We start from the raw sequence: 55,661 nt of genomic DNA, 5'->3' as shown, positions 1-55,661 counted from the left end.
CTGACAGGCCCTGGCTTGCTAAGGGCATTGCGACGGTTCTGGCCGATGATGCTCGCCGTGGTGTTGGGCAGTATCCTTGGCTCGGCTGCTCTGACGAGAGGCAATGCGGCCATGACAACCGGCGCTCTCGGCGGCGCGTTGATCGTCTATGCGCTCTATACCCTTCGTGCTCGGCCCAAGCGGGTATTTCCACGCTGGGAACGTCGACTGTCTCCCCTCATCGGCGGCATCACCGGCGTCGTGACCGGTTGTACTGGCGTCTTCGTTTTCCCCGCTGTGCCATATCTGCAAGCGCTTGGGCTGGAAAAGGATGACCTGGTTCAGACACTTGGCCTGTCTTTCACGACCTCCACCATTGGACTAGCGCTGGGACTGGTTTGGCATGGACGGTTCCGTGCCGGAAATCTTCTTTTCTCGTCCTTGATGGTCGCGCCCGCGCTCCTGGGCATGTGGGTTGGTCAGTCAATACGAGGGAAGATTGACGACCAGGTGTTTCGGAAATGGTTTCTCTATTTTCTGATAGCACTCGGGTTTGGAATGCTTCTACAAGGCTTCCTCTAGGTGCGGCCCCCGACCCTTCTAAGCCACTCACAGGTCCGGTGAAGCCGCCACTAACCGGACATTCCGCAGCGGCCTAATTGTGAGAGCTCAAGGCCAAATAGGAGCGCCATCTAGCCCAGCAGTTTCGGGCAGGCCACAAATCAGATTTGCATTTTGGACCGCCTGACCAGCCGCTCCCTTTCCAAGATTATCAATGACGCTCATCGCGATAACCAGGCTCCGCTCCGGATCCGCTGCGTAGCTAACAAAAGCAAGGTTCGAGCCGGTGGCCCATTTGGTCTGAGGCGGCTTATCCGTCACACGGATGAATGGTCGTTCGGCATAAAAGCGGCGAGCCGCGTCCAAGCACTGGTCTGTCGTCGCCTTGCCGCGACAATAAATGGTGGCCAGCACGCCACGGGTCATCGGCACCAAATGCGGCGTAAAGACCAATCCTGCCGCGGTTCCTCCACTCAGTTTTTCAATGGTTTTCGCGATTTCGGGCATGTGGACGTGTTTCAGGAGGCCGTAAGGCTGCAAGTTCTCATTGGTCTCAGCATAGCTAAACTGGCTATTTGCGCCCCCTCTGCCTGCGCCGGAGATGCCTGTCTTAACATCGATCACGATATTGCCCGGCTCGATTAGCCTCTCGGCCAGCAGCGGGGCCAGCGCGTTGAGCGTCGCGGCCGGGAAGCAACCGGGGTTGGCAACACGCACTTGGCCCGCGATCTGCTGCGGCCAAACATCGGCCAGGCCATACGTCCAACCATCGACATATCGGTGATCGCCGCCAATATCGATGATCTTCACCTCGTCGGGGACGAGCGAAAGCGCTTCAGCCGATGTGCCCGTGGGTAGGGAGGCGAACAGCACATCGAGCTGCGGCAGGGTAGCGGGGTTCCACTTCTGAATAACCAGTTCTGCCAGCTTGGTCGGTACACCGGGGAAACGGTCCACAAGGCGGCTGCCTGCGCTGCCCTCGCCAGCAGCATAGACCAGTTCAAACGACGGGTGGCCCGCAATCAGCCGCAGCGCCTCGCCGCCACCGAAGCCGCTAATTCCTACAATGCCAACGCGCATACCCATGGTGCTATCCTGCCGCGTGAGTGATCAAACAGAGGCATTTAGGCGGCCAATTAGCGCGCGGGCAAGTCAACTTCTGACCCATTATAGACGCTGTCAGCGATACACACTTCGCCGGCAAGCCGAGATTGCCACAAATCCATTCATGTCGATCTTGTCGTCTCCTAAGGTGCAGGCGCAAAATGTCGACGGAGTATCGCGTTTGCGGGGTCACCGATCAGCCGAGCGGCCCCTGCTGCAGCAAACATGGATACCAACAAGAATAGAAGCAGCCATGGTATCTGCCAAACTCCTCCCAACGATTTTCCAGGCAAGATGTCTCGCATGATGCCGAGCACGATGATATGGAACAGATATAGTTCGTAGCTGTGGCGCCCCAGCCAGCAGATGGCCTGCCCGATGGCTGATCGGGAATTAACGTCGGGTGGGTTTGTCAGACTTCCCAGAATGATCACTGCCGTTGATAGCGCGATGATCGTAAAGCTAAAAACGGCGTGAAAGCCGGAAAATCCTTGTAGCCAAAATGCGACCAACGTCACACAGCCCCCAAACTGAAGAGCTCGGGCAGTGCTGAACGACGGACGCCATCGCCGAGCAAGTATGGACGTCAGGCAGCCGATCGCGATCGCGTCAAAGCACGCGAGATTGGCGTATAGATAATAGATCTCGTTGTTCTCGTGGGCAGATCGGTAGAAGGGCGCAACCATAACAAGAACGACGCAGGGGATAGCAATCAGCGCGTCGCGCTTGAGGATGAGGCAGACGATTGGGAACGCGAGGTAGAAAACCTCTTCGACCGACAACGACCAATAGACGTTTAGGGCATAGTCGAAATAGCCTAGATGCTGCATCAAGATGTTGTGGAAAAACAAAAGCACTGAAAGACAGCCAAGTAGAAGTTCGCTCCTAGAGTTCGGGGCTTTGGTCGCAAAAGAAGCCACAGAGCACAGACCAAGGATCGTGATAATGACCAAGGCTAACAGAAGGCACGGTATCAGCCGTGCAAACCGTTTGATGTAGAACGAGCGCAGTTCTATCTTGCCGAGTCCGCCCATCCGCTCGGCGGCGTTGGTCGTGATCAGAAAGCCTGAGACGACGAAGAACATTGTGACGGCGAAGTTGCCATGAGCCAGGATGGCGTGGGTCCAGCCTTGGCCCAGGAGGCCCACTAGCGGGCCGCTATTCCAGAGCCGATAGGTGAGGCTGAAATGAAGCAGCATCACCATAAAGATAGCGATGCCACGAAGGACATCGATCCCGGAGTTGCGCCCTGGCAGGTTTATCGGCCCTAGCTGCATTTCAGCCTTGTCCCTACTAGCCTTGTGCCCATTTCACAAAAGCATCTCCCACTTCACGAATGACAGCTTCACGGTCTGCAATCTTTGTATTCGGTGCGTTATAATAAACCGCGATCAGCAAGGGTGCGCGTCCCGTCGGTCGCACGATGGCGTAGTCGTTTGATTCCTCAGTCACGTTCTCGCCTGGTCTGTCGCCAATGGTCCAACCAGCAGGCAAAGAAGCTCGGATACGCCTGACCCCTGGCTTGCAGGCCTTCATCCCGACCTCAAGCGTCGACTTTGATTCGGGCGTCAAGACATCGCTAAGCAGAAGCTTCTGTGCCGAAGCGACTATTGCTCGCGGAGAGGTCGTATCCAATTCACCGCTATAGTGATTGGACAAGGGTTCATACCGGTCGGAGCGCGTCACTGTATCACCCAGGCGTCTCACAAAGGCGGTAAGGCCCGCAGGCCCGCCTGCGCTACGCATGAGAAGGATGGCCGCAGTATTGTCGCTATATTCCAATATTGCCTGCGTCAGGTCTCCCACGGCCATCGCACCTTGGCTGACATGGGCTTTGGTGACGGGGGAGGTGAAAATCAGATCGCTGTCGGTATAGGGAATCATGCGCGACAAGTTTTCCTTGCCCGCATCCACCCGGGCCAAGACCAGGCCTGCCAGCAGCCCTTTGAAGGTGCTGCACATGAGAAACCTTTCATCCGCACGGTGGGCCAATGTCCGACCCGAGCCAGTATCCAGGGCGAAGACACCGAGGCGTCCGCCATGCCTTCCTTCGATCACAGCCAAGGAGGTCTCGTTTTGTGCGGCGGCCGGGCGGATAGCGGCGAAAGCCGAGACCATGGACAGGCCCGCCATCGCGGTCCGTCGCGTTATCAAAGTCGTCACTGGCTGTCTGGCTCCTCTTGACCGAAATCGTCTATGAAGGGGCTAGGGCATTATAGATAATCAAAACAATGAGTTATTTAGTTACCCTGGCGAAGGCATGTAGCGGCCTTGCCTCGCGAGAGGGAAGAAAATATTTTCTATCGCCCCTATTAGAATAACTTTCCCTTATGCGCCTACCGACCGTCAGACAGTTCCGAGCCTTCCTGCATGTCGCGGAAACGGGCAGCGTTTCTATCGCGGCGAAATCACTCGGACTCACGCAGCCCGCCGTTAGCCAGCAGTTGCGGGAGCTTGAGCGTATCCTGAGCGTGCGCCTGTTCGAACGGGCCAACGGGCGGTCGATTCTGACTATGGCTGGGCAAGCACTCGTCGAACCCGCACAGCGGGCCGTTGCCGCAGCGGAGGATGCCGTTGCGGTCACTGCCGAGAGTAAACATGGTGAGACCGGTCAAATCCGGATCGGATCGGGGGCTACGGGTTGCATTCACCTTTTGCCAACGGTTCTGGCAGCGGTGAAGCAAGCCATGCCACGCCTGACGCTCAAGGTCACAATCGGCGATACCGCCGATCTCTTGCCCCTGGTGCAATCCGGTGAACTTGACATCGGTTTGATGACCCTGCCGGTGAACCGTGTCGCCGCTTTGAGTTATCAGCCCTTATTCTCAGAGCCGCTGATGGCACTGTTGCCACAAAGCGATGGGTTATTTCCCAAGGGCATTACGCCGCAGCAACTCGCGCAGTTCCCATTCATCGCCTATCGCGCTGCTGGCGACACCAGAACCATTGCGGACAATTGGTTTGATACTGGCGGCGGTTCACCTAAACCCATTATGGAACTCGGGAGTTTTGAAGCAATTAAAGTTTTGGTGGGCGCCGGCCTCGGTGTCGCGATCGTCCCTAAGCTCGCACTCTCGACGCCGGTATCAGGAACTGCGATTTGCCGCTTAAGACCGCCTCTGTCTCGCACCGTCGGGTATGTCGTTCGTGGCGATAAAACGCTGGACCGTAGGCTTCGCCTTTTGATCCGGCACCTAGAAGCTTTTCCGGCGCCTTGGAAGAGCTGAATAGATAGGCCGCTGATCTTAGGTCTACTCTTCTAATTCGTTACTTTTAACGACACAGTCTGGAATCCCGGCATATTGCCTGTTAGCAGCCTGGCAGAACTCGACCCAACTCAGAAATTCAGAAGGCTATCTGCTAATCCAGAAACCGGACATTCCGCACCGTCAAAACCTTAGCTGTTGATTTCCGCTGAGATCTGGGCTCTTCCGCATAAAGCGTGCAAGAAATCCCATCGAATCGAAGCTAACATATTGTTCTGTATAAGCTTTCGGGGCTAATCGTGGGTGCTTCAGAGCGAAGCACTTAAGGCGGCCCTTTGGAACAGAAATCCTGTTGCAGCATCTGAGAAAGTTAAAAATCCGGGCTCGTAACCTGCACGCTTTACACGGAAGAGCCGAGATCTGACCCGGGTTAGATTTCGGCGAAAATCAACATCCTACCGGGTCTGGAGTGCCAGGCGGACCCCAAGCATCAGATAGATCGAGCCAATAACCTTACCTTGCCAGCGCCCAATCCGGCGATGCCGCGCGAGCCATCGGCTGAATTGCCCAGCGACACAGGCAATCAGGGCAGTGTAGCCCGCGCTCATGATGGCAAACACGAGACCGAGTGTGGCCAATTGCAGCGTGACAAAGCCATGCGCCGGATCAACGAACTGGGGCAAGAAAGCCAGGAAAAACAAAGCAGTCTTGGGATTGAGTAGCTCGGCGAGGACGGCTTGGCGATAAGCGGGGCCTGCGGCGGCTAGGCGTGGTGTGCCGATCTGCAGGTCACTGCCTTTCTCGATGATTGCCCAGATACCAAGATAGACGAGATACGCGACCCCGGCATATTTGACGATGCTGAACGCCAAAGCCGACGTCATCAGAATGGCAGAGAGGCCGACGGTCGCGAACAGGGTGTGCAAAAGATCGCCGCTTGCAATGCCGAGGCCGGTCGCGATCCCGATGCGCCTCCCTCCTGTGGAGGCGCGCCCTAGAACGAGAAGAACGGCCGGTCCAGGGATAAGAAACAAGCCCAGAACGACCGCAGCGTAGGTCAATAGCGTCTGAAAATGGACCAATGGGTTCACTCCGCTGAGAAAGACCTCATCGGTAAAGACAGACAGTGTCCGCACTCGTCAAGGATTCCTCCAAGCAAGCCTCGTGGGTGTTGCCCATTGGTCTCCAATTTTATCTGAAGGCGAGTGACCTTCGGTCAGCCGGTTGGCTCGCTGATTCTAACCGCGGCCCTTAAACGCGTTCCTCGGCCCCATTTCGACATCTCGAAAACAGGGTGAACTTATGTTCGCTATTTGTTCTTATCGACCGCGAGAGTCAAGCGGCAGTCTTCAGGACGAGGCGCGTCGAAACCATTTGCATTTTGGCCATCACGGAACCGCGATTGCACAAGAACCGTTTGCATGCTCCTGCTCGCGCGTATGTGGCTTGTGGCTGCCCTAGACACCGGGAAGCATCGGCCAATGCTTAGGTATGTGCATTTCTGCACAAAACCAACCAGTGGTTGGGGGCGCTTTGGAAATTGACTTCGGAAAGTGGATTGCGGTGTGGGCCGAGGACAACTTGGAATGCACGTGGTTGAGTGAGCCGCAGGACATGAAGGTCGACGTCATGAAATGCTTTTTTACGCGCGAAGGAGCGGCATTAGTGCGGACGAACTCGTCCACTACGCTGGTGGCGACTTGGAACAAATTCTTGCACAATGGCAAATAGCTATCGCTGTCGCACATCTTAGGTGCGCAATGCTAAGTTTGGCCGCCGCCACCGACTAGGTTCCGGGCTGTCAGGCAAGACCAGCGCGCTTGTAGCAAGGCTCCAAGTGTGGGCGGGGTGAGACCCAACTTGGAACCTTGCCATTTCGCTAATCAAATTGCATTCCGCGACCGAAGCCCTGCGCCACCAACCTCACCAGGCCCATACGCTGGCTCACCATAATAGCTGTCGATATCGTTGCTGCGGGTCTCATCCCACATTGACAGCTCGTCAACTGCGTAACTCGGTGCCCCCTCAAGCTGCTCGCGACCATTATTAAGAACGTAGCCGCCCAGGCGCGTGTCGTAATGCAATTGCCCCCATGGAAGCGGATGGTAACGAGCTCCCAGTCCAAAGATGCCGCCGAAGCTTAAAACGGCGTAGTCGGGTTTGCCGGAAACTTTATCCAGCATTAGGTCATAAACGCTGCCAATTTTCACGCCGGTGTTGTCATAAACCGTGGTGCCGTTGACCTTGCTTGCGGCAATAAGACGTCCACTAGTGGACTCAGTGTCGAGCGTGGCCATTTTGTCCTCCTATTGTTGTCTTTTGCGCCAGACTTATTGCTGGCTTGTTCAAATATAGGTTGGCGCGAGTGGCTAAGAGTTCACATTGCCGCTCATTGTACTAATTAAACCGGCGGAAGATTATACCCTTCCAAATAAGAAAGGGGTCCAGAATCGAACTATGTAACCGGAGGCACAATGGCGAAATCTAAAGCTGAGCTTCCTTCCCATATTGAGGAAACCATCACCACCATTGCAAAGCTTCATGCTGATCATGATAGGCAGGCTGCATTGCCTGAGCGGCTTGTGGAACGGTTAACCAAATGGATCGGAAGACCGTCTTCAATCGGAATTTTGACTGTAGCCATCTCTGCTTGGCTTGGCGTCAATATTTTTGCGCGCCCATTTGGCAGAACACAGTGGGATGCTCCACCATTTGATTATCTGCAGGGCCTTCTAACCCTTCTTGCCCTGTACGTGACAATTCTCATCCTCATTACTCAGCGCCGGGACGATAAACTAACAGCACACCGCGACCAACTCACCCTGCAACTTGCCATTTTAGGAGAGCAAAAGTCTGCAAAGATAATCGCGCTCCTGGAAGAAATGCGGGTCGACCATCCCCACCTTCCCAATCGTATTGATGATGATGCTAATGCGATGGCCGTATCGGCCGACCCTCAAACTATGCTGAGCATGCTCGGAAAAAAGACCCCAGAACAAACAAGTGTTCCGAAAGACGACATTCCGGAAAACTATTCTCAAACTGGCATTGAGCGAATATGAAAATGTGGGATTGGAGAAGAACCTCCAACCCCACAGAGCATTCAGGGATTGGTGGTGACTTTATCCTGTTTGGCTTGTCCGCCAGCCTTTACACCTGTTCCCGTCGACATACCTCCGCCCGATGTTCCATTTGTCGGGGCGGTTGAGCGTCCCGTTGAAGTGCCCAAGCTTTCGTTCGTCGTCGCTCCTGGCACAGCGGCACTCCGCGCCGCGCGCGGGTCCCTCCTATGGGTTATCGGGACAACCCGCTCAAAGAGTCCCTTTTGGACGCCTATCCGGGGTCCCGATCCAATGCCGTTTGACATGCCAAGGGGAGAAACGATGAACAGATGTCGGCCGCGATACGCGACTGGCGGCTTACTCAGCAGCTCTAGTATTCTAGTGGAAGAAGATATCGACCAAAGGTACTCGTCCACCTTTCTCGAGAATCATGCCATTCAGATCGATCATTGGCATCTAGGCTGAGTGAGCATTGCAACCTCCTATCTACACATTCGATGAAAGCAGGCTTGCCGAACTCGCTCGTTACGAGATCTTGGATACGCCAGCCGAGGAAGGTTTTGACGATATCGTCGAACTTGCGGCTCAGATCTGCGAGACGCCGGTTGCCTTGGTGAGCCTCGTCGCTGCCGACCGCCAATGGTTCAAGGCTCGGATCGGCTTCGAGCCATGCGAAACGGATCTGGACAGCTCAGTTTGTGCCCATGCGCTGGTGGAGGACGACCTTCTCGTCATCCCAGACCTCACGCAAGACGAGCGAACCCACAAAAACCCCTTGGTGACAAAGGCTCCCCATATCCGCTTCTACGCCGGGGCTCCCTTCAAATCCTCGTCCGGCGAGGTCTTGGGGAGCCTTTGCGTCATCGATGGCAAGGTTCGTCCCCAGGGGCTGACTCACAATCAAGCTAAAGCGCTCCGGAACCTGGCACGACAGGTAACCAGTCAGATGGAGCTTCGCCGCGCTTTGGCCGAGCGGGATAAGCTGGTTCTGCGTCAGCGGCAGGCAGAAGCTATTCGTGGTGCCTTGCTTCGTCTGGGCGATCATCTGCGCGACGCAACGGCCTCCACCGATATGACCATCACTGCTTCAAGGATCATTGGGCAGACCCTGAATGTCACGCGTGCCGGATTCGGCCGGTTGGATGAAGGCGGTCATCACGTGACCGTCGAACCAGATTGGACGGCCGACGGCGTGGGCACCATCGCCGGGCATTATCGGCTGAACAATTACAAAACTCTCTGGGATGAGCTCAGGCGGGGCGATACGGTCGTTATCAAGGACGTGAGGATTGACTACCGAACAGACTTCAACCCGACGGTTTTGCTAGGCCTGGACGTATTGTCGATGGTTTACGTTCCGGTGAAAGAGCGTGGTCGGGTGGTCGCTGTGCTTATCATTCACGACAACAAAACGCGCCAGTGGTCGGCGGATGACATCGGCATGCTCCAAAGTGTTGCGGATCGGCTGGAGGCGGGATTGGGGCGTCTTCAGGCAATGGCGGCTCAAGACGTTCTGAACCATGAACTCAGCCACCGACTTAAAAACACCTTCGCCATGATCCAGGCCATCGCGATCCAAACCCTCAAGAGCGTTCCCGACCAGGCGCCGGTCGAGGCGTTCTATCAGCGTTTGCATACGCTCTCGACGGCCCACGACGTCCTTCTCAAGCAGATGTGGACCACTGCAAATCTGAGTGAGGTTGTCCACTCCGTAATCGGAACTTTGATTGATACGTCCCGCTTGGACATATCAGGTCCGGAATTTGAAATCGGCTCTCGTGCGACCGTATCCGTCTCCCTTATTCTACACGAGCTGACGACAAACGCCTTCAAATATGGGGCGTTCTCAAACAGCAACGGTCGGGTTTCTCTTGCGTGGGACTTGGAGACACGAGATGGTGTTGAGGAGTTAGTCCTTGAATGGAGGGAGGGTGGAGGGCCACTTGTCGATAAACCTGTGCAAAAAGGCTTTGGGTCAAAACTTATTCGTTTAGGTTTGACGGGGTCTGGCGGAGCGGATATCCGATATTTGCCCTCAGGTTTACATGCTTTTTTCCGAGCACCCGTTGCCCAGGTGCAGCTTCCTTAGGGCGATGGAGATTTAGTTGGCGTCATCCAAATACACCATACTCGTCGTCGAGGACGATCCGCTACTCAGGCTCACAGCCGCTGATATGGTGGAGGGCGCCGGGTTTGAATGCCTGGAGGCCGGTGGCGCCGATGAGGCACTCAGCATTCTCGAAGAGCGCTCTGACATCCGCATCGTTTTTTCAGATATCGACATGCCGCCTGGGGCTGACGGCATTACATTGGCCGCCGAAATCAAAGAAAGATGGCCGCAGATCGCTATCGTTCTGACCTCGGGCCACTACAAACCTCCAGAGATTGCTATGCCGCATGGTGGCATGTTTTTCCCCAAGCCAATTAAAGAAAACGAGGTCATCTCGGCCTTTAAAAAGCTGTCAGCTCGGCCACTAGACGCCTGAACAGGACCTTTCAGTTCTCTGCCGCAATTGGCATACGGAACGTAAACCGCGTTTCTTCCTTGGTAGAGGCAACCTCAAGCGTGCCACCGTGCGCCTTGGCAATTTCGGACGCTATGTGCAGCCCAAGACCTAGGCCTTGCTGACTGGACCTTACTTCGCCCCGGAAGAAGGGATGAAACAGGCGTTCGATTGCGGCGGCTGGTATCGGTTCTCCGCCGTTGGCAATCCAAATCACTAAGATCTCATCGCTGACGTTAGCATGGATCCGGACAGCCTCTGTCTCCGCGCCATGCGTCAGTGCGTTACCCAGCAAGTTGGAGACCAACTGGCTCATGCGGGTTGGATCGCACCGAATAGGACCGGGCAGGTCGAATTGGGATTCAATTTTTCGGTCGAGGTAATTCAATCGCAGTTCGGCAACCACCTGATCCAAGAGCGAACCGAGCATTACGTCAGTTTTCAGGTCTAGTGGAATGCCTGCCCCCAGTCGGCCTCTTGCGAAATCCAGCACGTTGTCGATGAGACTAGCCATACGGGCGATGCTGCTCTCCAACAGGCCGTAGAGCTTGTCGCGACGTTCTGCGGACATGTCTCGACGGAGAAGCCGGATGCCACCGGATACCGCGGCTAACGGGTTGCGCAGGTCGTGACCAAGTACGGCAATAAACTGCTCGCGCAATTCTGCCGTCTCCCGCTCGTTGGCAAGCAATCCCTGGGTGGCACGCGCTTGTTCCAGGATTTTGGCGCGGGCATCCACTAATTGCCGCTCGTAGCGCCGACGTTCGGCAGACTTGAATAAAGCGATGCGGATGACGGCAGCCTGCCCGTCACTCGTCTTCCTGACCCTTGCACTCGCCGATACCGCCATGATTTCGCCGGAGGCGGTCTTCAGATCGAGCGACATCTCTTCACAGGTGTCGCCGAGGCTGAGTTGAGGCGCAAAATTTGTCTCGTAGAAAAGCCTGGTGCCGACCGTCAGTAGGTCATGGAGACGTCTGCTTGTGATCTGTTCGGCCGAATAGCCCATCCATGCCGCAAGCTGGGCATTCGCCCGTAGAATTCGCCCGTTCGGTAGCATGGTGAGGTACCCGCAGGGAGCATTCTCAAAGAGATCTTCAAACTCTTTTTGTGTGCTGTCCTGAGAGGCGGCGTCAGACATAGGCGCGGATCGCCTCAATCACTTCAGCCGGGGCACTCAGGTTTGGGCAATGTCCTGTTGCCCGCAACTGGACCAGCGTACTCGTTGGAATCTGCTGGTGCACGTAAGCGCCGACCGCCTCCGAGGCGACAAAGTCATCGCTGCATTGAAGTATCAGGGTTGGCGCAGCGACCTTCTGAAGGTCAGTCCGGTTGTCTGAAGTGAACGTGACCCGTGCGAAGTCCCGCGCAATGACCGGATCCAATCGGCAGAAGCTATCCTTCAGCTCTTCACCAAGTTCGGGGCGGTCTGCGTTGCCCATGATGGCGGGCGCGATCGTTTCTGCCCAACCCATATGATTATTGCCCAGGAATTCGAGCAATTCATCTATCTGGTCCGATGAGAAGCCACCGGCATAGTCACCGTCGTCGATGTAGCGCGGCGAGGGTCCAATCAGAACGAGCTTCTGGAACAGGTCCGGTGCTTTCACAGAGGCCAATACGCCTATCATGGCACCGACCGAATGCCCGACGAAGATAGCTTCGTGAAGCTGCAACTCCTGGCAAATCTCGACTAAATCGTCAGCGTAGCCGGAGAGGTCGGCGTATTTCACTGAATCATAAGACGCGATATCCGAACCGCCTGTTCCGACCTGGTCGAAGAGCACCGTCCGAAATTCTTCTTCAAAGGCCGGGGCAACATAGCGCCACATATGCTGGTCACAGCCGAACCCGTGGCCGAAGACCATAGTCCGCGCACCGCTCCCCCGGACCTGCACATTGTTCCGTCGATAGACTGACACTGAAGCTCCAGTCACATAGCGTTATCTAGTCTAACGCGGAAAGCTAGGCCGACCTACCAACATTCCAAGCGCCTGCCCTGCCTAAGAGGGCATGGCAGGCATATGAGCTAACCCCGGGTCGGAGGGCCGCGAGGGATATAGCCCCAATTGGTCGGCGGAACGTAAATGTTACGTCCGAAAATTTCAAATATAGCGCGTGAGCGAGCCTTTATTCGCTGATACAAAAGAGACTTAGGGCGAGCGACGGCGCCAAGAGAGGCAAAATTATCTTCCGTTTAGAAGTTATCACCAAATGGTTATTTCTAATCGCTCGCCGTCTCTCTTTCGTGAGGTGACGAATTATTGTCGCGAGACCATAAGCGAGGCAACGGTTTTCATTTGGTGGCCAGGATTTTCCGGACCATCTGCGGTAATCAGGAGTTTTCCGATGGCCCTCGCGATGATGAAATTTGCGCCGGAAGAAAACCTCACCCGTTATCTCCAAAAAATCCGCAAATTTCCCATGCTCAGCGCCGAAGATGAGCTGAAATTCTCGATGGCCTGGCGTGACAACGCCGACCACGAAGCCGCCCATAAGCTCGTGACGTCGCATCTCCGCCTCGTCGTGAAGCTTGCAATGGGCTATCGCGGCTATGGCATGCCGATTGGAGAACTTATCAGCGAAGGCAATGTCGGGATGATGCAAGCCGTTAAGCGGTTTGATCCAGACCGGGGCTTTCGCCTGTCGACCTACGCGATGTGGTGGATCCGCGCCGCCATTCAGGAACACATCCTGCACAACTGGTCGCTTGTAAAGATGGGCACCACTGCCGCTCAGAAAAAGCTGTTCTTCAATCTCCGCCGCCTAAAGGGGCAGATGCAGGCTATCGAAGGCGGCGACCTTCGCCCTGAGCATGTGTCGGAAATTTCCCGTGTTCTCGATGTTCCCGAGCAAGACGTCGTAAACATGAACCGGCGTTTGGCGGGTTCCGATAACAGCTTGAACGCGCCAATGAGTGCGGACGGCGACGGCGAATGGCAGGATTCTCTCATCGATGACCGTGACAGTCAGGAGGAGGTCCTTGGCGAGCACGAGGAGCTGTCCGATCGTAAAGCGCTGCTGGCCAATGCGATGAAATGCCTGAACGACCGGGAACGGCATATCCTGATCGAACGCCGCCTGAAGGATGAAGCGACAACTCTTGAAGATCTTTCTCAACGCTACCGTATCTCTCGCGAGCGGGTTCGCCAGATCGAAGTGCGCGCATTTGAGAAGCTGCAAAAGGCGATGAAGGCTGAGATTGCGGACCGACGCAATGTGGTCAAAAAGAATTTCGAACAACACCGTATCGCTGCGTAAAATTTCGAGCAGCTTATGATGCAAAGGGGATGGCGCCTGGTGGGTGCCATCCCCTTTATTATTTGCCGGGGCTGCCATTTGAGTGAATGCGGTTCATGGTCCGCTTATCCGCTGTAGCGCCCCAAAGCCGCCAGTCCGCCATCCTCTCCACTTGCTCACAAGCTCCCTGGCAGCACTCGACCCAAACAAGATGTACAACGGGAAGTTACTTGCTGCGGAAAGCAGACGTGCGGGCCTGATGAGGTGGGCTCACCGTCCAGACTGTCCCTGACGGCGCGTGTGGCAAAATTAAGCCAATTCCCAAGGCTTGCCAATCATCTAAACTAGATATATCGATATTTTAGATATATCGATAATTGGCGTTCAGTTAGAGAGCAGTCAGAGAATGAGCGGTCGGTACGGCGGAAGGGGCGGCGGACGTGGCCGCCACGGTCCACATCGTGAGGATGCCAATGATGACCAAGAAGGCCATGCCGGGCGCGGTCGGGATGGTGCCGATAATGATTGTCCTGAAAGTCGCGGTAGGCGTGGCCGCGGGAACAGCCAATCTAATAGATTGTTCGATTATGGCGAATTGCGCCTCGTAGTCTTGAATCTGTTGTCGGAGCAACCTCGGCATGGCTACGAGATCATCAAGGAAATTGAGGAAAGAACCGGCGGCTCGTATTCACCAAGCCCTGGAGTGATGTATCCAACTTTGTCGATGCTAGACGAGCTGGGTCAGATAACCCTTTCCGAGGGCGGTAGCCGCAAACTTTATAAGATTACCCGCGATGGCGAAGCTTACTTGGACCTTCACAAGGTTTCGCGCGACGCAGCTATTGCACAAATGGACCGCGCACGCGCAGCCCAGACCGGGTCTCGGGCTCCGAAAGTTATACTGGCAATCAGCCGCCTTCAAGAGACCATGGACCAGGTTGGCGGACGGCTGACAGAGGATCAAACTCAGGCAATCGTTGATATTCTGGAAATGGCCAGTCTCGCCATCAGCCGGATCCAATCTGATGGAAAAGACAAGCAGGACGATCAATGAGCCAGCATCTCACTTATAGAGACAACATTATCCCTTTCCCTTCCCGGTCAGTACCAATACTGCGCACCGTGGGCGGAACTGCCTCAACGACGCCAGCCATAGCTGTGTCCGCCCAACATAACTGTCCACCAAGCGGCCCGCCAAACATACCGGCTCTAGGAAAAGTTATGCGGTTGATATGCTGGTGTCTTCGGCCTCAGCGCCGGTCAGCCGAGTTTTGTACGATGGGCCATCACATGTTGAGGGATATCGGTCTTTCACATTCGCAGGCCAAGATGATCGATTCTCAACAGCCGTGGTAGCGCAGGAGGCAGATAGCGACCCATCGTGGCCATTTCATCTTAGATTGTTGATTTTCATTGAAAGCTGGGCTCTTCCGCATAAAGCGTGCAAGAAATCCCATCGAATCGAAGCTAACATATTGTTCTGTATAAGCTTTCGGGGCTAATCGTGGGTGCTTCAGAGCGAAGCACTTAAGGCGGCCCTTTGGAACAGAAATCCTGTTGCAGCATCTGAGAAAGTTAAAAATCCGGGCTCGTAACCTGCACGCTTTACACGGAAGAGCCTAGATCTCGGCGAAAATCAAAATAGAGCTTTGCAAACTTCAGCCCCCTAACTGATCCTCATCAGAGCCGCCTTTACGAGAAACGGAACTTTGACACGGCTGCTTCGTCCCACTCGATGCCTAGCCCTGGGCCCCTAGGCGAAATTTCTCCGTTCACAGGCGCGAGACGTTCGGTCAAGATTGCCCCCGCAATATCGAGATACTCAAACCATGAGGCAGTAGGTGAAGCAGCCATAAGGTGGGCGCTTGGTTCAATAAATGTGTGATTTGACAGCGAAGCGACGCTGCCTCCGCTTGTCCCATAGCTGAAATCCAACCGGTGACGCCGCCGATTTTCATAATGTCCACCATCGCCCGCGCCACCGCGCGCACCATCGAGGTGTTCCACCACGGCCGACGGGTGGCGGCTCATACGCGGCGCTATGGCGGCCCACGTCACGGCACCGACCCTGACCACATGCCCAGTGCGCATCGACGCTACGCTGAATGGAGTCCGGAACGGTTCATTCGCCAGGCGCGCGATATCGGGCCGCAGACCAAGGCGCTCATTTTAGCGATCCTCGCGCGACGGCCCCATCCTGAGCAGGGCTTCCGGACCTGCATTGGCATTCTGCGCCTGTTCCGCGGCCTGACCGCTGATCGCGCCGAGGCTGTCAGCCAGCGCGCGGTCGAGGTCGGCGTACTGTCCTACGACTCAGTCACTTCAATCCTGCGTCACCGCCTCGACCGCCCAAGCGCGCCACCCACCGCGGACGGCGAGCCCCTGCTGCACGCCAACATCCGCGGTTCCCGCTACTTCCATTGAGGAGACATATCGTGCTGAACCACCCGACATTGGAGCGCCTTACGGAACTCGGCCTTGATGGCATGGCCAAGGGCTTCCGCGAGTTGGAGGCCGATCCAGAGAGCCGTGCCTTGGAGCACGCCGAATGGCTGGGCCTTCTCGTCGAGCAGGAGGCGACATTGCGCCAACAGCGGCGATTTGCCGCCCGCGCCCGCACAGCTAAGCTGCGCCATTCCGCGACCATGGAGGATGTCGACTACCGCACACCCCGCGGACTGGACCGGACCATGTTCCTCCGCCTGGGTGCCTGCGACTGGATCCGAGAACATCGCCACTGCCTGATCTGCGTATTCCGATGATGTCGCCCAGACATTCCGACGCGATGTCGCCCACCGTTCCGATCTGATGTCGCCCTATATTCCGGGGTGATGTCGCTCGTTTATGAGCCTCTGAGATCTTGAGTTCTCGTTGCGCCCTCTGGTCGTGGCCGGTCAAGACTCCTGTGCGCGGAGGGGGCGCTTTTTGCGAAGGCTTTCACCAGCCAGGTACCCGTCGAGCGTTGGTATGAAATCGTCGGCGATCCGACTTTGGCCGACGCCATCCTTGATCGCCTCGTCCACAATACCCACCGCATCGAATTGAAAGGCGAAAGTCTGCGAAAGAAACGCGCCGATGCTTGACCCGAATCAGATGATTATGAAATGACCAAATCGACCTGCCGAGACAATCTCAGGTGGCCGCCATCAAATCGGAATGCTGGCCGCGATCAGATTGGAATAGGTGGCCGTGATCATCGGAATCCGCATTGGGGCCTTAGCTGGGGAAATCTCTTAGTCGAAAAAGCAGTGTTTTCCCTTCGCAACACACGCTCCCCCGGGGCAGCGTCATTATCATGGTTAAAGAGCCGGTTCTCCCGACCAAGGAAAAGCGCACTCCGTAACTGCTTGACTTCTATAGGAAGGCATTATCTCTGTTAGGGAATAATGACACCTGCTGCGTCTTGTCCTGCCTCCTAACTTCCGTTCCCATGGGAAATCAGCACCCGTTTGCCCGGAAGATGGCGGAATGCGCGGTCCCGGCATGTTAGCAAGATAACCTGCATGCGTTCGGATGCTTCGAGCAGAAGATCGGTCATCGCTTCGAGCCTTCCGTCGTCCGAGTAGACCAAAGGGTCGTCCAAGATTAGAGAAACCGGATTTCCTTGTTCTAGCAACATATCAGCGAAAGCGAGCCGTGTGAGCATAGCGAGCTGCTCCTGAGTACCGCGGGACAATTGTCCCGTCTGCTCAGAAACCCCGGACCTAGCAATGGCCTGGAGCGCGAGGTCTTCGCCAAAGGCAAGGTCTGCATTTGGCAGAATTCGATCGATGTAGCGCTTCGCTCGCTTTGCCACAGGTCCGACAAAAGCTTGCGCCGTTTCGGCGCGGGCCTCCTCAAGCGTCTGACGTAGGAGCTTGATCGTCTCGGCTTCATCGGTCATCCGTTGGCAGGCGAGCGTCGCGGCCTCCGCCTCTTCCTTCGCGGCCTGAGCGCGATCAGCCAGCCCCTTACCACCCTCAGTCTCAATGGTCGCCCCGAGGCGGGCGATTTCCTGCAGCAGCTCCGTATGGCGTTCCGCGGCGGCACGAGCACGGGCGTCTATGGCCTCTATCTTTCGCGTAATTGCGCCCTGGTCATGGGCTGTCGCCGCGACCTCCGCCTCGGAAAGTCGAACAGAAGCGACAGCATGCGCCTCTCTGGCTGCCGTCAGGAGCGATGTGAGGTCGGCTAATTCTGGTCTCGACTGCAGCTCTTTAAAGTTTGCCTCCGCATTCGCCAAATCCCTGCTGCCCCCGGCTTCCGACGCTGCCAGGAGGGCATCCCTCTCCTCAAGCTGTCGGAGACTTGCGATCGCACTTTCCTGGACGCCCTCAGCCCGGGCCACCGCAGCCTCGACGTCCTCCAACGCTCGTTTCAGGCTCTCAAGCGCCGGGCCATCGTCCTGATCTTCAGTATCGAGCGCCTCCGGCAGATTGGCGATGAAGAGCTTCAGCGCTTCAGGCCCCGCAACCAAGTTGATCTCAGGGACCGCGACAGCCACCCCGTCGATCTGTGCACGCAGGACACGCATTTGAGCCGCTGCTTCGCGGGCGGTCTCGTTTCGAGCACGGGCGCTGCCGAGGTCTTCAACACCGAATCTGGTCAGGATAGCATTTTGGCGGTCTGTTGCCTGAAGCAGTTTAGCCGCGGCACTGGCTGGCCCGGCCGGGGGGCGGACCGTGAGCACGGCGCCGCCTGGAAGAGTGATCTGCGTTTCCTGCGTTATCCGCCGGGTCCCTGGCATAAATACCTTGCCATCGATCTCCAGACCATCGGCGGCCCCAGTCAGCTCCAGTTCCGTCGCACCGGCATCGATCGCAGCGCGCGCCTCGGCAATGGCGCGATCACCCACCTCGAGTGCTGTCATAATCTCGGCCGGGATCAATGTCTGAGACAGACTCTTTGCTTCCGAATAATCGCCTTCCAGTCGAAGCAATTGGGCCCCCCGTATGCGTGCAGCGTCCGCGGCAATCCTGCGCTTCCGGCCGGCCTCGTGTTTCTCTCCCAGCGAAAGAGCCTCACGCGCTTGCAGGCGCTGCGCCCGAGCGATCGCCAGCGATCCTCGCGCCTCCTCCGCGCGCGTTCTGGAGAGCGTCAATTCACCAGCAGAATCTACGCGCGCAGCCTGGGCCGCTGTAAGTGCCTGGCGCCCTGCCTCTACAGCAGCATTCGCAGCAATGTGGCGAGTGCTGAGTTCCTCCAAACCAAGAAGCTTCGTGTGCGCGGTGACCTGCTCGGCTTTGCGTGTCGCCAGGATCTGGGCTGCTGCCCGGCCGATGTCGAGCGATGACGCCAAAGCCCTGCGCGTCTCGGCGTCAGACGGATCTGCCAATTCTCGCATCAAGGTCTTCATGCGGCCCTGGGCATTTTCCAATGCGGTATAATTCTGCTCGAGCCCTGCGAGGCGCGCGGCCGCTTCGCTCATCGCAGCATGTAGTGCTTGCTCCTTGGCCTGCGCTTCCGCGAGTTTGCTTGCCGGGCGGCCGGTTGGCGTCCAATAAGAAGCATATTCCGCGTCAACACGGCTCCTGACCCGATCGAAGGCCGGCCCACCCATGATCGTGCCAACTTCCGCCTCCAGGGTGGCTGTCACGCTGTCACGAACCAAGTTCCCCGGCGGGGTGACGTGAAGCGCATCGGCTTGCGCAACCCACAGGAGCCCAAGTGCGCCGCTGGTATTCGGATCACCCTTCTGACTGGTGTCGCGCGCAAACCCCAGGAGCGACTGCAGCTTTGCTTCCGCATCATCACCCTGCGCCCGAAAGCCAGGTCCTTGAACCTCGAGGCGTGCACCTTTCATGAAACGCTTGGAAAGCGTCCAGGATTCATTTTTGATATCGAAGCCGACCTCGATCTCGGGTGCGACGGACTCCCCATGGGGCATGAAACTTTGCGCCAATTGGCTCCGTGTCGCGTGTCTTACGAAGAACCCCGCGCGCAACCCTTCGAGTAAGGTAGACTTACCCGCCTCATTGGGTTCGATCAGGATGTTCAGGCCATCGCCCAATCCCTCGATGACCAAGGGCTCGCGAAACTTTCGGAAATTGGTCAGGGCGACACGGCGGATCTTGAGGCTCATATGCCGTCCCTCCCCCGCTGTGCCTCAACATACAGGCGCTCCAAGGCGCGCTTTGCCAAGGCAGCCTGAACACCACCGACGGCAATCTTTGCTTTCAGCTTGTCCGCAGCGACCCCTAGCATGCCTTCAACATGAAGGGCCGCCAGGTCTTCGTCCGTCGGCTGCCCGGACAGGTCATCGGCACGCAAATCAAGGTAGCGCAAAATGTGTCGGGCTTCGCTTTCCAGGCGCCCGATGATGGAAACACGGTCGGCCAAGCCGACGATCCCCGTCAGGGTCAGTTGAAGGAGCGTCGAAGATGGATCGACCTCGCGTTGCAACGCCTGCCATCGGGCCAGGAAATCGGCATCATCTTGAAGGCGCCACTCACGCTGCAGCCACTGGAATTTGCCGGTGCGATGTGGCGTGACAACTGGCTCTCTCTGGGGATCGAGCTCAACGAGCAGAACCTGCCCGGGATCGTTCCGCTGAAAGCCGTCTGCTTCCGGAGTGCCAGCGTACCAAGTCCGACCGTCGATTTGCAGCACACCATGCCAGTCGCCGAGAGCCAGGTAATCCAGCTTGGACTGCCGGGCGCGGTCCGCGGCAATTTGGTTCCGGGTTTCACCTCGCATCGAGAAATCCCGGATCGACCCGTGGCCGAGCCCAATCCGAAGCCGCGCACCTGGCGTCTCCATCCGGTCGAAAGCAACCGTCGGATCTTCGAGCTGGTGGCGAAGCTGCAGAGGCGCTGGCAGGAGCCAAACCCCGGGCTCCATTTCAATGGCAGTTGGCTCGGTGAGAACCCGCACATTGTGAACGCCCTTTGATCGGATCCGATCCCAGAGGCCGCCGGTCCGGGCGGCGTCATGATTCCCCGGCAAAAGCCACCATTGGCATGTGTGACGGGCCATGCGGGACAGTGCCTGGACCAAAACCCGGTCCTCCGGGCCATCACTGTCGAAAACGTCGCCGGCGACCAGGACGTGCTTTGTGCCCGATGACACAGCTAGACGGCCGATTGTATCGACGACATCCAGACGCGCATCCGCTAGCGCGACGCGGACCTCGGGCTGAAAACGACCGAAAGGCTTGCCGAGCTGCCAATCAGCGGTGTGAATGAAACGCATGGAAACCTATCAACTAGCTGATCCGACGAGATCGACAATGCCCGCCTCCTCAGCATAGGTCGCCGATCGTCGGCAACAAACTTTGGGGAGGTCGATTGGCCACGACTTCGACCATATGATCATCCTCCACACCGAGCCGATGGGCCTCTCGCTCTTTGACCCCGCGACGAACCTAGTCGCCCTAACGCTCGGCAGTCGAAGTCTGGCGATCACGATGGATGGGGTCCCTCGCCCTCGCGCCGGTATTTTCCTTTCATGAGCGCGGGGTATTGGTGTCACCTCGGCTTCATCGAGGTAAATAGCCGAATTCGAAAACAGACATTAGCATTCTGACTGATGAAAACGTCAGAATGTGGAATGGCCGCTTTTAAGCGGTGGCAACGGAAAGCTGACATTCCACCTTTAGGGTGCATTGATCTGAAATCAAACCAATCAGGTCTCTCAGAAATAATGACTGAGCAATGGTCTTAATCTGAGTGCTCGCATATTCAGCAACCTGACAATGCCATTAGCGCATGAGATGAGACTCCACCATCTCACAGAGAGATTCGATGTCGTCTGCAATCCGGTCATCATCGCGGCTATTGGCAGAGAAGAAAATGCCGTCGATCTGCAGGCTGATATGGCGCGCAAGTTTCGTGACATCGATGCGCGATGAGATTCCCGCCGCCGCGATGCGGCTGAGATAGGTTTCGAGCAGTGTCTGCTCGCCGTCGAACAAGTCTTTGATCAGCGCATCGGTGATCTTGTCGCGATGAATGGAGGCGGAGTAGTCCGCCATCACCTTGTTCATTTGCTTCAGCATGGCGGCAAGCGGCACCTGGGCGCGCAGCCAGGCGGTGAGCTGCTGCAAGGGCGGCCCGCTGCTGCTGGCCGGATCGAGATAAGTTTGTTTGGTCAACCCTATGGCGCGGGTAAGCGCCGCGCGCAGCAGATGCTCCTTGTTCTCGTAGTAATAGTAGATCAGCCCGTTCTGAATGCCGCAGGCCTGCGCGATGTCGCGCACGGTCACAACACTGAAGTGGCGCTCGGAGAAGAGCCGCAGGGCCTGTTCCAGGATTAGCTCGGCGCGGGCTTGCGGATCAAGCCGCTTCTGCGCGGCCTTCTCGAACTGTGCTGCCTTTCGCTTGCCCGGCGCTTCGGCCAGGGTTTTTTCAGTTACGCTCATCACAATAGCCCATTTTATCGGCATATGCCTCGCCGTTAGGCGACCATAGCCCAGCCACGGAAAAAATGCACTTGAAGGGAACAAAGGCTTGCCTCCCGTCTTGAGCATGTGCTCAATAACCATATTGAGCGGATGCCTAATAGACCCCGCCGAGCCGGAGTTCCCATGGTCAACAAATTCCATCTCGCATGGTTCATGAATTTCACGCCCGATGAATGGCGCGAGCCTTTTGCCCAGGGCGGCCAGTTCTGGGATGGGCAGTTCTATATGGATATGGCCCGTACGCTTGAGCGCGCCTGCTTCGATTACATCATGATGGAAGACAAGCTCATGGTGGCGCAGACCTATGGCGGCACGCCCGATGCCGGGTTGCGCACCGCCATCATGGCGCCAAAGCATGATCCCGCTCCGCTGGCCGTGGCCATGGGGATGGTGACGCAACGCCTCGGCGTGGTCGCCACCATGTCTACCCTTGCCTATCCGCCCTTCCTCATGGCGCGCCTCGCATCCACGATAGACAGCCTGACCAAGGGGCGTTTCGGCTGGAACATCGTCACCAGCGCTGAAGATCTCGCAGCACAAAACTTCGGCCTTGAGAAATTGCCGCCGCGCGAACTTCGCTATGAGATGGCCGATGAATATATGGAGGTTATGGGCAAGCTCTTCGAGAGTTGGGACGAAGATGCCGTAGTGCTGGATCGGGAAGCCGGTCTCTACACCGACCCCGCGAAGGTACATACCATCGATCATAAGGGCCGCTTTTTTTCGGTGCGTGGCCCTCTCAATACGGTGCCATCACCGCAGCGCCGCCCGCTTTACGTGCAGGCCGGTGCATCCCCCCGGGGGCGCGATTTCGCCGCCCGCCACGCAGATTCCATCATTTCGGTGGCCACCGGCGTGGAGAGCATGAAGGCCTTCCGCGCCGATATCCGCGCGCGCGCCGAAAAGCTCGACCGCAACCCGGACGATATCAAGATCCTCTTCACCGTGACGCCGGTTCTCGGGGAAACCGAACAGGAGGCGAAAGACAAGCTCGCGCGCCTGATCGCCAATCCCAACTTCATTCTCGAGAATCTGATTTCCCTCTCTGCCATCACCGAGATCGACTTCTCCCAATTCCCGCTGGACGAGCCTTTGCCGCACAGGCTCGAAACCAATGGCGAGCAGGGCTCGCTCGATAAGTTCCAACAATGGGGCAGCGGCAAGACGCTGCGGCAGCTTGTTTCCGATGGTGGCGGCGGGATGGTCTCCTCGGTCGAACTCGTCGGCACGCCGGATCAGGTCGCCGACCGTATGGGCGAAGTGATGGCCGAAGTCGGCGGCGATGGGTTTCTGATTACTACGCCCGTGCTGCGCGTTTCGCGCCGCTTTCTCGCGGAAATCGCAGACGGCCTGGTTCCTGCTTTGCAGAAGCGCGGGCTGGTGCGCACCCGCTACACCCATGAATGCCTGCGAGACAATCTGCTCGAATTCTAAGTCTTACGCCTGGCCTCCCTGCTTTCTCACCCTTGCCCCGGAGACCTTCCTTGAAACTGCGCCAATTCCTGCTTGCTGCCGCGGCCGTGATCGGCCTCACCCTTCAGGCGCTGCCCTCTGAGGCCGCACAACCGCTGCGCATCGGCTTCAGTGACTGGCCGGGCTGGACCGGCTGGCAGATCGCCATCGACAAAGGCTGGTTCAAGGAAGCCGGCGTGGATGTGGATATGGAGTGGTTCGATTATTCGGCCTCTCTCGACGCCTTCGCGGCTGGCAAACTGGACGGCGATTTCGTCGGCAACAATGACTCCCTGGTGATGGGCGCGAGCGGTACCAAGAACAAGATCATCTTCCTCACCGATTATTCGAGCGGGAACGACATGATCCTGGCCAAGCCCGGCATCCACAGCCTCAAGGATCTGAAGGGCAAGAAGGTGGCGCTGGAAGTGGGCGTTACCGAACAGCTTCTGCTCGAATATGGGCTGAAGCAGGCCGGCATGGCGCTCACCGATGTAACCCTCGTCAACGCCAAAACCGCCGATACGCCGCAGATCCTGGCCTCCGGTGCGGTCGCCGCCATCGGTGTCTGGCCGCCCACCTCAACCCAGGCCGAGATGCAGGTGCCGGGCTCGCGGCCCATCTTCACCTCGGCCCAGGCCCCGGGGCTGATTTTCGATGGTCTCGCGGTCTCCCCGGAAAGCTTCGCGAAGCGGCGGGCGGATTGGGAGAAGGTGATGAAGGTGTGGTACCGCATCGTCGACTACATCAACGATCCCAAAACCGCCGATGATGCGCTCGCCATCATGGCGGCGCGCGATGGCGTGGATGCGGCAACCTACAAACGCTATGTCAAAGGCACGCATATCCTCTCGCGCGCGGAATCGGCGGCGGCCTATGTGAAATCCGATGCGCTGACTTCGCTCTACGGCTCGGATGCGAATTCCAATGCCTTCAATCTGCGTACGGGGGTCTACAAGAATTCCCAGGATCCGGCAGATTATATCGATAACGCTCTGATGGCGGGCCAGTAATGCCGAGCGTGCGCAGCGCCGCCTTCGGCTGGGGCTTGAGCGGCGGCGCAGCGAGGCCGCGCATGGCCCGGCCGAACTGGCTGCGCATTCGTGGCCCTCTGCCGCTCGGCACGCGGCGCATGTTGGGGCTCTGCTCCTTCCTGCTGCCACTGCTGGTATGGGCGATCGTGAGCTACGTGCCCTTCATCTGGCATCCGAATATGCTCGTCACCAATCCCGGTGATGTTGATTACTTCCAGGTCGGCATGTCGGTGGATCGCGCGACCTTCGCCTCCGAAGTCACCTCCGCCCTGCAGGCGAAGCAGGCACCGCCGCAGGGCGTGCCGGCCAATCCGCTCTATCTGCCATCGCCGGGCGCAGTGGCTTCGGCCTTTATCGCGGCCTTCACCAGCTCGGCGGGCAATGCCGAAGGCGGCTGGATGCTTGCCAGCCTCTGGAAGAGCATTCAGGTGATCTTCTGGGGATTTCTCATCTCCTCGCTGATCGGCGTGCCACTCGGCATTCTCGCCGGGGCCAATACCGCCGTCTCACATCTGGTGGAGCCGATCGTCGAATTCTTCCGCTATCTGCCAGCCCCGGCCTTCGGCGCGCTCGCCGTTGCCGTGCTCGGCATTTATGACGGGCCCAAGATCGCCATCATCGTTATCGGCACGCTGTTTCAACAGATCCTGATCGTTGCCAATACCACCCGCAAGGTGGAGTTCGGTCTGGTGGAGGCGGCCCTCACCCTGGGCTGCCGCAATGGCCGCCTTCTGTCGAAGGTGATCGTGCCGGCCATTCTGCCCGATCTCTACCGCGATCAGCGCGTGCTGCTAGGCTGGGCCTGGACCTATCTGATCGTCGCCGAACTCGTAGGCGCAACCTCGGGCATTTCCCTCTTCATTACCCAGCAGGCGCGCCACCAGCATTTCGCTGCCGTCTTCGCGGGCATCGCCGTAATCGGCATTGTCGGCCTCGGCACGGATCTGCTGCTCGGCCGTCTCGGGCGCCGGCTCTTCCCCTGGGATCGCTCCGCCGCCCTCTGAATGAAATGGACACTGCATCATGACCGATCAAGAGACCGCCTCCGCGCTTGATCCGCCGCCCGATGTGGTTGCGCGGCTGGAGCGGATGAAGGCGCGCGACGTGATCCTTCGCGTGGAGGGTCTGGACAAGCAGTTCACCGGCCGGGGGCGCGGCGTGAAGGCGCTGGACGGCATCCGCTTCCAAACCCACCGGCGGGAATTTCTCTGCATCGTCGGGCCCTCGGGCTGCGGGAAATCCACGCTCATCCGCATTCTGGCTGGGCTGGAAGCGGCGAGCGGCGGCGTTGCGCTGCTGGATGGCGTGCCGATCACCGGGCCGGGGCGGGAGCGCGGCATGGTGTTCCAGGGCTATACGCTCTTCCCCTGGCTCACCGTGAAACGCAATGTGATGTTCGGCCTGGAGATGACCGGCACCGGCCGTTCGGAAGCTGCGCGGCAGGCCGGGGAATGGCTCGATCTCATCGGCCTCAGCGCTTTCGCGGAGGCCTATCCGCATCAGCTCTCGGGCGGCATGAAGCAGCGCGTGGCGATTGCCCGCGCCCTTATCAACCAGCCGCGCATCCTGCTGATGGACGAGCCTTTCGCCGCCCTCGATGCGCAGACGCGCGCGCGCATGCAGGCCTATCTCCTGGATATCTGGAAGAAGATCGATGTCACGGTGATCTTCATCACGCATGACCTGGATGAGGCGATCTATCTCGCGGACCGGATCCTCGTGCTGTCGCCGCATCCCGGCCGCGTGCAGGAGATGATCGAAGTGCCGCTAGCCCGGCCGCGCAGCCCTGCGCAGGTGCAGTCCGCGGCCTTCCGCGCAACCAAGGCGCGGCTTGAGTCTCTCATCCACGCCCCGACCTCCTCGGCGGCTGAGGAAGAGCCCTATCCCGCCATGCCGCTGATGGCGAATGTTCTCGATACCGTTGAGTGATGAACCCGCGTGAGGCTTAGGATGACCGATTGCCCGACCACCGCCCCGGAGCCGGATTTCAGCAAGGGTGCCGCCTGGATCGAAGGCCGCTATGTGCCCATCGCGGAGGCGCGCATTCCCGTCACCGATTGGGGCTTCACCCGCGCAGACGCGACTTATGATGTGGTGCATGTCACCGATGGCCGCTTCTTCCGGCTTGAGGATCATCTCGATCGCTTCGAGCGGTCGTTGCAGGGGTTCCGCTTGTCGCCGCCGGTGGACCGGACGGAGATCCGCGCCATCCTCCACGGCTGCGTGGCGCTGAGCAACTTGCGAGATTCGTACGTGGCCATGGTCTGCACGCGCGGTCGGCCACAGGTTGCGGGCTCCCGACGCCCGGCCGATTGCCTCAACACCTTCATCGCCTATGCCCTCCCGTGGATCGATGTCATTACCCCCGAGGTGCAGGCGCGCGGCGCGCATCTCTGGCTCGCCTCGATGCCGCGTATCTCCCCAGCCTCGCTCGATCCTACCTTCAAGAACTACCTTTGGCGCGATTTCATGAGCGCGCTGCACGAAGCCCATGATCATGGATATGACACGGCGATCCTGCTGGATCAGGAAGGCTATGCTACCGAAGGCGCGGGCTTCAATGTCTTCATCGTCAAAGGTCGCGAAGTCATCACGCCGGATCGTGGCGCGCTGGAAGGCATCACCCGCCGCTCGGCGCTGGAGCTGTGCGCGGAACTTGGCCTGGAAGGCCGAGTCGCGGCGATGCGCCTGGAGGATCTGATGGCGGCAGATGAGGTCTTCACCACCACCACCGCCGGCGGCATCATGCCTTGCGCCCGCGTGGGCAATGCCACGATCGGCACAAATATCATGGCGAATGATCGGCCCGGCCCCGTCAGCCTCGCGCTCAAGGCGCTCTATTGGCAGAAGCACCGAGAAGGCTGGCACGGCTCGACCGTGGATTACACGGCGCGGCCGCAGCACGGCTGATGGCGCATCATCTCATCCCGGCGCGGCCGGAGAGCATGGTCTTCGGCTATCTCGATGCGCGCATCCCGCCGGTGCTCACGGTGAACTCGGGTGATACGGTAAAACTCGAAGCCGTGCCGGCCGGGCGCGAAGATCGCCTGCCGCCAGAGTGCGCGCGCGTTCCGCCGCTCTACCGTGCGGCGCTGGCCGCGCATCCCGGCGGTTTCGGTTCGCATTTTATCACCGGCCCAGTCTTCGTGCGCGGAGCCGAAATCGGCGACACGCTGCAGGTGGAGATCCTCTCGGCGCGGCCGACGATAAATTGGGGCTTCGTTTCCATCGAGCCGCTGGCGGGCACGCTGCCCGCGGTCTTCGACAGCGCAGAGACGGTGCATCCGGCGATCGACGTGCAGGCCGGCACGATGACCTGGCCCTGGGGCGGCACCCTGCCGCTTGACCCCTTCTTCGGCATCCTCGCGGTGGCGCCGCCGCCGCGCTGGGGGCGGTGCATCTCCGATGTGCCGCGCGCCTTCGGCGGCAATATGGACAATAAGGAATTGCGGCCAGGCACCATGCTGTATCTGCCGGTCTTCAATGAAGGCGCGCTCTTCATGGCTGGAGACGGGCATGGCGTGCAGGGGGATGGCGAGGTCTGCGTCACGGCGCTGGAAACCGGGCTTACCGGCACCTTCCGGCTGACAGTGCGGAAGGATTATCCGGTTGCGCGGCCCTTCGCGGAAAGTGAGACGCATCTGATCGCAATCGGGCTGCATGAGGATCTCGATGATGCGGCTGCTCAGGCGGTCGCAGAAATGATCGATCATCTCTCTCGTCGCACCCGGCTAACCGCGAGCCAGGCCTATATGCTCTGCTCGCTCGCTGGCGATCTGCGGGTGACGCAACTGGTTGATGGCAATAAGGGCGTTCACATGATGCTGGCCAAGGCGCATTTGCCGAACGCTGTATAATGCAATGCTCCGCGTCTTCTCATTTGTGGTTGGAGCAGGGTGCCCGTGTTGATGAGCCGTCCGAGCCTACTGCCGTTTATTTAGACTTTCGCTCATAAAGCCGACAGTCTGATTGCCGGTTAGCGGTCGGGCTGGTCGCGACCCAACCCGGGCACTCAAAGCCTCGGGCATGTTTCTCATAAGCGGACATTGCATCAGTCAATGGTGCTGATGATGTTCGTCGAATGATGCCACGCTGCTTTAGCTTCTTTTGCCCCATAGTAGACAATGACCAGACCAGCCAGAGGGTCAGCCCACCACCAGCCAAGCCAAGCGTCTAGGACGGCCCCGGCCAGGACCGCCGCAGCCAGGTAGGCGTCAACCAGGGTCACATGTGCTTCCGTCATCAGGACGGCATTGCCCAACTTCTTCCCGGTGACCGATTTTCCCCAGGCGAGCAAAAGCATCACGATGACCGTCACAACTAGCCAAACCGCGCCAACGAGAGAAACGCCGGGCCGGTGACCGATGGTGAAGACATAGATTGACTGTGCAAAAACGTAGAGCGACAGAGCGCCGAAGGCGACGCTGAGCAGCCGGAGCGCTCGGCTCTCTCTTTGAGCGTTCACACCCTTGAGCTGCCACACCACGATCGTTGATGCGAAGATCTCAATGAGACTGTCCAGCCCGAAACCGGCGTAGGCGGCTGACCCGGTGTGTATTGCTGCGATTACAATCACCACCGTCCCGACGATATTCCAGGCCAGGGTCGTGTATTCAAGATACAGACCTGTTCGGATACTGCGGAGGTCGTCGTTCGGCATTATACCCCAACCTTCTCATCGTCCTGCACGAGACGGATCAGGCTCAGCGCCGCAAGGAACCGAGACAGGCCCGGGTCGTCGACAAATTCCGCCGCTTGCGAGAAAGAAAGCCAGAGCCGATTGCGCTCCGTGGCTTCCTTCCAGTCAGCGTGATGCTCGGAGACGTCCAGCCGGAACACTGTGATGTCCGACGTGACCAGCTTGCCGCTCGGCAGTTTTTTGGTGGAGCGGTAGTGGCCCAGGGGTATCTTGCCAATGGTGCCGGAGACCCCGGCCTCTTCAAACGCTTCCATGGCAGCCACTTCCCAGGGCTTCATCGCTTTCTCGGGGTTGCCCTTAGGGATGATCCATCGCCCCGTGCCGCGCGACGTCACGAGTAGGACCTGGAGATTGGTGGCGATGCCCATCACAGGGAGCGCCGCATATTGTCGGAGCAGCTTAGCCATCTTTTTGGAATGGGGAGGTTTTCCACCAAACGCAAGCCATTCGGCTGGATTTGCTGGGCTCAGGTGACACTACGGTCCTGATGGAGGAAAGTCTTCCCGTCTCGATAGATAGGAGTGAGGCGCGTTGACCTTGGGTGAACTAGCCGGTCAAGGCTGGATGCAGTTGGGCGAGTTGGGGCTTGCCTTCGTCCTCTCGGCTTTGATTGGACTTGAGCGGGAGATCCGGCAGAAGGCGGCCGGGCTTCGGACCTATACGCTGGTTGGGGTCGCCGCAGCCTTGTTTATGCTCGTCTCCAAATACGGGTTCATGGATGTGCTCGAGACCTATCGCGTGGTCCTCGACCCGTCGCGTGTGGCGGCTCAGGTCGTCTCAGGCATCGGTTTCATCGGCGCCGGGGTTATCTTCATGCGGCGGGACGTGGTCCGGGGGCTCACGACAGCAGCCTCTGTCTGGGTCACGGCGGCCCTCGGCATGGCCTGTGGCGCGGGTCTGCCGATTCTGGCGGTCGCCACCACGGTTGCCCATTTCATCGTCATGCTGGTCTTCCCGAAGCTCGTGGAACGGCTGCCCAAGCCACGCCGCATCACCAACGACCTGCAGATTTCCTATCAGATGGGCGGGGTATTCTCCGTCAGATCCTGATCCGCTGTACCGAACTCCGCTTCGCCATCGACCGCGTCCGGATCGACCGTGACGGTCTCGCCGAAGCACGCGAGGAGACCGAGGACAACGCACATGGGTTGGACGGCAGACGCTTCAGGGAAGCGGTCACCCTGTCCATGCAGGTGAAAGGCAAACGTCCCATCGAGCATCTCATCGCCAGATTGACCGAGGTCGAGGGTGTGCTCCGGGTCGCCACCACGAGCGATGGCGAGGATCTGGAATAGCGCTGCGATCTTTGAAGGGGGCCTGCCCGTGACATGGCAATGCGCGTGAGCGCCTTACGATTGCTCCACGCGCAGGCGGGCAATCTCATCATGGCACTCTGTGCGGCCATCAGCGCCTTGATGGGGCTGGGCCATGTCGACTGGTGGTGGCTTGGCTTGGTCGCTGCCGCCTGGCTCGTTGGATACCGCGCCACCAATCCAGCAGATCGGCCCGCGCTCCCGCTTGCTCGGCCTGTCGGCACCGCTCTGTTTTATATCTTCGGTCTCATTGGCACAGCCATCTGTTACGTCATCGGTCTGGCCGTCAGCACCTTCTAAGTTTCCTCGTTTAGTCTCGCATGCGCTGCGAAAGCGGTACAGACTGTTGATCAATGTCTAAATTCCCTTCGCAGGTGCGCCCGTTTGGCGCCGCCCCTGGAGAATCTCGCATGTTTCTTCGAGCCTTCCGCGCCATCATGCCCCAGGACGGACAGTTCATCACACGGTTCACCAAGCATTCGGAACTGATCGTGCCCGCCGCCGTCGCCTTCCGGGCGCTCATGTCCGGAGATGGCCAGGCGGAGAAGCACGTGGCGGAGATCAACCGGCTAGAAGATGCGGCCGACGACATCGCGCGCGAGACGGTGCTCGCCATCCATCGTACCTTCGTCACCCCATTTGACCGGTCCCAGATCCTGGACCTCATCACGGCGCTCGACGACACGATCGACCTCATGAAAGACACCGGCAAGCGGGTCATGCGTTACGGTGTGGATTTTACCCCTGAGATGCAGGGCATGGCGGATTGTGCCGTCCGCGCGACGACAGCAATACGGGATGCCATGCCGCTGCTCGGCTCTATCCAGCGGAGTTCAGAGCGTCTGTCGGCCATGTCGGTCGCCGTTCGGGCCATCGAGAGCGAAGCCGACGATTTCCTGGACAATGGCCTTAGGACCCTTTTCGTAAGTGACACGTCACCCGGCTACAAGCTGACGGTCGAGAAGGTCTATGACCTCGTGGAGGCTGTGGTCGATCGCTGCGAGGACGTGGTTGATGTCATCGACGGTATCGTGGTCGAGCAGGTTTAGGCGGCCATCGATATGAACGGCATGATCGTTGGCACGCCTGTGCTCGTCTTCCTGGTCGCCGTGGCCCTGATTTTCGACTTCCTCAACGGGCTCCACGACAGCGCGAATTCAATCGCGACCATTGTTTCCACACGGGTCCTTCGACCGGTCACGGCGGTGGTCTGGGCGGCCTTCTTCAACTTCATCGCCTTCACCGTCTTCGGCCTGCATGTTGCAGCGACGATGGGCAGCGGCGTAGTCCATGCCGCTATCGTTGACCCCGTCGTCATCTTCGCGGCGCTGTTCGGCGCGATCACCTGGAATCTGCTGACCTGGTGGCTGGGCATCCCCTCCAGCAGTAGCCACGCTCTGGTGGGCGGCTTGGTCGGCGCCGGGGTTGCCAAGGTAGGGCTATCCGCCATTGTCTGGGGTGGTCTCGCCAAAATCGGGGCGGCCATCGTTCTCTCGCCCTTTACCGGCCTTATCCTGGCAATGCTATTGGTCCTGGCCGTCTCTTGGGCCTGCCTCAGGTCCACGCCCTTCGCGGTCGATCGGCGGTTTCGCTACCTCCAGCTTGTCTCATCAGCGCTCCTCAGCTTGGCCCATGGCGGCAACGATGCCCAGAAAACCATGGGGATCATCACGGTCCTGCTCTATTCTCAGGGCCTGCTGACCGGCCCCTTTCATGTCCCGCTCTGGATCGTGCTGAGCTGCCAGTCGGCCATGGCGCTCGGAACCCTCTGCGGGGGCTGGCGTATCGTGCGCACCGTCGGGTCCCGCATTACCCATCTGACACCCGTTCAAGGCTTCTGCGCCGAGAGCGGCGGCGCCATCGCGCTATTCGGTGCCACCTGGCTCGGCATCCCAGTCTCCACAACCCACACCATCACCGGATCCGTCATTGGCGTTGGTGCCGCCCGGCGTGTCTCCGCCGTCCGATGGGGTGTCGCCCGGAATATCGTGGTCGCCTGGGTTATCACGCTGCCTGCCTCGGCCCTCATGGCGGTTGCCTGCTATTGGCTCGCGTCTCTGGCGATCCGCTAAACCAGTGCGCATCCGCACATTGGGAGCAGTATGACCCGCCCAGGAGGGCTTCCGTCAAAAATGGCACCAAAATTGCTCGATCAGACACATGCCCAAATCTGACCGTGACACGGATCTTCAATATGGTGCTTTGCCCTACCGTATGGGACGGCACGGGGTCGAGATCTTGCTCATCACCAGCCGCGACACGGGGCGTTGGGTCATTCCAAAGGGCTGGCCGATGTTCGGCAAGAAGCCTCATCGGGTCGCAGAAATTGAGGCATTCCAAGAGGCCGGGGTGAAGGGCGTCATCAAGAAAAAACCGCTCGGAGCCTATCCCTACCCTAAGGTCATGCCTAATGGCGCTATACGCCTCTGCCTTGTCGAAGTTTATCCCCTGCGGGTAACGATGGAGGCCATCAAATGGCGGGAAAGCGCCGAGCGAGAACGGTTGTGGTTTCGGGCCGACGAAGCAGCTGAGCTGGTCGATGAAGGCGGTCTAGCCCTGCTGATCGACGCATGGCGATAATCTTCAACCCAGGATCTGCGTCAGCCGTTATGTCACAATGCCGTCGAATCGACACGGTCACGCGAGCTTGGGTTGTTTATTTTTTCTGAAGGCCTTTTGTCTACAAGCCGACCTTTGTTGGCAGGACAGGGCATAATGATGAAACGGCTTCTTCTGGTCGATGATGAAGAGACTATTCGGTTTCTTGCGGCGGAATTCCTTCGTGATGAGGGGTTTGACGTTGTCGAGGCGGAAAGCGGCGATGACGCATTGGGTCACCTTCGTCAGTCCGAGGCTTTCGACATTTTAGTGAGTGACGTCCAAATGCCTGGGCTTCGCGATGGTGTTGATCTTGTAGCCTGCGCGAGAGCGATTTTGCCGAATATCGCAGTTGTCGTCGTCTCGGGATATGCGGCGAGCCTGTCGGAGCGGCTAGCTGCTCTGCGACAGCCTCACGAGTTCCTCCCAAAGCCGTTCCACCTGACCGAGCTTACAGACAGCATAAATCAGGCAGCCGCCAAGCACGCTTCAAACAATTCGCTTCGGAGCGAGGTGCGCGTCTAGCTACGGCTTCCGCCGGCCAATCGCAATTCGTCGCCAGTTTGCAAATCGGTGTTCTGTCGTGAAAGCAATAGACCGCGCTCGCGCTATCCTCAGGCGGGCGTGCTGAAGACAAAGAGTGATGCTGTCCGCTGGTCGAGGGTGGCCTGCATTCCGCAGATCTAGGGTTGCACGAAGATCGCCCAGGCCGGGCCAATTCGCGACCCTGCAAGGCAGCGCGTTATCATGCAGCCCTTCAACTCTGTCGCCATTCCGCGCTGGAATATGCATTAGTCCCCCCGACTCCCTACAGTCTGCTCTCGCAATCCCTCATTCGAAGCGAAGGCGTCATTCGGCGCACCAACGCTCGTGTCCGAAATAAACCGGATTGGCGGAACAACGAATTTTTGAGGGAAAACTGATGAGACCGAAGCTAGAAGGCAAAATTGCAGTCGTGACCGGTGCCAGCGCTGGTATTGGCCTTGGGATAGCGAAGGCGTTCGCAAATGAAGGGGCGCGCGTGTTCATTACTGGCCGTCGGCAATCAGAACTCGATAAAGCCGTAGCCGAGATCGGCAATGACACTATTGGCATCCAGGGCGATGCCGGCAATCTTGCTGACCTCGACGTCCTTTACAGGATTGTCCAGGAGAAGGCTGGCCGGATCGACGTGCTGGCGCTCAATGCCGGATTTTATGAATTTATGAACGTCAAGGAGATAACCGAAGAGCATTTCGACAAGACCTACAACGTTAACGTCAAGGGTCTGCTCTTTGCTTTCCAGAAGGCCCTTCCATTGCTGCCGAAGGGTGCGTCGGTAATCTTCACCGGCTCAATCGCTGGCTCGATCGGCATTCCAAACATGTCGGTATATTCCTCGACTAAAGCCGCCGTTCGTAACTTGGCTCGAGGGTGGTTGCACGACACCAAGGACTTGAACATCCGAATTAACGTGTTGAGCCCCGGTCACACTCTGACGCCGGGCCTACAGGCGTTAATTCCCGGTGCAGCGCATAATGGCATTATCAACACGATCCCCCTCTCGCGGCTTGGCACTCCCGACGATCTGGGTAAAGCGGCAGTCTTCCTGGCATCCGACGACAGTGCCTACATCACGGGCATTGAACTGGATGTTGACGGCGGAGTTTCTCAATACTGAGAGACACTTTAGGTTGGACGGCAGTCTGACTGCTATCTGCCGTCCAAGCAGTGAGATGCGCTTCAGTGTTTCTTAGCAAAGTGTTATCGAGTGCCGGTGCGAACCGTAGCCCCAGCAACTGATCATAATAGAGGGAGCGTCTGCTTCTTCGCGACCGAATCTTATAAGGAGACATTCAGCTCTCCCCCCGTCACCAAAGAGAGCCACATATCCTGTTCGGCGCAGCCAGCCGTCGATCTTGTAGATTTCCTTCGGCCAAAGTGGCCGACAGGAGGATAGCATGGGGTATTCGGAGTTTGATCCGGCGACCAAGGAGCGGCGTCCTTGGAACGCGGGACGCATGGTGGGTGCCAAAAGGGCGCTCAAGCCGCAGCAGGTCTGGGCTATCCGATTTTGGTTGGATAGCCACCGGCGCATGCGTGACCGGGCCATGTTTGACTTGGCGATAGACAGTAAGCTTCGAGGCTGCGACATCGTTCGAATGCGGATCAGCGATCTGGTGAGTGGAGGTCGCATCCGGTTGCGCGCGACTGTCACCCAAAAGAAAACTGGCCGCCCGGTTCAATTCGAACTGCTAGAAGCGGCGCGGGCCAGCCTCCAGGCGTGGCTGGAGCGGCGTGGCGGCACGCTTGAAGACTATGTCTTTCCTAGCCGAACCAATCACGAAGAACATATTGGCACCCGTCAATATGCTCGGCTCGTTGACGAATGGGTTGAAGGTATCGGCCTTCGCCGGGAGGACTACGGCACGCATTCGCTCCGGCGAACGAAAGCATCGATCATCTATAAGGCCACCGGCAATTTGCGGGCCGTTCAATTGCTGCTTGGCCATACAAAGATCGAAAGCACCGTGAGATATCTGGGCGTCGACGTCGAGGATGCGCTGACGCTCGCGGAACGGACAGAAATTTGAGCCGCTGGGTAGCCCTGGCTTGACTCGCAGGGCTACCCTCGACCCTTCCAGGTCGTACAGGCATATCCGGTCGGTTCCCGAAAGCAGACGTTAGCTACGCTAGAGTTCTAAGAGGAAATAGATCGCTCAGGCTCTCTCAGAGAGCCGCGCTTTCAAACGCGGCGTGAAAAAGTCCAGAAACGCGCGCAGTTTCAGCGGCAAATACTCTCCCGACTCTCTGACGAGGCTGATCGGAAGCGTTTCTCGCTTGAAATCCGGCAACACCGAAATCAGGGTGCCATCCCGGAAGTCCTGAGCGACATGATGAGAAAAGACTGAGACAATTCCCATACCCTCCTTCGCCGCCTCACACGCAGCGTCCGTCGAATTGACAATGAGGCGATAGCGAACCGGTATCTCGACGCCGTCGGCAAGGCTCCAGAAACCTGAACCGGTAAAACCCTCAACGCCAATGCAGTCATGTCCGACAAGATCCCCAGGTGTTAACGGAACACCTCGGATTTGGAGATATCCTGGGCTGGCCGCAAAAACACGGCTTACCGTGCCGACGCGCGTCGCTATCATCCTGCTATCCGGCAAGTTCCCAACGCGCAGCGCCGCATCGATTCCTTCCTCGGTCAGACTGACCTGTCGGTTGCTGAGCGTCAGGCGGACGTCAATATCCGGATAGGCTCGAAGAAAGTCAGCGAGCACGGGCACCAGATGCAGACGGCCGAAAACGATGGGCGACGTAATACTCAGGTCGCCCTTCGGCGCCGTGTATTCTCCAGCGGCGGTTCGCTCTGCTTCGCTCACGTCTTCAAGAATTCGCTTGCAGGCCGCCACGTAGGATTTGCCAGCATCCGTCAGGCTGATGCTACGACTAGACCGTGTCAGAAGCTGCGTCTTGAGGTGTTCCTCCAAGACAGAGATCTTCCGGCTGACGGTGGTGAGCGGCGTGTCGAGACGTCGGGCAGCGGCCGACAGGCTCCCCGCCTCGGAGACAGCGACAAGCATCGACATCGAGTCCAGGCGATCCATCATTATTTCCGAAAAATGGTAGGAAGGTTCCCATTTTTAGGGGATTATGTTTTATTTTGGTAGACATCATTCTTTGCCCCGCCGACAGCAAAGCGCCACGCCGGATGGGACAAAGGCAGCGTTTTGACCGGCATTAGAAACCGAATTGGGCAGGAGCTTAGTGCTTGCGCCGCTCTTTTTTCTGATGCGCACGACCGTTATCGCAAGCTTGGTGGAGGGGTGAATGGCTGAAGCGAGGACAATTACGGCCGACGGTGGCCTGAAGGAATACGACATCGCGACAAACGGGATCTCGCTGCATGTGACCGAGCAGGGCGACGGACCAGCCGTGCTGTTCTGTCACGGATTTCCGGACACTGCCTACACCTGGCGTCGACAGATGAAAGCCGTCGCGTCTGCCGGGTATAGGGCCATTGCTCCTGATATGCGCGGTTACGGTCGCAGCTCGGCACCAGCAGACGCCAACTTGTACACGCCGCTGCAAACCACTGGCGACTTCGTCGGCCTGCTGGACGCTTTGGAGATCCCGAGCGCGGTCATTGTGGGCCACGACTGGGGTGCGACGCACGCTTGGAACGCCGCGATGATGCGCCCTGATAGGTTCACCGCGGTGTTCTGCCTGAGCGTGCCCTACGTGCCGCGGGGCGAAGTCAGCGTCTTTGAGCGCATGCGGAAATCGGGTCAGCAAGACAATTTCTACATGTTCGAACAGATCCGGCCGGACGCCGATCAGATTTGGGCTGACGCAGCGGTAACTATTCCGGGGATCCTATATTGGGCGTCCGGGTCGGCCCCTGCTGATAAACGATGAAGCCCACTCGATCCGTCCCGAAGCCTTCATCGGCGGGCACCTGGGCCTTTGCCGTCCTGGGTGGAGCCGGACTACGTCAAACACAACGTCACCGAGTTCCAGCGCACGGGGTTCCACGGCGGCCTTAATTACTATCGCGCCGCCGAACCGTTTTTCGCCTTATCTGCCGCCTTCAAGGGCGCCAAAATCGCCCAACCCTCATTTTTCATCTGGGGCAAGGCAGACGGGCTTAAGGAACTCTATTCACTGACGATCGACCAGATGCGTGCGGGGCTACCTGGCCTGATGGGCGGCCTGGAGCTCGACGGTATTGGCCACTGGGTCCAGCACGAGGCAGCCGACCTTGTGAGCGAGCAACTCGTGACGTTCCTCCGTTCGGTGCAACGTGTTTGAGATAGCCTCGTAAATTCTAGCTTCAATTGCCAACCGCGAGGGAGCGGACCATGAGTGAATCGTCATACGCGCTACCTCCATTTATAGAACACCGTGTTGAGCGTGGTCCTGGCGCCCTATGCGTTCGCGACTTTCCGGGCAACGGACCCGCATTCGTCGTGCTGCACGGGTTTCCGGACAATTCCCACATCTATGACGACCTGATCCCGCATTTGGCCGCGGCCGGGCGCCGGGCCGTGGCGATCGACTTCCTGGGCTTTGGCGCGTCCGACAAGCCCGAAGGGGCCCGTTACAGCTTTGATCAGCAGCTTGGCGACCTGGAAGCCGTCGTTGAGGCGTTGAACCTGGATAAGATCATCCCGGTCGGTCACGACGCGGGCGGTCCAGCCGCGGTTAACTTTGCCCTCAGGTATCCCGAGCAAACGGCTGCGGTCTGCTTGATGAACGCATTCTACGGCGATGCACCCGGCCTGCGCGTGCCCGAGTTCATCGAGCTGTTTTCGAACAAGAGCCTCCAAGCGCTGACCCAGCATTTTCTGGCAAGCCCGCAGCAATTCGCTTGGCTTCTTGGCTTCCAGCGCGATCAGATGCAGATCGGCCTCTCTGAGGCACAGAAGGCCCGCTACACGGATTTTCTTGGGCCGATCATCGACAACAATTTCCGACAGCGGCCGGGCGCTGGACCCGCCTTCGCCCAAATGACGTACCAATTGACGGACGAAGTCAGCGCCAACACGGCACGCTTGCTCGAATATCGACGCTCGGACGTTCCGCTTCTGCTTATCTGGGGAAGGCACGACCCATACCTCCATGTCAGTGTCGCCGAGTATATGCGGGCGAATGCTGGACATGCCTCCCTTCACGTCCTTGACGCGGGTCATTGGCCCCAGATCGACGCCGCTGCTGATGTCGCCCGTATCCTCCTTGCAGGCCCGTGACAGTCGGACATCTGCTTAGTCACTTCGCCGACTTCGACGGCCTTCTACATCTCCCCTGAAAGATTTTGACAATGACGGCAGTGAAAAGCCCCGTGTTCAAGCTGAACAACGGGATCGAAATGCCCGCACTGGGCCTGGGTGTCTTCAACAGCTCGCCCGATACGACCGTGGCTGCGGTGACGTCAGCGGTCACAAGCGGATACCGTCTTATCGACACGGCTGCTGCATATAAGAATGAGGAGCAGGTCGGAGAGGGTATCCGAGCTTCGGACATTGCCCGGGACAAAATCTTCGTGACGACCAAGGTCTGGATGAGCGACTTCGGGTATGACCATACCGTCAATGCCTTCGATCGGAGTCTGCGGAAGCTGCGACTGGACTATCTTGATCTCTACCTTATCCACTGGCCGGTCCCATCGGCATTTGAGACAACCATCAGTTCCTATAAGGCCATGATAAGGCTTCTGGCTGAGGGCCGTGTCCGAGCGATTGGCGTCAGCAACTTCTCCCCTGAGCACCTTACAGACCTCATAGAACAAACCGGGCATGTTCCGGCGGTAAACCAGGTTGAACTTCACCCATACCTGGGCCAGACCGAGCTTCGCGAGGTCCACCGCAAGCTCGGCATTGTCACCCAAGCTTGGTCACCCATTGGTGGCGTCAATCGCTATGGCCAAAAGGCCAAAATCTCAACCGAGGTGAGCGATCCGCTTTCTCATGCCACGGTGGTCCGACTTGCAGCGAAATACGGAAAGACTTCCGCGCAGATAATCCTTCGCTGGCAAATCGAGCTGGGCGTTTCCCCCATTCCGAAATCTGTGCGCCCCGAACGGATTGCCGAGAACATCGACATTTTCGATTTCGCGCTGGCCGCCGAGGATGTCGTGGCCGTCAGCGCGCTCGATACGGGCACGCGCGGAGGCTGGGATCCAGATCATGTAGATCTCCAAACCTTTGGCACGATCATTTAGGAATAGGTCAGACCCCGGTCATGCAACTCACCAGCCACAGTTTTCGCTCGCCCCGCCATACGACGCATTATTGGGAGGCTGGACCTCTTGATGGCCCCCTGATGATCTTCCTCCACGGTTGGCCCCAAATTGGTTTGATGTGGCGCGCGCAGATTGAAGCGTTCGCATCCGAAGGCTGGCGGTGCATCGCGCCAGACATGCGCGGCTACGGCGCATCATCGGCACCGACTTCTGCCGATGCCTATGCTCTACAGGAACTCGTCGCCGATATGATCGAGCTTCATGATCACCTAGGCTCGCACCCAGCCGTGTGGATCGGCCATGACTGGGGCAGTCCTGTCGCCGCGGCGTTGTCGGCATTCCATCCGACAAGGAGCCGGGGCGTCGTTCTGATCTCCCTCCCGTATTTTCCGAACGGCTTCGCGCTGCCAAACCTTGTGCCCCTGATTGACCGTGAACTCTATCCCACCGACCAATATCCGGATGGGCAATGGGACTATTACCGCTTCTATCTCACCCATTTCGAACAAACGGTCAGCGACATGAACGCCGATGTGGCGGCGACCTTGGCGTCGCTCTATCGGCCTGGAAACCCTGCTTCGGGAGGAAAGATCTCGCCGTCCGCCCTGCTGACGGCCAACGGTGGTCGTTACGGCGCAGCGCGTCGAGCGCCACCGACGGCACCGGATTTTGGGCTCTGGCCAGCCGAGGATTTCGACGCACTGGTGCGGGCGTTCCACCCACACGGTTTTCGCTCTGCCAACGCTTGGTATCTCAACGATGCGGTCAACATTGGCTACCTCTACTCGGCTCCTGAGGGTGGCAAGCTTAGACAGCCAACATTGTTCATCAACGGTGAATGGGATGTGATTTGCGACATCAGCCGCAGCCGTCTGGGTGACCCGATGCGCAGCGCGTGTACGGATCTGTCTGTGACAAACCTGCCAGGAGGCCATTGGCTGCCGCTTGAACGGAAGACTGAAGTTGTTGAAGCCATATGCTCCTGGCTGAAAGCAAAAATGCTCTCGTAGACAATTGCAACGCCAGCCGCCTTGCTATGAGGAGCGCCATAGCCAGTCAAACTTCGGGTCAGCTATCGGACAACGGAGTCCGCACGCGGGGGGTATCGAATCTTGCCATCTCACCCATAAGCAGCCTGGCAATACTCGACCCAACAGAGGCATCCAGCAGATTTCTTGAGCTTTTCAAAAGCGGACATTTCCTTGCTTCTTGCAAAGCTAGGGATAGCTCTGCAAGTCAGCGGCTCGATGCGTTGAAGGCATCGGCATCGCATCAATATTTGTGCCGCTCATGGCCCCATGCCGCCCCTTTCAGGGTGACATGGGACGGCGATATGTCGTGGTTAGCTTGCCAAGCCGCGAGCGACTTCGACCGCGCTGATCCCTTCCAGCGCAAGTCCGTAACCCGCACTTTCCTCGACGAGACGGCGCAGTTTCTGCGTCAATGCGATGCGCGTGTAGCGGCTGGTGAGCGGCGGCAGAGAGGCGATGCCGTCTGCGATTTCATGGGCGCGACCAAGCAACCCATCTGCCGGTACGATTTCGTTGACCACGCCCCAATCCTTGGCGGTCTCTGCATCCAGAACCTGCCGGGTCAGCAGGAAGTAACGGCCGCGGATAGAGCCGATAACTTCCGGCCAAAGGCTGTGCACGCCATCGCCGGGTACGATGCCGAATTCGAAATGCGGCTTATCCTGAAATACGGTCTGCGGCGTTGCCAGAATGATATCGGTCAGCAAGGCATATTCGCTGTGGAGCAGAATGGGGCCATTCAGCGCCGTGATCATGGGCACTTCGATGTCCAGGATGTTGCTCAGAACCTTGCGGCCCTCGCGGAGGATCTTTTCAAAACCGCGCGGCGTGAAGAAATCGAAACCCTCCGGGCTGATGGCATCCATGAAGGCATCGCCCGTGCCGGTTAGAATCACGACGCGGTTGTCGCGGTCTTCACCAATGGCATGGAACAGATCGACGAATTGTTCGTGCGTGTGGCCGTTGAAGACGAGCTTGCCGCCCTCGATATGCAAGGCAACCTCCAACACGCCGTTCGGCTTGCGGGTCAATCGGGCATTGGGGAAAGCGTTCCGGTAGGTTTCAAATTGGGCCATGGTGGTCATCCTCTGTTTTGCCGCCCTCATCGGCGGCCATAAGGATGAGTTACGGCATGCCGTCTGATGACGGAGGAGAGGCCGAGGCGATAAGGTTTATTCCTGCCCGGAATGCCACTCCGACCCTTCCGCCATAATGGCTTCGACGAAGGTGGCGAACTGGCGGGCCTTCGCGGTCACCATGCGTCCCGTCGGGAAAACAGCCCAGAGATCGATTTTGGGCAGATGCCAGTTTGTCAGAATGCGTTGGACGGCGCCGTTCGCGATCTCCTCAGCAAACATCCAGTCGGACGCGATCGTCAGGCCCATATCGGCCAGCACAGCGGCACGTAGGCCCTCGGCCGCGCTCAGGCGCACCCGCCCGTGAACCGCCACGGAAACCTCCGTCCCATCGCGCGTGAATGACCAGATATTGGCCTGCTGCGTGTAGACCACAGCCTCATGTCCCGCGAGATCGCTCGGCGCGCGAGGCTCTCCGGCATGGGCGAGATAACGGGGAGTGGCGAGGACCGAGCGGCGGCCGGTCGCCAGCTTTCTGGCCAGAGCCGTGGAATCCGCCAGGCTGCCCATGCGCAATGAGAGGTCAACGCCCTCGGCCACAAGGTCAATCGTCCGGTCATCCAGGATGACGTCGATATCCAGTTCTGGGTGTTCACTCAGAAAGCGCGGCAGGTATGGCACCACATGCAGCCGTGCAAAGGTTGTAGCTGCCGACACCCTGAGGCGTCCTCGCAGACCAGAGCCCGCGCCGCGGGCTGCCAGTTCGGCCTCATCCGCTTCCTGGATCGCAACCCGGGCCCGCTCGTAATAGCGCTGTCCGGCCTCTGTCGGGCTTAACCCATGCGTCGAGCGGGTCAGAAGACTGACCTGCAAGACGTTTTCCAGCTGCGCAATCGTCTTGGAGATGGCCGGTTGACCCACGTTGAGCTGTCGTGCCGCCGCCGAGAAGGAACCCGTGTCGACCACCCGCAGAAAGGTCGTCATCGCCTGATATCGATCCATGTCATTCCCCTTAGGAATGACCATTATTGCTCTGGGCTGCCTGCCATGTCGAGTGGCAGGGAGGCATCTCTGCGTTATCGCCCAGCTCGGGCAAACGGAGAGACAGACCATGATCGATGTTTATGCCTTCGCCACGCCCAATAGCGTCAAGGTGCCAATCGCTCTCGAAGAACTCGGCCTTCCCTATGCGCTTCACGGAATCAATGTCCGCAAAGGCGAGCAGAAGGCCCCGGACTTCGTCGCGCTGAACCCCAATGCCAAAGTGCCGGTGCTCGTCGATCCGGAGGGCCCTGACGGCCGCCTGGTTCTAACGGAATCGGCCGCCATTCTGATCTACCTGGCCGAGAAGACGGGCCGGTTGCTGCCGCTCCATGGCACGGGGCGTGCCCGCGTCTTCGAACAGCTTTTCTTCCACGCCTCCGGGTTGGGGCCAGCCTTCGGCCAGTCCGGCTTTTTTCAGCGCCAGGCGGCCGAACCCCAGCCGCTTGCCATCCAGCGCTTTTCCACTGAGGCCCGCCGCACGCTTGGCGTGCTGGACGGTGTCCTGGCTGATCGCGCTTTTGTGGCCGGAGATGATTTCACCATCGCCGATATCGCTCATTTCGGCTGGCTGTGGCGGCGCGAATTCGCGGGGGTGACCTTTGATGAAACACCGCATGTCGCCGCCTGGTTCGAAAAGGTCAGCGCTCGTCCGGCGGTCCAGCGTGCCCTCGACCGGGCCAATGCCCTCATTCCCCAATCCTGATCATCCAGGAAGACAATTTCCATGAACAAGCTCTTCACGCCTTTTCAGGCAGGACGCCTCTCGCTCGGCCATCGCGTTGTTATGGCGCCACTTACCCGTATGCGCGCTGATTCGGGCGACCGGCCGAATGCCTTGATGGCGGAATACTACGCGCAGCGCGCATCTGAAGGGGGGCTCATCATCTCGGAAGCGACGCCCGTCTCACGCCAAGGCTACGGCTATGCCGGTGCACCCGGCATCTATGACGACAGCCAGATTGAGGGTTGGCGCCGGATTACGGACGCGGTTCATGAGCGTGGTGGCAAAATTGTCATGCAGCTTTGGCACGTCGGCCGTCAGTCAGCGACGGCCATTCAACCGAATGGCGAAGCACCAGTGGCACCCTCGGCGATCATCGCCGACGGCTACGGCTATGCCGAAAGCGGCCCTGTTCCTTTCACCATGCCCCGGGCGCTGGAGCGTGACGAGATTCCCGCCATTATCGCTGATTTCCGGGTGGGGGCTGCACGCGCCAAGGCTGCCGGTTTTGATGGCGTCGAAATCCACGGTGCCAATGGCTACCTGCCTGACCAGTTTCTTCAGGACGGTACCAACAAACGCACCGATGACTACGGCGGCCCGATCGAAAATCGCGCACGCTTTCTGCTCGAGGTTACACAAGCCGCCATCGATGTCTGGGGAGCAGACGGTGTTGGGGTACGGTTGAGCCCGAGCGGCACCTATGGCGACATGGTCGGTAGCAACCCCGAACTGACCTTCGGCTATGTCGCGGCGAAGCTCAGCGCAATGCGCATCGCCTATCTCCACGTCGTGGAGCCCCGCATCAAGGGCACCGAACTTGTTGCCCTGGCGGAGCCCGTCGCCGCGAAGCACCTGCGCCTGCTGTTTGATGGAACGCTGATAGCGGCGGGCGGCTTTGACGGTGCAAGCGCGGAAGCCATCCTCGCCGCAGGGGACGCTGACGCGGTCGCATTTGGGCGTGCCTATATCGCCAATCCCGACCTGCCAGAGCGTTTGCACCTTGGTCTTCCGCTCAATCGCTATGACCGGACAACCTTCTACGGCGGCGATGCGCAGGGATACATCGACTATCCGACCTATCAGCGCGCGGCCTGACCCACATTCCTGCGGGGAATAGGGCTTAGTCGGTTAAGCCGCCTGCGCAGTCCGGCACGCAAGCCTCATTCTCAGTTCATCAAGACAATTCACAAAGAGACAGATCATGACACTTCAAGACAAGCTCGATGCTTTCAAAGCTGATTTCGAAGCGGGCAAGCCGCCCTATAACGTGCCTTATTCGGTCATTGAGACCATGCACCGCGCAACGGCGGAGCTGATCGCTTCGGGCGCTGCCGCCCGCGCGCTGAAGGCCGGTGACAAGGCACCCGCCTTCACGCTGAACGATCCCGACGGCAACCCGGTCTCCTCACGCGATCTCCTCGCGCATGGTCCGCTCGTCGTCAGCTTCTACCGCGGCGTCTGGTGCCCCTACTGCAACATGGAACTGCAGGCGCTGCAGGAGACGCTGCCGGAATTCGAAAAACTCGGTGCAAGCCTCGTCGCCATTTCCCCGCAGACCGCGCCCAATAGCCGCAAATCCGTGCGCCAGAACAATCTCGATTTCCCGATCCTGTCCGACACGCATAACGATGTCGCCGCAGCCTTCGGCCTGCGCTTCGCGCTGCCGGATTATCTCGTCGAGCTCTATAAGGGCCTGAAGAACGACCTGCCGTCCTTCAACGGCGACCCGAGCTGGACGCTGCCGATGCCCGGCCGCTTCGTCATCGGCCATGATGGCGTCATCCTCTACGCCGAGGTGAACCCGGATTACACGCGCCGCCCTGAGCCCGCGAACATGCTGCCTGCGTTGCGCCACGCGGCGTCAGCGGCCGTCTGAAAAAGCTGAGCCCCGGCCCGCAAGGGCCGGGGCAAGACGGGAGACAAACCATGTCGCGGACCTTCCTCATCACCGGTGCCAGCAAGGGTATCGGACTGGCGCTGTCCCAGCGCCTCGTCAGCAACGGCCACCACGTTATCGGCCTCGCGCGCCATCAGACAGAACATTTTCCGGGCAAACTCGTGTCCGTGGACCTTGGCGACAGAGCCAAGACGGAAGCTGCCCTCGCTGATCTGTCGCGCAAGTTCGCGTTTGATGGCGTTGTCAACAATGTCGGCCTCGTGCGCCCGGAAATGCTTGGACACGTTGATCTAAGCACGCTCGATGAGGTGCTGCGGGTTAATCTGCACCCGGCGGTGCAGACGGCTCAAACCATCCTGCCTGGCATGATATCACGCGGTTGGGGCCGAATTGTAAATATCACCAGCCTGACAGTTTTGGGCAGTATTCAGCGCACAGCTTACGCCGCTGCGAAGGCGGCCTTAACCAGCTTCACGCGTGGCTGGGCGCTGGAACTGGCCGAAACCGGCATAACGGTCAACGCCGTGGCACCTGGACCAACCGAGACGGAGCTCTTCCGCGCCAATAATCAGCCGGGCAGTGAAGGGGAACGCCGCTATCTCGCCGGGGTGCCGATGAAGCGCTTCGGACAGCCCGAAGAGATCGCCGCCGCCATTGCTTTTCTCCTGTCAGAGGATGCCGGTTTCATCACCGGGCAAACACTTCACGTCGATGGCGGCGCGTCCATCGGCAAAGCCGCCTTCTAGACCAGCATTCACGTCACAACGCAGAGCCGGATCCCAAGGGGGCCCGCGCCGCCAAGTTCAATCTTATCGGAGACAAATCATGATCAACGGTTTTACCCTTCTCGATTCCAGCAATGCTCCCGCGGAATCCGCCAAGATTCTCGATGCCGTCCAGGGAGCATGGGGTTTTGTCCCCAACCTGCACCGCGTGCTGGCGGAAAGCCCAGCCGCGCTAGAAGCTTATGCCGCCCTGTGGGGGATCGCCGAAAAGACCAGCTTCACCGCTCTGGAACGCAACATCGCCTATCTTTCGATCATCTATGAGAACGAGTGCACGTATTGCATGGCGGGCCACACCAATCTCTCGAAAATGGCGAAGGTGGACGCGGCGGATATCGAGGCCGTGCGAGATGGCAAGCCCATCGCCGATGCGAAGCTCGAAGCACTGCGCACCTTTGCCGCCAAAGTCACACGCCAGCGTGGCGTGGTGAGCGAAGCCGATGTCGCGGCGTTCAAGTCCGCCGGTTACAACAACCAGTCCGTTCTCGACGTTCTGGTTCTGGCCGCGACAAAGCTGATTTCCAATTACGCCAACCATCTGGCCAATACGCCCAACGATGCTTTCATGAAGGGCGCCGAGTGGACCGCCCCCGGCAAGCTTAAGGCAGCCGCCTAACCGAAGAATTGCCCCTGGACCGGGCCACCCGGTTCAGGCAGCACCGTCGGTAAAACAATTCCGCAAGGGACGTTGCAATGTTCATGCGTCAGATTGCCTACCTCATTGCCTTGGACAAGCATCGGCACTTCGGCCGGGCCGCCGAAAGCTGCAACGTCTCCCAACCCGCTCTGTCCTCCGCCATCAGCGATATGGAAAGAGAGCTTGGCATCACTATCGTCAAGAGGAACCGGAACTTTCAGGGCATTACACCGGAAGGCGAACGGGTCATTGCCTGGGCAAGGCATGTGCAAGCATCTCTGCACGGGTTGAAGCAGGAGGCGGCTCTCGTGCGCGATGTGCCGGGTGGACACTTGTCCATAGGCACCATTCCGACAGCCGTCGAGGTCGCCAGTGTTCTTGCAGGGCAATACAGGCGCCAGGTTCCAGCACTCACTGTTGATATCCAATCCCTGACCACGAGCGAGTTGCTCCGGCGCCTTCAGAAGCAGGATCTGGATGTTGCGATCACCTATCCGCCGGGAGAAGATACGGGAATATTCGATACGCGGCCGCTTTACGCGGAGAGGTATGTCCTCGTCGCGCACAAAGACCGGATGCTGCCGCCAATTTTGTCCTGGCAGGACGTCGCAGACCTCCCCTTGGCTCTGCTGAGCCAGGACATGCAAAGTCGGCGGCTCATTGACGACGTTTTCAAAAGCCTCGGCCTTCGCATCAAAGCGGTGGTGGAATCTAATGCCATTCGTATCCTCCATGAAGAAGCATCAAGCGGCCGCGCATGCAGTATTGTCCCGCTCAGTGCTTTGCCACGAGGCCTCCATAGGACGGATGTCAGCATTCATCCTTTGCTGCCGCAGCCAAACGCGACGGTCGCGCTCATGCGCTTGCGCCGCCCGCAGCAGTCTGCGCTGTCCGACCTGGTTTGGCACGGCGTGACCGAGGGCGAGCTTCAACTTGCTCTCGACCAACATCAGGAGACCCAACCTTGATAACTGGCGCTTATCAGGAGTTCCAATCAAACGATTAGACCTTCCCGGCAGAAGGCGCATCTTCCAGTCATCCGCTGACGGACAAACCTGATGGTCCGCACGGCAACAGGAGTTTGGAAAATGGCCAAGATTCTCTGCGTTCTTTATCCCGATCCCGAGAAGGGCTATCCGCCTCACTATGCGCGCGACAGCATTCCTGTCATCGAAGGCTACGCCAACGGTCAGACCGCGCCCACACCCAAAGGCCCTCTTGGCTTTTTGCCGGGAGAACTAATCGGGTGTGTCTCCGGAGAGCTTGGCTTGCGTTCCTATCTGGAGAAGCTGGGTCATGAACTGATCGTGACCAGCGACAAGGACGGTCCAAACTCCGAGTTCGAGAAGCATCTGCCGGATGCGGAGATTGTCATCTCACAGCCTTTCTGGCCCGCTTACCTGACGCCCGAGCGTATCGCCAAGGCCAAAAAGCTGAAGCTCGCTCTGACCGCCGGTATTGGTTCCGACCACGTGGATCTCGCGGCTGCCGCCAAGGCCGGTGTCACCGTCGCAGAAGTCACTGGTTCCAACAGTATCAGCGTGGCTGAGCACGTTGTCATGATGGTCCTCTCTCTGGTCCGCAACTATCTCCCCTCGCATGAGATCGCCGTCCGTGGCGGCTGGGACATCGCAGATTGCGTTTCCCGCAGCTATGACCTCGAGGGCATGCATTTTGGCACGATCGCCGCGGGGCGCATCGGCCTTGCGGTGTTACGCCGCTTGAAGCCCTTTGGTGTGAAACTGCACTACACCGATCCGTATCGGCTGAAGCCTGATGTAGAGCAAGAACTCGGCCTAACCTATCATGAGAACGCCGAGTCTCTGATCAAAGCCGTCGACATCGTCAACCTTCAGATGCCGCTCTATCCGTCGACCGAACATTTTATCGATGATCGTATGCTTGGCCTCATGAGGCGTGGCACTTACCTCATCAACACCGCGCGCGCGAAACTCGTGGACCGTGACGCGATCGTGCGTGCACTGCAGTCTGGTCAGCTAGCGGGCTATGCTGGTGACGTGTGGTTCCCCCAACCTGCTCCGGCAGATCATCCATGGCGAACCATGCCCTTCAACGGTATGACACCGCATATCTCAGGAACGTCACTCTCCGCCCAGACACGCTATGCGGCTGGCACGCTCGAGATTCTCGAGAGCTACTTCGATGGCACACCGATCCGCGAGGAATATCTGATTGTCAAAGCAGGCAGCTTGGCCGGGACGGGTGCTTCTTCCTATAAGCTAACCTAACCCGCTACCAACGGCATACATTTGAACGTCAGCCGTCTCGCTATACGAGATGGTCCTGAATGTCGGCTTGTGGAGTCTGCAGCTCCTGAGCCGACATTCGGCTTTCCCCCCACTGTTGCCTTTGGCATTCCGTGAATCCGATGCGCCAATAGCGCATCTTAGACATCACCGGGCTAACTATTACCTTACTCAGATCCCCAGGCATGCCGATCTGGGTCTTGCTCAGTGAGTGTAGTCAAAGCCGGCTCTATCAATTTTGACCATGCGAACATCGATCGGCAGGATGCAATGTCAGACGCCGAAATGGCATCGGGCTGTTCGCATAGAGCCGGTCCACGATAGCACAGCAGCTCCACATGCGGTGTCAGCGATTGTGCGGCCGTAAGCGCCACCACATCGACAGTCGGGTCATCGACACTATCGAGTCTTGCTTGCGCGCTGCCATGGTTAACGCCCCGAGATGTCACGCGAAGGCCTAACGATTGGTAATATGCGATGCTGCGGTCAAGATCCTGCACCACAATGGCGGTGTGATCATACCCCAAAAAAGGGCTGTCAGATGATCTCTCTTGCCATTTTGGATCGCCGGAGCGAGGTGGAAATTGCAGCAGTTCCAATGGGTGACCGTCTGGGTCACGAAATTTAAATGCCTGTACGCTACCCGATGACGGTGGCAGAAACTGCGGGCCACCTCGCGTGATGGGTTCAATATCATATGCGTTAAGCGCTGCATGGGCGCGGTCGATATCGGAAACGACGACGGCAATATGCTGGAACCAAGGGTCGTGCGCAGTGCGTGCTTCGGGATAAGGATTGCCCGGCATGGTTGGTTGAAACAGTTCAACCGACTGCTCTCCCAAATGCATCATCAATCGACGCCCTGGGTATCCGTCGATGACATGGTTTGAGACTTCACCTCGTCGGAAACCAAGCGCATCCCGATAAAAGGCTCCGATCCGCCCAAGATCGGATACCGTGACGCTCACGTAAGCCAGCCTATCGATAGACTTCATAGCCGAGCGGCACCACGAACGTTAAGGTAAATCGCATGGAGGGTTTGCGATGCGCAGATGAATAAGCGGCTACGGTTTCGACCACCAAAAGTAAGGTTGGAAACGACGGCTGGCACCTTAATTTTCCCCAGCAGAACGCCCTCCGGCGCAATGCAGTGCACGCCGTCGGCAGCACTGCTCCAAATGCGGCCATCTTCGTCACAACGGAAGCCGTCAGAAAAACCGGGAGACGCCTTATAGAAGACGCGCCCATTGGTCAGCTGATTTCCGGCAACATCGAAAACACGGATATGCTGAATTGGATTTGGCGTGAATTGCGGTCCACTTTCTGCGACATAAAGCAAGCTTTCATCGGGTGAAAAGCACAATCCGTTCGGCCCCGCGAAATCATCCGCCACAATGGTCAACGCGCCGTCAGATGGATCTAGGCAGTATAGGCTGGGTGGTAACTCTGGCGTCTGTTTTCCGCCCTCGTAGTCGGTGTTGATGCCATAGTGGGGATCACTGAACCAGATTGTACCATCCGACTTGCAGACAATGTCATTCGGCGCATTCAGCCGTTTGCCCTCATAGCGGTCGGCTAATACTGTGATCGTCCCATCTAACTCGGTCCGGATGATGCAGCGGTGCTGGTGCGAACAGCCAATCAGCCGGCCTTGGCGATCGCGGGTATGACCATTGGCGAAGCCGCTCGGCTGACGAAACACAGAAACGCCACCAGACTCTGTCCAGCGCATAATTCGATCATTGGGAAGATCGCTGACCAAGAGACAATTAAGGTCTGCAAACCAGACCGGACCTTCAAGCCAACGAAAACCCTCGGATAGTTTCTCCAGGGGCGCGTTGGGTAAAGCGAGCGCATGGAAGCGTTCGTCGAAGATCTCAAAATCACCATTCATGTAAAATGGCCCGGTTTATGGACAGGCGGAACGTGAAGCTGCACCGTCATCAAAACTGCCGGCTCGTCGCCAATCGTGCCTGACCGATGGCCCTTTCTTCCATCAGCCGTCGCTGTACAGCCCTGATCCTCGCCGAGCGAGAACTCGCCCGGCCCTTGTTCGATGCGCGTTCCGTCCATCGCTTCAATCCACCAGCGTCCAGACAAAACAACAATCCACTGTGGCGCGGGATTTTCATGCCATTCGCCGACCCAACCGACGGGTTGAACGGTAAAAACGACGGTCGAGTCGGCACGCGCCATCTGGTTGTTCCACTGGGGAGCGGCTTTGCCAACACCCTTGAATTCCCAGTTCGTCAAGTTGCATTGCGTCTGGTGGCTGACGCCAGTTTCATCGCACCAAAGGTGCCAATAAGGAATGCTCGGAGCTTCGGGCATGATGGACATCCCTAGTGAGTGGCATATGGATGAGAGGACTGGAGCGGGTCAGACAAGAGCGCATGCAGACCCGATCCGTCCGTATTGATCGTGATAAGGAGGAAGCCACCCGCGAGCGCAAAATTCTTGAGGAAATCCCAGAATAAGTCTCGCCCCTTACTCTGACCGTGCGCCCAGAAATCACCTTGCTCCCAGAACGGCTTAAAGAGCAGCGCGGTCACCGCGCAGTAACCCGCTAGAATGAAAGCAGCCAAGCGGTCTGCGATACCGCTTACAATGCCAAGCGGCATAAAAATCTCCACCATGAGGCCTATTGCAATCATGGCGACCGCGACGGGGCGTTGTTTGAATAGCTGTTGCGCCTGACCCACGGCGCCCCTGAAATTCAGCGTCTTGTCCAAGGCGCTGAATGGGAAAAAGAGTAGCACCAGCAGACAGCGAACAATGATGGTGGCGTCCACCTGCAGGGTCATGCGACCAGCCGTTCTTTGATCTTGTCGGCCACTCGCAGGGCATTCGCGATGATTGTGAGCGTCGGGTTGACGGCCCCGATCGAGGGAAAGAACGACGCGTCCGCAACATAGAGATTGTCAAGTTCGTGCGCTTTGCAATCGAGATCTAAGACAGAGGACGTGGGATCAATGCCAAAGCGCGCGGTGCCTGCCTGATGCGCCGTGCCGCTAATAGGAATATCCTTGCCTAGGTAGAGGCTGCGCTCCAACAGCACCGGATGTGCGCCGACCGCGCTCATTAGGTGCTCAAGCTTTTTCTTGAGGCGGTGATGCGCTTCCATGTTGTTTTGGGTGACATCGAGAATGACACGATCGCCATCGTAGTAGATCCGGTTTTCCGGCCGCGGCAGATCCTCACTTTGGAGCCAAAAGTCCATCGAATGCTCGGCGATTTTGTCAAACGGCATGTCGGGCAGCCATTCTAGCCAACTCGGCAGCGATTCACCTTTGATTTGCTCAGCATGAGAGGTCGCACACATTTGGATCAAGCCGAGAGGATAGTTCCAATCGTCTGATTTGAAATAGTAGTCACTGAGGGCCAGCGTTTTCTGGAACACGGTATGGTTCGGCTCTTTGAGAAGGGCCATCAGAACGCTCATATTGTGCCGGATATAGTTGCGCCCAACCTGATCGGAGCCATTTGCCAATCCGCGTGGATGATGCTCACTGGCCGAACGCAGCAGGAGCAGAGCGGATGATAAGGCGCCGCAGGCGGCGACCACGATATCCGCCGAATATTCTTCGCGGCGACCTTCGCGCTCCACGATAACACGCTTAACGCTACGGCCCGAGACATCAGTTTCCAGCCGCGTCACGTAAGCGCCGGTCATCAAGGTGACATTCGGAAATAGTTTCAGCGTGGGGTCGATCAGCACCACCTGCGCATCCGCCTTGCCATTTAGCAGGCAAGGAAAGCCGTCAAAAGCATCGCAGCGGATACAAATGCTTGTCGGTGTTGGCTTGCCATTCTTTTCATCCAGCAGAATGCCAAGGGGCAAGTGATAGGGATTAAACCCTTCCCCGCGCAAACTGTCGTTCAGTTCCTGGATTTTTGGCTCGTGCGAGACTGGCGGATAGGGATAAGGGCCACTGGCTGCGGGTTCCAGCGGATCTTCCCCGCGCTGACCATGCACATGGAACAGCCGCTCCGCTTCGGTGTAATAGGGTTCAAAAACATCGTATTTGACCGGCCAGGCCGGAGAGATCCCGTCCTTGTGCTGGACCTCCTCGAAATCCCGCTCCCGCAAACGAAACAGGGCCGCGCCATACACTTTTGAGTTTCCACCAACATACCGGTGGAGGGCCGGTTTGAAGCTCTCACCTTTGCCGCCATACCACGTCTCATCAACCTGATAGGCGCCATCGACGAAGACCGTCTTGGAATCCCAATTTGCAGGCGAACGGGGCAGATAGTCCCCGCGCTCAAGGATGAGGATTTTCTTGCCAGTCGCAGCCAGCCGGTGCGCCACTGCGCCGCCGCCAGGACCGCTGCCGATGATGATGACATCGAATTCGTTGTTTGCCACGGTCCCCACTCCTCGCTCAACCGCCGGTCGCGAAACCGGGATAAAGCGTCATGCCGCCATCGACGAAGAGCGTGGCTCCCGTAACGTAGTCAGCTGCCTCAGACGCCAGCCATACGGCTGCCTGCGCGATATCATCAGGCTCTCCGATCCGCTTATAGGGGACGAGCGTCATGAGATCGCCATAGGCTTCCGGCGTTTGCCAAGCCGCAGTGTTGATCGGTGTGCGAATGGCCCCAGGCCCGATACTGTTGACTCGGATGAAGTGCGGCGCCAGTTCCTGCGCAATGGAACGCATAAGTTGCATGACCCCACCCTTGGAAGCGGCATAATTTGCATGCCCGCCCCAGGGAATGACTTGATGGACTGAGCTCATGCAGATGATCTTGCCAGCGGCCTTTGAGACAGAGGGCACCACACCGCGGCGCTTGAATTCCCGGGTAGCAGCCCGCGTGCAGAGGAACTGTCCGGTTAAATTGACGCCGATCACGGTGTTCCACTGCTCGAGCGTCATTTCATCATAGGCAGAATCGCGCTGGAGCCCAGCATTGCTGACCACGATGTGCAGCGTGCCAAAATGCGCGATGGCATCGGCAAACATCTTTTCCACTTCGTCTTCCCGACTGACATCGGCCTTCAGCGCGATCGCGCGTCGGCCCATGTTCGTGATCTCTTGAACGACGGCCTCGGCCGCTTCGGGTTCCGTCACATAATTGACTACGACATCGGCGCCAGCTTTGGCCAAACCAATCGCAACAGACTTGCCGATGCCGGAATTGGCGCCCGTAACCAGCGCGGGCTGGCCGGCCAGAACGGGATTGTACGGAACTTGGGGCACGCGGCTGGGATCGAAGGAAGCGGGTGCTGTTGGATCTTTAGCTTGGTCGGAAGACGTCAATGTTCGTACTCTCTATTCTGCCAGGAGATGGGCACTCTTCAGGTGGAGCGTCACGATCTTGAGCGGTGGCTCGGGTACCCAAGCCGACGCCGTTCAGGTGGGGCTACACCCAGAACGCACAAATCGTATTGCCGCTTCTCCGCCGATAATCACTCGGTTGTGACCCCGCATCGCCTGAATGGGTTCACTTTATGATCTGTCAACATTCATTCTTCGATAACGGCTAGCAGGAAGGCGTGGGGTCCCGGATGCGCCGCAATCCCCGGCGCTAAGCTGTCACCGGACAACGTGATGTCGCGCCGGCTCCTAGCCGGAACCATTGGCTTGACTCTTACCCTGCGTGAGAACAAATAAGGAACAACATTCTTCCCTCCATTTTCGGATGCACACCCATTGCGGCCTCGTCCCGCCATTGATGCTTTGCGCGCTGAGATCCAGCGCATCGAGGCGCGCAATCGGCGGCCGGCCGCGGTGCTGCCGTTTGGTCTCGACGTGCTCGACGCCAAGATCCCGGGCGGTGGCCTCGCCTTTGGCGCGCTGCACGAGGTCGCCGGCGGCGGCAATGGCACGATCGATGGTGCGGCGGCCGCCCTTTTCGTGGCGGGGATCGCCGCTCGCGCCAAGCGAAAGGTCCTCTGGTGTCTGGACCGTCCCGACCTTTTCGCGCCCGCCCTCGCGCAAGCCGGATTGAAACCCGAAGTGGTCATCTTCCTGGATGGTGGGGACGATAAGACCGTTCTCGCCTGTCTCGAAGAAGGTTTGCGCCACGGGAGTTTAGGCCTTGCCATCGGAGAAATCGCGCGCCTGCCGATGCCGATCTCACGGCGGCTGCAGCTCGCGGCCGAAGCGTCCGGCACGATGGGCATCGCGCTCCGCCGCTGGCGTCGCCAGACCGAGGCCGTGGATTTTGGGCAGCCGACCGCTGCCCTGACGCGATGGCGGATCTCGGTCTTGCCGTCGTCGCCCCTACCAGTGCCAGGCGTTGGCCGGCCCCGTTGGCTGGTGGAGCTTGTCCGCGCCCGCGCGGGGGAAAGTGCCGATTTCGAGTTGGAGTCCTGTGATGGCAAGGGTCATCTC

59 protein-coding genes (1 of these 59 running past the window's edge) are annotated in these 55,661 nt (G+C 58.5%); 38 read left to right on the top strand and 21 right to left on the bottom strand.

All coding sequences use genetic code 11. From position 1 onward, the window contains the following. Positions 1-561 carry the 3' portion of a sulfite exporter TauE/SafE family protein gene (locus ASILVAE211_RS22540; RefSeq protein ID WP_227323620.1) on the top strand. It extends 186 nt beyond the left edge of the window, so only the last 561 of its 747 coding nucleotides appear in the window; its start codon lies off the left edge, out of view; the stop codon is at positions 559-561. An 87-nt stretch (positions 562-648) separates the two neighbouring features. On the opposite strand, the gene argC is transcribed toward ASILVAE211_RS22540, so the two are convergent. The 3 genes from argC to bla all read right to left on the bottom strand — a co-directional run bounded on the left by argC (position 649) and on the right by bla (position 3,777). Next, the gene (gene argC, locus ASILVAE211_RS22535) at positions 649-1,626 is read right to left on the bottom strand and encodes an N-acetyl-gamma-glutamyl-phosphate reductase (RefSeq protein WP_227323619.1); all 978 of its coding nucleotides are present in this window, start codon (positions 1,624-1,626) and stop codon (positions 649-651) included. Positions 1,627-1,787: 161 nt separating this feature from the next. Continuing rightward, a complete protein-coding gene (locus ASILVAE211_RS22530; protein WP_227323618.1) occupies positions 1,788-2,921 on the bottom strand; it encodes an acyltransferase family protein in 1,134 nt (377 codons plus the stop codon). Between the two features lie 16 nt (positions 2,922-2,937). After that, complete coding sequence (gene bla / locus ASILVAE211_RS22525) at positions 2,938-3,777, bottom strand: class A beta-lactamase (RefSeq protein ID WP_227323617.1); 840 nt, start codon at positions 3,775-3,777, stop codon at positions 2,938-2,940. Between the two features lie 197 nt (positions 3,778-3,974). Between bla and ASILVAE211_RS22520 the strand changes: the two genes are divergently transcribed. Next, positions 3,975-4,871, top strand: a complete 897-nt coding sequence (locus ASILVAE211_RS22520) for a LysR family transcriptional regulator (RefSeq protein WP_227323616.1) — start codon at positions 3,975-3,977, stop codon at positions 4,869-4,871. Between the two features lie 434 nt (positions 4,872-5,305). On the opposite strand, the gene ASILVAE211_RS22515 is transcribed toward ASILVAE211_RS22520, so the two are convergent. Further along, positions 5,306-5,986, bottom strand: coding sequence for a LysE family translocator (locus tag ASILVAE211_RS22515; protein ID WP_227323615.1), 681 nt, complete (start codon positions 5,984-5,986; stop codon positions 5,306-5,308). Between the two features lie 747 nt (positions 5,987-6,733). Further along, entirely contained in the window at positions 6,734-7,147 is a 414-nt protein-coding gene (locus tag ASILVAE211_RS22510; RefSeq protein ID WP_227323614.1) for a PRC-barrel domain-containing protein, read from the bottom strand. Between the two features lie 177 nt (positions 7,148-7,324). Between ASILVAE211_RS22510 and ASILVAE211_RS22505 the strand changes: the two genes are divergently transcribed. From ASILVAE211_RS22505 to ASILVAE211_RS22495, 3 genes are all read left to right on the top strand, one after another. Continuing rightward, positions 7,325-7,912, top strand: a complete 588-nt coding sequence (locus ASILVAE211_RS22505; protein ID WP_227323613.1) for a DUF1003 domain-containing protein — start codon at positions 7,325-7,327, stop codon at positions 7,910-7,912. A 472-nt stretch (positions 7,913-8,384) separates the two neighbouring features. Continuing rightward, positions 8,385-10,001, top strand: coding sequence for a GAF domain-containing protein (locus ASILVAE211_RS22500; protein ID WP_227323612.1), 1,617 nt, complete (start codon positions 8,385-8,387; stop codon positions 9,999-10,001). Positions 10,002-10,017: 16 nt separating this feature from the next. Further along, positions 10,018-10,398: a response regulator gene (locus ASILVAE211_RS22495; protein ID WP_227323611.1), complete on the top strand. Its 381-nt coding sequence runs from the start codon at positions 10,018-10,020 to the stop codon at positions 10,396-10,398. Between the two features lie 10 nt (positions 10,399-10,408). Here the strand turns inward: ASILVAE211_RS22495 and ASILVAE211_RS22490 are convergent, their stop codons facing one another. Both ASILVAE211_RS22490 and ASILVAE211_RS22485 read right to left on the bottom strand, forming a co-directional pair. Next, positions 10,409-11,557, bottom strand: coding sequence for a PAS domain-containing sensor histidine kinase (locus ASILVAE211_RS22490; protein ID WP_227323610.1), 1,149 nt, complete (start codon positions 11,555-11,557; stop codon positions 10,409-10,411). Further along, the gene (locus tag ASILVAE211_RS22485) at positions 11,550-12,284 is read right to left on the bottom strand and encodes an alpha/beta fold hydrolase (protein WP_227323609.1); all 735 of its coding nucleotides are present in this window, start codon (positions 12,282-12,284) and stop codon (positions 11,550-11,552) included. Before ASILVAE211_RS22485 ends, ASILVAE211_RS22490 begins: the two co-directional genes overlap by 8 nt. Positions 12,285-12,765: 481 nt before the next feature. On the opposite strand from ASILVAE211_RS22485, the gene rpoH reads away from it, so the two are divergent. The 5 genes from rpoH to ASILVAE211_RS22460 all read left to right on the top strand — a co-directional run bounded on the left by rpoH (position 12,766) and on the right by ASILVAE211_RS22460 (position 16,739). Continuing rightward, positions 12,766-13,677 carry an RNA polymerase sigma factor RpoH gene (gene rpoH / locus ASILVAE211_RS22480; protein ID WP_227323608.1) on the top strand — a complete coding sequence of 304 codons (912 nt, stop codon included), beginning with the start codon at positions 12,766-12,768 and terminating at the stop codon, positions 13,675-13,677. A 385-nt stretch (positions 13,678-14,062) separates the two neighbouring features. Beyond that, positions 14,063-14,710, top strand: a complete 648-nt coding sequence (locus ASILVAE211_RS22475; RefSeq protein WP_227323607.1) for a PadR family transcriptional regulator — start codon at positions 14,063-14,065, stop codon at positions 14,708-14,710. Positions 14,711-15,615: 905 nt separating this feature from the next. Continuing rightward, positions 15,616-16,080, top strand: a complete 465-nt coding sequence (locus ASILVAE211_RS22470; RefSeq protein ID WP_227323606.1) for a hypothetical protein — start codon at positions 15,616-15,618, stop codon at positions 16,078-16,080. 11 nt (positions 16,081-16,091) lie between these two features. Further along, positions 16,092-16,418 carry an ATP-binding protein gene (locus ASILVAE211_RS22465; protein WP_227323605.1) on the top strand — a complete coding sequence of 109 codons (327 nt, stop codon included), beginning with the start codon at positions 16,092-16,094 and terminating at the stop codon, positions 16,416-16,418. Positions 16,419-16,559: 141 nt separating this feature from the next. Further along, positions 16,560-16,739: an ATP-binding protein gene (locus tag ASILVAE211_RS22460; RefSeq protein ID WP_406566091.1), complete on the top strand. Its 180-nt coding sequence runs from the start codon at positions 16,560-16,562 to the stop codon at positions 16,737-16,739. Between the two features lie 332 nt (positions 16,740-17,071). Here ASILVAE211_RS22460 and ASILVAE211_RS22455 read toward each other — a convergent pair whose 3' ends face one another. The 3 genes from ASILVAE211_RS22455 to ASILVAE211_RS22445 all read right to left on the bottom strand — a co-directional run bounded on the left by ASILVAE211_RS22455 (position 17,072) and on the right by ASILVAE211_RS22445 (position 22,177). Beyond that, positions 17,072-19,717, bottom strand: a complete 2,646-nt coding sequence (locus ASILVAE211_RS22455) for an AAA family ATPase (protein WP_227323604.1) — start codon at positions 19,715-19,717, stop codon at positions 17,072-17,074. Further along, positions 19,714-20,826 carry a metallophosphoesterase family protein gene (locus tag ASILVAE211_RS22450; RefSeq protein WP_227323603.1) on the bottom strand — a complete coding sequence of 371 codons (1,113 nt, stop codon included), beginning with the start codon at positions 20,824-20,826 and terminating at the stop codon, positions 19,714-19,716. The genes ASILVAE211_RS22455 and ASILVAE211_RS22450 overlap by 4 nt, the downstream gene beginning before the upstream one ends. A gap of 508 nt (positions 20,827-21,334) precedes the next feature. Then, the gene (locus tag ASILVAE211_RS22445; protein WP_227323602.1) at positions 21,335-22,177 is read right to left on the bottom strand and encodes a TetR/AcrR family transcriptional regulator; all 843 of its coding nucleotides are present in this window, start codon (positions 22,175-22,177) and stop codon (positions 21,335-21,337) included. Between ASILVAE211_RS22445 and ASILVAE211_RS22440 the strand changes: the two genes are divergently transcribed. The 6 genes from ASILVAE211_RS22440 to ASILVAE211_RS22415 are packed head-to-tail and all read left to right on the top strand — an operon-like array spanning position 22,160 to position 28,379. Then, positions 22,160-23,470, top strand: a complete 1,311-nt coding sequence (locus ASILVAE211_RS22440) for an NtaA/DmoA family FMN-dependent monooxygenase (RefSeq protein WP_227323601.1) — start codon at positions 22,160-22,162, stop codon at positions 23,468-23,470. The genes ASILVAE211_RS22445 and ASILVAE211_RS22440 overlap by 18 nt on opposite strands. A 50-nt stretch (positions 23,471-23,520) precedes the next feature. Then, the gene (locus ASILVAE211_RS22435; protein ID WP_227323600.1) at positions 23,521-24,501 is read left to right on the top strand and encodes an ABC transporter substrate-binding protein; all 981 of its coding nucleotides are present in this window, start codon (positions 23,521-23,523) and stop codon (positions 24,499-24,501) included. Continuing rightward, positions 24,501-25,526 (top strand): ABC transporter permease, encoded by a 1,026-nt coding sequence (locus ASILVAE211_RS22430; RefSeq protein WP_227323599.1) that lies wholly within the window; start codon positions 24,501-24,503, stop codon positions 25,524-25,526. Before ASILVAE211_RS22435 ends, ASILVAE211_RS22430 begins: the two co-directional genes overlap by 1 nt. 19 nt (positions 25,527-25,545) lie before the next feature. Continuing rightward, positions 25,546-26,451: an ABC transporter ATP-binding protein gene (locus ASILVAE211_RS22425; protein WP_227323598.1), complete on the top strand. Its 906-nt coding sequence runs from the start codon at positions 25,546-25,548 to the stop codon at positions 26,449-26,451. 21 nt (positions 26,452-26,472) lie between these two features. Continuing rightward, positions 26,473-27,432: an aminotransferase class IV gene (locus tag ASILVAE211_RS22420; protein WP_227323597.1), complete on the top strand. Its 960-nt coding sequence runs from the start codon at positions 26,473-26,475 to the stop codon at positions 27,430-27,432. Then, positions 27,432-28,379, top strand: a complete 948-nt coding sequence (locus tag ASILVAE211_RS22415; protein ID WP_227323596.1) for an acetamidase/formamidase family protein — start codon at positions 27,432-27,434, stop codon at positions 28,377-28,379. The genes ASILVAE211_RS22420 and ASILVAE211_RS22415 overlap by 1 nt, the downstream gene beginning before the upstream one ends. Before the next feature lie 194 nt (positions 28,380-28,573). On the opposite strand, the gene ASILVAE211_RS22410 is transcribed toward ASILVAE211_RS22415, so the two are convergent. Both ASILVAE211_RS22410 and ASILVAE211_RS22405 read right to left on the bottom strand, forming a co-directional pair. Then, positions 28,574-29,182, bottom strand: coding sequence for a cation diffusion facilitator family transporter (locus ASILVAE211_RS22410; protein WP_227323595.1), 609 nt, complete (start codon positions 29,180-29,182; stop codon positions 28,574-28,576). Then, positions 29,182-29,589, bottom strand: coding sequence for an NUDIX hydrolase (locus ASILVAE211_RS22405; protein ID WP_227323594.1), 408 nt, complete (start codon positions 29,587-29,589; stop codon positions 29,182-29,184). The genes ASILVAE211_RS22410 and ASILVAE211_RS22405 overlap by 1 nt, the downstream gene beginning before the upstream one ends. Positions 29,590-29,752: 163 nt before the next feature. On the opposite strand from ASILVAE211_RS22405, the gene ASILVAE211_RS22400 reads away from it, so the two are divergent. The 9 genes from ASILVAE211_RS22400 to ASILVAE211_RS22365 all read left to right on the top strand — a co-directional run bounded on the left by ASILVAE211_RS22400 (position 29,753) and on the right by ASILVAE211_RS22365 (position 35,705). After that, positions 29,753-30,271: an MgtC/SapB family protein gene (locus tag ASILVAE211_RS22400; protein ID WP_406566090.1), complete on the top strand. Its 519-nt coding sequence runs from the start codon at positions 29,753-29,755 to the stop codon at positions 30,269-30,271. A gap of 98 nt (positions 30,272-30,369) precedes the next feature. Next, positions 30,370-30,516, top strand: a complete 147-nt coding sequence (locus ASILVAE211_RS26560) for a hypothetical protein (protein WP_406566089.1) — start codon at positions 30,370-30,372, stop codon at positions 30,514-30,516. A 45-nt stretch (positions 30,517-30,561) separates the two neighbouring features. Next, positions 30,562-30,834 carry a hypothetical protein gene (locus ASILVAE211_RS22395; protein ID WP_227323593.1) on the top strand — a complete coding sequence of 91 codons (273 nt, stop codon included), beginning with the start codon at positions 30,562-30,564 and terminating at the stop codon, positions 30,832-30,834. A gap of 110 nt (positions 30,835-30,944) precedes the next feature. Then, complete coding sequence (locus ASILVAE211_RS22390) at positions 30,945-31,583, top strand: DUF47 domain-containing protein (RefSeq protein ID WP_227323592.1); 639 nt, start codon at positions 30,945-30,947, stop codon at positions 31,581-31,583. Positions 31,584-31,595: 12 nt separating this feature from the next. Further along, positions 31,596-32,606, top strand: a complete 1,011-nt coding sequence (locus ASILVAE211_RS22385) for an inorganic phosphate transporter (protein WP_227323591.1) — start codon at positions 31,596-31,598, stop codon at positions 32,604-32,606. Positions 32,607-32,694: 88 nt separating this feature from the next. Then, positions 32,695-33,114, top strand: coding sequence for an NUDIX hydrolase (locus ASILVAE211_RS22380; protein ID WP_227323590.1), 420 nt, complete (start codon positions 32,695-32,697; stop codon positions 33,112-33,114). 135 nt (positions 33,115-33,249) lie between these two features. After that, the gene (locus ASILVAE211_RS22375) at positions 33,250-33,657 is read left to right on the top strand and encodes a response regulator (RefSeq protein WP_227323589.1); all 408 of its coding nucleotides are present in this window, start codon (positions 33,250-33,252) and stop codon (positions 33,655-33,657) included. A gap of 397 nt (positions 33,658-34,054) precedes the next feature. After that, entirely contained in the window at positions 34,055-34,792 is a 738-nt protein-coding gene (locus ASILVAE211_RS22370) for an SDR family oxidoreductase (RefSeq protein ID WP_227323588.1), read from the top strand. A 280-nt stretch (positions 34,793-35,072) separates the two neighbouring features. Then, positions 35,073-35,705, top strand: a complete 633-nt coding sequence (locus ASILVAE211_RS22365; RefSeq protein ID WP_227323587.1) for a tyrosine-type recombinase/integrase — start codon at positions 35,073-35,075, stop codon at positions 35,703-35,705. Between the two features lie 126 nt (positions 35,706-35,831). Here ASILVAE211_RS22365 and ASILVAE211_RS22360 read toward each other — a convergent pair whose 3' ends face one another. Then, positions 35,832-36,725: a LysR substrate-binding domain-containing protein gene (locus tag ASILVAE211_RS22360; protein ID WP_227323586.1), complete on the bottom strand. Its 894-nt coding sequence runs from the start codon at positions 36,723-36,725 to the stop codon at positions 35,832-35,834. 223 nt (positions 36,726-36,948) lie between these two features. Here ASILVAE211_RS22360 and ASILVAE211_RS22355 point away from each other — a divergent pair, with 223 nt between their 5' ends. The 5 genes from ASILVAE211_RS22355 (at position 36,949) to ASILVAE211_RS22335 (ending at position 40,869) form a co-directional block, all read left to right on the top strand. Then, positions 36,949-37,536, top strand: coding sequence for an alpha/beta fold hydrolase (locus ASILVAE211_RS22355; RefSeq protein WP_227323585.1), 588 nt, complete (start codon positions 36,949-36,951; stop codon positions 37,534-37,536). A gap of 48 nt (positions 37,537-37,584) precedes the next feature. Next, the gene (locus ASILVAE211_RS22350) at positions 37,585-37,929 is read left to right on the top strand and encodes an alpha/beta fold hydrolase (protein WP_227323584.1); all 345 of its coding nucleotides are present in this window, start codon (positions 37,585-37,587) and stop codon (positions 37,927-37,929) included. A gap of 50 nt (positions 37,930-37,979) precedes the next feature. Then, positions 37,980-38,867 (top strand): alpha/beta fold hydrolase, encoded by an 888-nt coding sequence (locus ASILVAE211_RS22345; protein WP_227323583.1) that lies wholly within the window; start codon positions 37,980-37,982, stop codon positions 38,865-38,867. A gap of 71 nt (positions 38,868-38,938) precedes the next feature. Then, complete coding sequence (locus ASILVAE211_RS22340; RefSeq protein ID WP_227323582.1) at positions 38,939-39,838, top strand: aldo/keto reductase; 900 nt, start codon at positions 38,939-38,941, stop codon at positions 39,836-39,838. A 20-nt stretch (positions 39,839-39,858) separates the two neighbouring features. Next, positions 39,859-40,869: an alpha/beta fold hydrolase gene (locus ASILVAE211_RS22335; RefSeq protein WP_227323581.1), complete on the top strand. Its 1,011-nt coding sequence runs from the start codon at positions 39,859-39,861 to the stop codon at positions 40,867-40,869. A gap of 332 nt (positions 40,870-41,201) precedes the next feature. Here the strand turns inward: ASILVAE211_RS22335 and ASILVAE211_RS22330 are convergent, their stop codons facing one another. Both ASILVAE211_RS22330 and ASILVAE211_RS22325 read right to left on the bottom strand, forming a co-directional pair. Continuing rightward, positions 41,202-41,966, bottom strand: coding sequence for an enoyl-CoA hydratase/isomerase family protein (locus tag ASILVAE211_RS22330; RefSeq protein WP_227323580.1), 765 nt, complete (start codon positions 41,964-41,966; stop codon positions 41,202-41,204). Positions 41,967-42,062: 96 nt separating this feature from the next. Continuing rightward, positions 42,063-42,968: a LysR family transcriptional regulator gene (locus ASILVAE211_RS22325; RefSeq protein ID WP_227323579.1), complete on the bottom strand. Its 906-nt coding sequence runs from the start codon at positions 42,966-42,968 to the stop codon at positions 42,063-42,065. 109 nt (positions 42,969-43,077) lie between these two features. On the opposite strand from ASILVAE211_RS22325, the gene ASILVAE211_RS22320 reads away from it, so the two are divergent. From ASILVAE211_RS22320 to ASILVAE211_RS22290, 7 genes are all read left to right on the top strand, one after another. Further along, positions 43,078-43,713, top strand: a complete 636-nt coding sequence (locus ASILVAE211_RS22320) for a glutathione S-transferase family protein (RefSeq protein WP_227323578.1) — start codon at positions 43,078-43,080, stop codon at positions 43,711-43,713. Between the two features lie 21 nt (positions 43,714-43,734). After that, positions 43,735-44,829 (top strand): alkene reductase, encoded by a 1,095-nt coding sequence (locus tag ASILVAE211_RS22315; RefSeq protein ID WP_264479058.1) that lies wholly within the window; start codon positions 43,735-43,737, stop codon positions 44,827-44,829. A 106-nt stretch (positions 44,830-44,935) separates the two neighbouring features. Further along, positions 44,936-45,610 (top strand): peroxiredoxin-like family protein, encoded by a 675-nt coding sequence (locus ASILVAE211_RS22310; protein ID WP_227323577.1) that lies wholly within the window; start codon positions 44,936-44,938, stop codon positions 45,608-45,610. A 50-nt stretch (positions 45,611-45,660) separates the two neighbouring features. Next, positions 45,661-46,377, top strand: a complete 717-nt coding sequence (locus tag ASILVAE211_RS22305) for an SDR family oxidoreductase (RefSeq protein ID WP_227323576.1) — start codon at positions 45,661-45,663, stop codon at positions 46,375-46,377. A gap of 79 nt (positions 46,378-46,456) precedes the next feature. Then, the gene (locus ASILVAE211_RS22300) at positions 46,457-47,032 is read left to right on the top strand and encodes a carboxymuconolactone decarboxylase family protein (RefSeq protein ID WP_227323575.1); all 576 of its coding nucleotides are present in this window, start codon (positions 46,457-46,459) and stop codon (positions 47,030-47,032) included. Between the two features lie 77 nt (positions 47,033-47,109). Beyond that, positions 47,110-48,021, top strand: coding sequence for a LysR family transcriptional regulator (locus ASILVAE211_RS22295; protein WP_227323574.1), 912 nt, complete (start codon positions 47,110-47,112; stop codon positions 48,019-48,021). A gap of 120 nt (positions 48,022-48,141) precedes the next feature. Continuing rightward, a complete protein-coding gene (locus tag ASILVAE211_RS22290; protein ID WP_227323573.1) occupies positions 48,142-49,302 on the top strand; it encodes an NAD-dependent formate dehydrogenase in 1,161 nt (386 codons plus the stop codon). A 185-nt stretch (positions 49,303-49,487) separates the two neighbouring features. Here the strand turns inward: ASILVAE211_RS22290 and ASILVAE211_RS22285 are convergent, their stop codons facing one another. The 6 genes from ASILVAE211_RS22285 to ASILVAE211_RS22260 are packed head-to-tail and all read right to left on the bottom strand — an operon-like array spanning position 49,488 to position 54,584. Further along, a complete protein-coding gene (locus tag ASILVAE211_RS22285; protein ID WP_319799626.1) occupies positions 49,488-50,288 on the bottom strand; it encodes a VOC family protein in 801 nt (266 codons plus the stop codon). 23 nt (positions 50,289-50,311) lie between these two features. Continuing rightward, a complete protein-coding gene (locus ASILVAE211_RS22280; RefSeq protein WP_227323571.1) occupies positions 50,312-51,214 on the bottom strand; it encodes an SMP-30/gluconolactonase/LRE family protein in 903 nt (300 codons plus the stop codon). After that, on the bottom strand, positions 51,211-51,651 hold the full coding sequence (locus ASILVAE211_RS22275; protein ID WP_227323570.1) for a cupin domain-containing protein: 441 nt from the start codon (positions 51,649-51,651) through the stop codon (positions 51,211-51,213). The genes ASILVAE211_RS22280 and ASILVAE211_RS22275 overlap by 4 nt, the downstream gene beginning before the upstream one ends. 11 nt (positions 51,652-51,662) lie before the next feature. Next, the gene (locus ASILVAE211_RS22270) at positions 51,663-52,124 is read right to left on the bottom strand and encodes a DoxX family protein (protein ID WP_227323569.1); all 462 of its coding nucleotides are present in this window, start codon (positions 52,122-52,124) and stop codon (positions 51,663-51,665) included. Continuing rightward, complete coding sequence (locus ASILVAE211_RS26415; RefSeq protein WP_227323568.1) at positions 52,121-53,689, bottom strand: GMC oxidoreductase; 1,569 nt, start codon at positions 53,687-53,689, stop codon at positions 52,121-52,123. The genes ASILVAE211_RS22270 and ASILVAE211_RS26415 overlap by 4 nt, the downstream gene beginning before the upstream one ends. Positions 53,690-53,705: 16 nt before the next feature. Then, entirely contained in the window at positions 53,706-54,584 is an 879-nt protein-coding gene (locus ASILVAE211_RS22260; RefSeq protein ID WP_227323567.1) for an SDR family oxidoreductase, read from the bottom strand. Positions 54,585-55,004: 420 nt separating this feature from the next. Here ASILVAE211_RS22260 and ASILVAE211_RS22255 point away from each other — a divergent pair. After that, the coding region (locus tag ASILVAE211_RS22255; RefSeq protein ID WP_227323566.1) for an ImuA family protein at positions 55,005-55,661 on the top strand (657 nt) is incomplete at its 3' end.

This window comes from Acidisoma silvae, from assembly GCF_020618775.1.
GTDB lineage: Bacteria > Pseudomonadota > Alphaproteobacteria > Acetobacterales > Acetobacteraceae > Acidisoma > Acidisoma silvae.
The sequence above is the reverse complement of the archived record's forward strand: the minus strand, read 5'-3'. Positions and strand labels throughout refer to the sequence as shown.

Excerpts from the sequence above, each read along its gene's own strand:
- argC (WP_227323619.1), bottom strand. The coding sequence starts at position 1,626 with ATGGGTATGCGCGTTGGCATTGTAGGAATTAGCGGCTTCGGTGGCGGC.
- ASILVAE211_RS22530 (WP_227323618.1), bottom strand. The coding sequence starts at position 2,921 with ATGCAGCTAGGGCCGATAAACCTGCCAGGGCGCAACTCCGGGATCGAT.
- bla (WP_227323617.1), bottom strand. The coding sequence starts at position 3,777 with ATGGCGGGCCTGTCCATGGTCTCGGCTTTCGCCGCTATCCGCCCGGCC.
- ASILVAE211_RS22520 (WP_227323616.1), top strand. The coding sequence starts at position 3,975 with ATGCGCCTACCGACCGTCAGACAGTTCCGAGCCTTCCTGCATGTCGCG.
- ASILVAE211_RS22510 (WP_227323614.1), bottom strand. The coding sequence starts at position 7,147 with ATGGCCACGCTCGACACTGAGTCCACTAGTGGACGTCTTATTGCCGCA.
- ASILVAE211_RS22505 (WP_227323613.1), top strand. The coding sequence starts at position 7,325 with ATGGCGAAATCTAAAGCTGAGCTTCCTTCCCATATTGAGGAAACCATC.
- ASILVAE211_RS22490 (WP_227323610.1), bottom strand. The coding sequence starts at position 11,557 with ATGTCTGACGCCGCCTCTCAGGACAGCACACAAAAAGAGTTTGAAGAT.
- ASILVAE211_RS22485 (WP_227323609.1), bottom strand. The coding sequence starts at position 12,284 with ATGGTCTTCGGCCACGGGTTCGGCTGTGACCAGCATATGTGGCGCTAT.
- rpoH (WP_227323608.1), top strand. The coding sequence starts at position 12,766 with ATGGCCCTCGCGATGATGAAATTTGCGCCGGAAGAAAACCTCACCCGT.
- ASILVAE211_RS22475 (WP_227323607.1), top strand. The coding sequence starts at position 14,063 with ATGAGCGGTCGGTACGGCGGAAGGGGCGGCGGACGTGGCCGCCACGGT.
- ASILVAE211_RS22470 (WP_227323606.1), top strand. The coding sequence starts at position 15,616 with ATGTCCACCATCGCCCGCGCCACCGCGCGCACCATCGAGGTGTTCCAC.
- ASILVAE211_RS22455 (WP_227323604.1), bottom strand. The coding sequence starts at position 19,717 with ATGAGCCTCAAGATCCGCCGTGTCGCCCTGACCAATTTCCGAAAGTTT.
- ASILVAE211_RS22450 (WP_227323603.1), bottom strand. The coding sequence starts at position 20,826 with ATGCGTTTCATTCACACCGCTGATTGGCAGCTCGGCAAGCCTTTCGGT.
- ASILVAE211_RS22440 (WP_227323601.1), top strand. The coding sequence starts at position 22,160 with ATGGTCAACAAATTCCATCTCGCATGGTTCATGAATTTCACGCCCGAT.
- ASILVAE211_RS22445 (WP_227323602.1), bottom strand. The coding sequence starts at position 22,177 with ATGGAATTTGTTGACCATGGGAACTCCGGCTCGGCGGGGTCTATTAGG.
- ASILVAE211_RS22430 (WP_227323599.1), top strand. The coding sequence starts at position 24,501 with ATGCCGAGCGTGCGCAGCGCCGCCTTCGGCTGGGGCTTGAGCGGCGGC.
- ASILVAE211_RS22425 (WP_227323598.1), top strand. The coding sequence starts at position 25,546 with ATGACCGATCAAGAGACCGCCTCCGCGCTTGATCCGCCGCCCGATGTG.
- ASILVAE211_RS22420 (WP_227323597.1), top strand. The coding sequence starts at position 26,473 with ATGACCGATTGCCCGACCACCGCCCCGGAGCCGGATTTCAGCAAGGGT.
- ASILVAE211_RS22415 (WP_227323596.1), top strand. The coding sequence starts at position 27,432 with ATGGCGCATCATCTCATCCCGGCGCGGCCGGAGAGCATGGTCTTCGGC.
- ASILVAE211_RS22410 (WP_227323595.1), bottom strand. The coding sequence starts at position 29,182 with ATGCCGAACGACGACCTCCGCAGTATCCGAACAGGTCTGTATCTTGAA.
- ASILVAE211_RS22405 (WP_227323594.1), bottom strand. The coding sequence starts at position 29,589 with ATGGGCATCGCCACCAATCTCCAGGTCCTACTCGTGACGTCGCGCGGC.
- ASILVAE211_RS22390 (WP_227323592.1), top strand. The coding sequence starts at position 30,945 with ATGTTTCTTCGAGCCTTCCGCGCCATCATGCCCCAGGACGGACAGTTC.
- ASILVAE211_RS22385 (WP_227323591.1), top strand. The coding sequence starts at position 31,596 with ATGAACGGCATGATCGTTGGCACGCCTGTGCTCGTCTTCCTGGTCGCC.
- ASILVAE211_RS22380 (WP_227323590.1), top strand. The coding sequence starts at position 32,695 with ATGCCCAAATCTGACCGTGACACGGATCTTCAATATGGTGCTTTGCCC.
- ASILVAE211_RS22375 (WP_227323589.1), top strand. The coding sequence starts at position 33,250 with ATGATGAAACGGCTTCTTCTGGTCGATGATGAAGAGACTATTCGGTTT.
- ASILVAE211_RS22370 (WP_227323588.1), top strand. The coding sequence starts at position 34,055 with ATGAGACCGAAGCTAGAAGGCAAAATTGCAGTCGTGACCGGTGCCAGC.
- ASILVAE211_RS22365 (WP_227323587.1), top strand. The coding sequence starts at position 35,073 with ATGGGGTATTCGGAGTTTGATCCGGCGACCAAGGAGCGGCGTCCTTGG.
- ASILVAE211_RS22360 (WP_227323586.1), bottom strand. The coding sequence starts at position 36,725 with ATGGATCGCCTGGACTCGATGTCGATGCTTGTCGCTGTCTCCGAGGCG.
- ASILVAE211_RS22355 (WP_227323585.1), top strand. The coding sequence starts at position 36,949 with ATGGCTGAAGCGAGGACAATTACGGCCGACGGTGGCCTGAAGGAATAC.
- ASILVAE211_RS22345 (WP_227323583.1), top strand. The coding sequence starts at position 37,980 with ATGAGTGAATCGTCATACGCGCTACCTCCATTTATAGAACACCGTGTT.
- ASILVAE211_RS22340 (WP_227323582.1), top strand. The coding sequence starts at position 38,939 with ATGACGGCAGTGAAAAGCCCCGTGTTCAAGCTGAACAACGGGATCGAA.
- ASILVAE211_RS22335 (WP_227323581.1), top strand. The coding sequence starts at position 39,859 with ATGCAACTCACCAGCCACAGTTTTCGCTCGCCCCGCCATACGACGCAT.
- ASILVAE211_RS22330 (WP_227323580.1), bottom strand. The coding sequence starts at position 41,966 with ATGGCCCAATTTGAAACCTACCGGAACGCTTTCCCCAATGCCCGATTG.
- ASILVAE211_RS22325 (WP_227323579.1), bottom strand. The coding sequence starts at position 42,968 with ATGGATCGATATCAGGCGATGACGACCTTTCTGCGGGTGGTCGACACG.
- ASILVAE211_RS22320 (WP_227323578.1), top strand. The coding sequence starts at position 43,078 with ATGATCGATGTTTATGCCTTCGCCACGCCCAATAGCGTCAAGGTGCCA.
- ASILVAE211_RS22315 (WP_264479058.1), top strand. The coding sequence starts at position 43,735 with ATGAACAAGCTCTTCACGCCTTTTCAGGCAGGACGCCTCTCGCTCGGC.
- ASILVAE211_RS22310 (WP_227323577.1), top strand. The coding sequence starts at position 44,936 with ATGACACTTCAAGACAAGCTCGATGCTTTCAAAGCTGATTTCGAAGCG.
- ASILVAE211_RS22305 (WP_227323576.1), top strand. The coding sequence starts at position 45,661 with ATGTCGCGGACCTTCCTCATCACCGGTGCCAGCAAGGGTATCGGACTG.
- ASILVAE211_RS22300 (WP_227323575.1), top strand. The coding sequence starts at position 46,457 with ATGATCAACGGTTTTACCCTTCTCGATTCCAGCAATGCTCCCGCGGAA.
- ASILVAE211_RS22295 (WP_227323574.1), top strand. The coding sequence starts at position 47,110 with ATGTTCATGCGTCAGATTGCCTACCTCATTGCCTTGGACAAGCATCGG.
- ASILVAE211_RS22290 (WP_227323573.1), top strand. The coding sequence starts at position 48,142 with ATGGCCAAGATTCTCTGCGTTCTTTATCCCGATCCCGAGAAGGGCTAT.
- ASILVAE211_RS22280 (WP_227323571.1), bottom strand. The coding sequence starts at position 51,214 with ATGAATGGTGATTTTGAGATCTTCGACGAACGCTTCCATGCGCTCGCT.
- ASILVAE211_RS22275 (WP_227323570.1), bottom strand. The coding sequence starts at position 51,651 with ATGCCCGAAGCTCCGAGCATTCCTTATTGGCACCTTTGGTGCGATGAA.
- ASILVAE211_RS22270 (WP_227323569.1), bottom strand. The coding sequence starts at position 52,124 with ATGACCCTGCAGGTGGACGCCACCATCATTGTTCGCTGTCTGCTGGTG.